Genomic DNA, 51,336 nt, shown 5'->3' with positions numbered 1-51,336 from the left:
CGCGCCGCGGATCAGGCACCGATCGCATGAGGCCCTGGGTGTAGGGATGCGCGGGACGCGCGAACAGATCTATCACGTTCGCTTGTTCTACGATCCGGCCAGCGTACATCACGATCACGCGTTGGCATGTCTCGGCGACAACCCCAAGGTCATGCGTGATGAACATGACGGCCGTTCCCGTGCGCTCTTTCAGATCGACGATTAGCCGCAGGATCTGCGCCTGGATAGTGACGTCGAGGGCGGTCGTCGGCTCATCGGCGATCAACAGGTCCGGTGAGCAGGCAAGAGCCATCGCGATCATGGCGCGCTGGCGCATGCCGCCCGACATTTCGTGGGGATAGTTACTGACGCGCCGTTCCGGATCCGCAATGCGGACGAGACGGAGCATCTCCTCGGCCTTCACCATGGCAACGGAGCGAGAGGCCTTCGTGTGGATCTGAACCGCCTCGGCGATTTGGTGGCCGACCGTATAGACGGGGTTCAAGCTCGTCATCGGCTCCTGGAAGATCATGGCGATCTGGTCACCGCGGATCTTGCGCATCTCGCGATCGGACAGCTCAAGCAGGTCGCGCCCGTGGAAGCGGACCTCGCCACCGACAGTCCTGGCGGAGAGCTTCGGCAGCAGGCGAAGGATCGAGAGAGCGGTGACGCTCTTCCCGCATCCGGACTCGCCGACTACGCCAAGCGTTTCGCCCTTCCTGACCTTGAAACTGATGCCGCCCAGGGCACGGGTGACGCTGTCTTCGCCGTAAAAGTGCGTCTCAAGGTCTCGAACGTCGAGAAGCACGTCATCCTCTGTAGATTCTCGCATCAACATGTCAGCGTCTCCGCTTCGCGCGGGGATCGAACATGTCGCGCAAACCGTCCCCTAGCAGGTTAACGGCAAGCACTGTGACGGCAAGGCAGATGCCGGGGGCGAAGATCGTCAACGGTGCGATGGCGAGATACAGACGCGAACTGGCAATCATGTTGCCCCAGCTCGGAATGTCGGGCGGCACGCCCACGCCGAGGAAACTCAGCCCCGCTTCTGTCATGATCGCGCTAGCGCAGACAGTAGCGCCCTGAACCATCAGCGCCGGGATGGTGCTCGGCAGGATATGTCGCCACAGCACCTTCGGCAGACGCGCACCGCCGCAGAGCGCGGCCTCCACATAGGGACGCTCGCGAACGCCCAGAACCACCGAACGGACCAGCCGCGCGACGCCTGGCGTCTCGGGGATCGCGATGGCGACGATTAGGATAGCGATGCCGGGGCCTGTCAGAGAAATGAGCGCAATCGCCAGCAGAATCGTCGGGATCGACATCAGGCCATCCATGACCCGCATGACGATATTGTCGAAGCTGCGGCTGTAACCTGCGATGACACCGATCAGGAGCCCGACCACGGCCGCGCTTGCAGCGGATAGCAGCCCTACCAGGAGGGAGATGCGGGCACCGAAGATCGTTCGCGCAAACACATTCCGGCCCAGATGGTCGCTCCCGAACCACATTTCGGCGGAAGGCGGCTGCAGGCGCTTAAATGGATCCATGTTCACCGGATCTCCGGCGTAAAGCGGGGCGGCAAGCGCCAGCATGATCAGGAGCGCCAACAGGCCGCCGCCGACCAGTACCAGCGGGTGTCGCCTTGCCAGACGAGGAAGATCGGATAGCTGCAGCCGACCCATCGACACGGCTTCAACTGGTGCGGAGGGGAGCGTCATTTCAGTACCGGATGCGGGGATCGATCAGCGTATAGGCTAGATCGACCGAGAGATTGATAAGGACGTACAGACCCGAAGTCAGGATGAGTACGCTCTGGATTATGGGATAGTCGCGGTTGTTGATCGCATCGACGACCAGACGACCGATGCCGGGGATGTTGAACACCGTTTCCGTGAGGACAACCCCGCCGATGAGCCAGGCAAAGCTGAGGCCGATGACGGTTAGGATCGGGACGCCGGCATTCTTCAAGGCATGGTGGAAAAGCATGGCATAGGACGAAGCGCCCTTGGCGGCGGCGGTTCGCATATAGTCTTCCGACAGGACCTCGAGCATGCTTGCACGCGTGATCCGAGCAATGAACGCAATGAAGCCGAGACCCAGAGCCACGGTGGGCAGGATCAGGTGGACAAACCAGGACTCGAGGCCCTGGTTAATCGGGACGTATCCCTGAACCGGCAACAAGCGCGCCCTAATGGCGAAGAAGTATATGAGGAAATAGCCAATGACGAAGACAGGGACTGAGTAACCAAATGCCGAAAAGGCGGCGAGGAGGCGGTCGACGACCCCCCCAGTTCGCCACGCGGCAAGAATGCCGAAGGAGACCCCGACCGACACCGAAAGGATCATCGTCAGGATCGACAGGGAAAGGGTCGGCTCAAGCCGCTGCGAGATGAGCTCGAGAACCGGTCGCCCGGAAAAGATCGAGATGCCGAAATCGCCGCCGAGCATGTCCCGCACCCAACGAATGAACTGAATTGGCATAGGATCGTTCAGGCCCAGCTGTTCGCGGATACCGGCAATCATCTCCGCGGTGGCCGACTTGCCGGCGATGATCGCCGCCGGGTCGCCCGGCGCCAGCCTGAGAAGCAGGAAGACGAACATCCCAACCATCGCCATGACGGCGATGGCCGACACCATCCGGCGTAGGATGTAGGTCGTCATTATGATGCCTTCTGCATGTTCCACATCGGCCGGATATTCGGAATCCCAATGAGACCCGAGAGCGCCTTCCGGTGCAAGATTGGCGAGGCCTGCTGACCCAGCCTCACGTCGCCGACAAAGTCCCACCATACCCGTTGCATCCTACGGGCCAGCGCCTTGCGCTCGTCGAGCGTTTCGACATCTGCCCATTTGGCTCGAAGGGTCTCAAATTCGTCGTTCTTCGGCCAGCCGAACCACCCCTTATCGCCATTTGCGAGGAGAAAGGATGTAGTGAGCGGATTACCGAGGGAATAATCCGCCTCGTCCGTGACGAAGATGCTCCAGCCTCCGTCTTCAATAGGCCCCTTGTTCGCGCGGCGAGCGACAATACCCCCCCAGTCACTCGGGGCAAGCTCGGCATTGACCCCAATCTTTCGCAATGTGTTTGCTAGGAGCTGAGAAATATTGTTGTATTCGGATATGTTCGTGGCTTGGAGAATGACAACCTTTTCGCCGGCGTATCCCGCTTCCTTCAGGAGTTCCTTGGCTTTTTCCGGGTCGCCACCCTTTTTGAACCACCCCGTATTTTCGTCATTTGACACCGGCGTCTCGTTGCCAAATATCGAGGTGACAGTGTGGCTGTATTTCGGGTCGGGGGTGACGACACGCAAAAACGCCTCTTGATCGATGAGGTGAAGCATCGCCTGGCGCGCCTTGACGTTGTTGAATGGCTTTTGTAGATGATTCATACGCAAGACGTAGTCACTGCCCGCCTTGTCTAGAATCGTGAGTTGTAGGTTCGGATCACTTTCAATTTCAGAAAGAAGATCCATCGGAGGCGATTGGAGGTAATCAATCTCACCCGCTTGCACGGCTGCAAACGCAGTCTGCTGATCGGCGATATTATTCCAAATGACACGGTCAACATTGACGATCTTCCCACCCGCCAGTCCGTTAGACGGTTCCTTGCGAGGTAGGTATTTTTCGTTGCGGTCGTAGGTGAAGCTCGCGCCCGGCTTGGCGAGAGCATGGTTAAACCTAAATGGCCCCGATCCGATATTCGCGGTTACCTGTTCAGTTGCAGGAAGGTTTGCGTCCTTTTCACGCATCATGAAGAGGCATGGCGTTGCAATGTCCGCGAGGATATTGATCAAAAGCCCTAACGGCTCCTTAAGCGAAATCGTGAACGTTTTGTCGTCCTTCTTCGAGATATCCGTGGTTCGCGCCATGATCAGCTGGCCGCCGGGAGTCACCTGGGCCCAGCGACGGATCGAGGCAACGCAGTCTGCCGCGGTAACCGGCGTGCCGTCGTGCCAGCCTAAGCCATCTCGCAGCTCGAAGGTATAGGTCTTCTTGTCGTCGGAAACGCCCCATTTGCCTATCATTTGCGGCTGCGGCATAAACTTGGAGTCGAGAGCGAAGAGCGTGTCGTAAACCGCCGCCCCATGGTCGGCAGTTATATTAGCCGTCGTAAGGGTTGGATCGAAGACGCTGAGATCACCGTTTTTCACCATCCGGACCGTCCGCGCATCGGTCGTCTGCGCCCGCAGGACCGATGGAATCGATAAAGCGGTTCCGGCGGCCACGCCGAACTTAATGAGGTCGCGTCGAGAGATTGTCATGTTCCAGTTCCCCTTTGATTGGCGGTAGCAAATCCGCGCTTATTGGCTATTGTCTCCACCACGGGCAAATGAAGAAATCGACCGGAAGGCGACAGTTTCGAACGGTAGCTCTTGAAGAAAGAAAATTTCGCTCAAAACGGTTCGACTTCTGAAATGCGAGCTGCAGAAGACAGCGTGGTTTGAAATGCATCGACCCGCCCATCGTTCGCTTCGACCACATCGATATCCAAAGGGCCTGGCTAATCGGCACCTGGCAGGCTGTTGAAAAAGCCGCTCGCCGCAGAGCATTGACCGTAATTCATTGGCTTCGAAGGGATTCGGACCGATGCATGCGGGGCGCCTTCGTTCTTCAGTTCAGCCTCTTCTGTTGTGGCATCAAGTGCTTCAGCTCCAGGAAAGATGAGACATAGCGGGAGAACGGACCGGCGCGCTGAGGACCAGGTGGTGGTTACTTGGCGTCGCAACATAAACTATAGTGGCCGCTCTGCGATTTCATTTGCGACTTTTTCATCTAAAGGAGTATCATAGGTCTTCAGAATGTAGCCCAATATCGAATAAAAGCCGACGGTCGCGATGAGGTCGAATACGGCTTGTCTTCCCATAGCAGCGGAAAGTTCGGCTTCGAGATCTGAGGGCAGATGTGCTCCATCGAAAAGTGCATCGACAGCTCTGGCGATGAGCCCATCCTCGCCATTGGCCGAGTCCTGCATAGCTCTAATTCGGACATCCGAAATGCCAAGGGCACGAGCGCGGCTTACGTGGTGGACCCATTCATAGGCCGAGCCTATTCGTTTCGCAGCCCGAAGGATAACAAGTTCGGACCGAACAGGGCCAAGCGCACTGTCTTTAACGACATGTTGGCGTAGCGGAGCCCATGCTTTCAGCAATGCCGGGTGATGAGCCATCGTGCGATAGACGTTCAGTCCACCGGCAAAGCCACCTTTCATATTCCCGATTTCTGCCGGCCAGTGTTCGTCGTCTAGGGGCGAACAAGGAGATGTCGTCATTGGAGGGTCTCTCATCAGATGGACCAGGTCCGTCCTAACTTCCTATGGCCGCACCTATGGCAGCTGCCAGCCGATCAACAATTAAATCAATTTGTTTGGGCTGAATTACGTAGGGAGGCGCAAGCAGCACATGATCGCCATATACCCCGTCGATGGTGCCGCCCATCGGATAGCACATCAGGCCCCGCTGCATCGCTTCCTTCTTAACCCTTGAATGAATTTTGCGCGCTGGATCGAAAGGCCGCCGGGTGTCCTTGTCCGCCACAATTTCCACGCCACGAAATAGACCGCGGCCGCGAATGTCGCCGACGTGGGGCGATTGACCCAGCGCCGCATTAAGTCCGGCCTGAAGGCGTTCGCCCATAGCAATAACGTTTACCATGATTTCCGGACGCTTCAAAATTTCAACCACCTTGCTTGCTGCCGCTGCAGCAATCGGATGACCAATATAGGTATGTCCATGTTGGAAAAGGCCAGAGCCCTCCGAAAACCCACGGTAGATTTTCTCAGACAGCATCACTGCGCCAATCGGCTGGAACCCCCCGCCCAAACCCTTCGCAATGGTAACTAGGTCGGGAACTACCTCTTCCTGTTCCAGAGCGAAAATCGTTCCGGTGCGACCCATTCCACACATTACTTCGTCGAGGATCAGCAAGATGCCGTACTTGTCGCAGACCTGCCGGATCCGCTTGAAATAGTCCGCCACAGGCCCCACGGCACCGAGCGTTGCACCTACCACCGGTTCGGCTACGAAAGCCATGACCTTGTCGATACCCAACTGGATAATTTTCGCCTCAAGCTCGGCGGCGAGTCGATCGGCGTAGGCTTCCGGTGTTTCGCCCGCCTGCATGTCTCGATATGCATAGCAGGGGGAGACATGATGAGTTTCCGGCAGAATCGGCTGAAACTGCGCGCGGCGCCAGGCATTCCCACCAGTCGCCAGTGCACCAATTGTATTTCCGTGATAGCTCTGTCGGCGTGCAATGATATGTCGTCGCTGGGGTTGGCCAATTTCGACGAAGTACTGACGCGCCATTTTGAGAGCGGCCTCGACAGCTTCGGAACCGCCTGAAACAAGATATACATAGTCCAGCCCCTTTGGCGCTAACTCAACCAATTGCTCAGCAAGCTGTTCAGCGACATCGGTTGTGAAGAACGACGTATGTGCATAGCTTATGCGACCCATCTGCACCTTCATCGCTTCAAGGACTTCTGGATGATTATGGCCAAGGCAACTTACCGCAGCGCCACCCGACCCATCTATGTAGCTTCGACCAGTATGATCCGTAATGTAGATTCCTTCTCCTGCCACCGCTCGTGGCAGATTTGCACCTATCGTTCGATGGAGGATTTTCGTCATTGAGATGTCTCAGGGTTTGGTACGTCACAAGGAGCCGCTGGTTTGGCTCGCTTAAGTCAGAGGGCGGGATTCCCACGACTTCCCGCCGATGTTGGCACGACGACGCATGTCCCATCCCACGCATTATCGGCAGCACCGTAAGCTAGACCGTCCGCATCATGCCCAACAGCTTGAACGACACCGAGGTGATCGCCTCCCACCGCGAGCACCCCCAAACCGGGCCAGCGCGTGCGAAGTGAGGCGATCACCGCGGCGCCCGCCTCGTCATGAGCGAATACACCGCTTTCTGACACATTCACCCTCGGCATGCGAAGCGCTTCGCCCAAGCTGACTCCACGGTCGACTACATTTACGACCGCCTGAACGATTGCGCCGGGGATAAGCTCACTGCCTGCAGCACCGACCGAGAGGATCACGCGGTCACCCCGCGTGACGATTACCGGTGACATCTCTGTTACGTCACGAGCGCCAGGTGACGGATCGCTGCTCATCCGATAGCTTTTTGCGGGAAGCAGGCCGAACGCCGCATCCGTCGCGCGTAGCCCGAAATGAGGGCCTATTGACATGGTCAGCGCCACCGTCGCGCCCTGCGCATCGAGCGTCGAAAGGTGTGTAGTATCTTTCCGCTCCGTCGCCCTGATAGTCGGGGCTACAGCCTGCGCAACGGTGCGCGAATTGTCGATCATGGATCCCGTAATCTCCGCAGCGCGGGCGGCAATGAAGTCGGGGGCAATCAGCGTCTCGAATGCGTGTCCAGCCAGCTTGGGTTCAAGCGAGCCGAGGCGTTGGGGCCGGTCTCGAAAGCAGGTTTCGATGACACCGACCAAACGGCAGGCTTCGGCGCCCGTCAGATTATCGCCAAAGGGAGGCAGGCGATCCAGGATGGACAGCATTTCAACAAGGGTGTGACCCCAGCCCTGACGGCCAATTGTGGTGACCTGACAGTCACGGAAGCTGGCGTGGAGGACCTCGCCGTCCAGAGCTGCGTTAGCCGCAAGATCGTCAGCGCGCCAATATCCGCCACGGGCACGAACTCCTTCCGCCAAATTTCGAGCGGTCTCTCCGCGGGTGATTGCTGCAGCACCGCGTTCACCGAAATCCCGCAGCAACGCTGCAAGACCGCCATGACGGAAACGGGCCGGTGGCCGCGCATCATCGAGATAAGGCCCGGCACCCCCGGTCGCCAGTGCGGCGGCATTCTGAGCCCAAGCAGCAGCAAGGTGACGTGGCGCGATAAAACCCTCTTCAGCCAGGCGCGCCGCCGGCGCGGCTACTACAGAAAGAGACAGCCGGCCATGCTCTGCGTGCAATTTTTCCAGCGCCTGTGGCAAGCAGGGGATCGCGGCGAAAGCTAATGGTCCAGCGCCTAGCGTTTCGGGCAGGCAAGAAGGAATCGCGCTCGCCCCATCGATGGCGGCAAAACGTCCTTCACGTGTCCGCAGTACAATATGGCACCTTCCTAATAAACTTGCATTCGCAGGGTCGGCAACACACATCGCCAATGCAGCCGCCACTGCCGCGTCCGCCGCTGTGCCACCTTGCCGCAGCATCTCGGCACCAGCTTCTGTCGCGGTGGGCGCGCCGGTCGCAACGACACCGCCCCGGGTAGATTGATGAATGCTCAACATATAACAAGTACCCCAACTTTTTCCTGAACTCCGCGGATCGAGGGCACCGTCCAAGCCGCCGGCCGCCGCAGAGTTGAATCTTAATACTCGGTTCCTAGACGGAATTTGGGTAGCATGACCTGTGGCGACGCAACGTTTGCGTCAAAGTGCGCGCAATGCTGAAATGCGTGCCACAAATGGCGGTATGGTTTGATGTTGTTAGCCTCTGTAACGCTCTTAAAGGCTGCGGTGGATAGGTGATAACCTCTGTTCCCGCTGCACATTGCAAAGTCACCGCAATGCCTCCCCGGGTTGGACTGACAATAGTCAAGGTCGCAGTCTGAGCCTAGCTCGGTGCCATTCGGATACTTTTATCTCGATAGGCCAAAAACAATTAATCAACATCGCCTTAGAAACGAATATTTGCTTCGGAAAAGTGTTGGCTGTTGCAATACGGAGCGCGGTCGGTTGTGTGCAATACGGAGCGCGCTCGCTTGTACAGGTTAAAATGAAATAACATAATAAAGCCGATAGAGATGGAACCCGTACTGGCAACAATGCAAAACACATAGAGTCCTTCAAGCAGGTTACTCAGCGTCCTCTGAATATACGACTGCCATGCCCTATGAAGGGTGCGAAGCCACCCTTATAGGCGAAGATCGTTGGCGCAAATACACCCAGGCCCGAGCATTTTCGTCAGCCCAACCCGGGCGATGAATGAAATGCAGGCGAGACTAAGAGCCACGGCGAGAAGGCTCACGTGCCCCCAAGGCCGAGGCCCCTCGTCATCGGTGCATCCTTGGGCCGGCAGCCAGCGGATGCCGGCGACCATCTCCGCCATGGCGGACTTGGCGGCAACGATCGCCGCAGGCTCGCCGGGCGCCAGCCTGAGAAGCAGGAAACCGAAAATCCCGACAATCGGCACTTACAACCACGATCGACACCAATCTGCGAAGGATGTAACCGCCATTTGGGTTCAGGCCTTCTGCATGTTCCACATCGGAATGATCGCCGGCATGCCGATGAGACCCGTCAGAGCCTTTCGTCGCGCGATTGGCGCGATGTATTTTCCCAGCCTCACATCGCCGACGAAGTCCCACCAAATCCTTTGCATGCTGCGGGCTAGCGCCTTGCGCTCCTCTCGTGTTGCGACGTCAGCCCATTTGGCCCTTAACATCTCATATTCGTCACTCTTCGGCCAGCCGTACCACGCCTCGTTGCCATTGGCGGCTAGGAGCGGGTCTGTTAGAGGATTGCCGAGGGAGTAATCCATTTCCGTGGTAATGAACATGTTCCAGCCGCCGTCCTCAACGGGGCCTTTGTTCGCCCGGCGGGTGCTGACGCCGCCCCAATCGCTCGGCGCAAGTTCGGCGTTGACTCCAATCTTCTGCAGCGCGGCCGCCAATAGCTGCGAGGCATTGTCGCCCTCATGCCAGTCCGTCGGGTCGAGAATGACGACCTTCTCGCCGGCGTATCCGGCCTCCTTGAAGAGTTGCTTGGCCTTTTCTGGATTGCCGCCCTTCCTATACCACCCCGTGTTTTCGTCGTTGGAAGCTGGGCTGGTGTTTCCAAAGATCGAGGTGAGGTTACTGGAATATTTCGGATCAGGGGCCATGACGCGCATGAACGCCTCCTGGTCAATCAGATGAAGCACAGCTTGACGCGCCTTGACATTGTCAAATGGCGGCTGGAGGAAATTCATGCGCACAAGCGCGTCCTGCCCCGCCTTGTCCAGAACCTGAAGTTCAAGGTTAGGATCGCTCTCGACCAATGAGTAAAGGTCTGCTGGGGGCAACTCAAAGTAATCGATCTCACCCGCTTGCAAGGCCGCCATCGCCGTCTGCTGGTCGGCGATAACATCCCAGATGACGCGATCGACTTTGACGATCTTGCCGCCGGCCAACCCGTCAGTCAACTCCTTGCGCGGTGCATATTTTTCATTGCGATCATAGGTGTAGCTTGCGCCTGGCTTAGCAAGAGCTTCGTTGAACTTAAACGGCCCCGAACCGATTGTCGTAGTCACCTGCTCGGTAGCAGGCCGGCTCGCGTCCTTCTCTCGCATCACGAATAGGCACGGCGGCGTAAGGTCCGCTAGGAGATCGATCAGAACTCCTAAGGGCTCCTTGAGCGCGATCGAGAAAGTCCTGTCGTCCTTCTTCGAGATGTCGCTGGCGCGCGCCATGATCAGCTGCCCGCCGGGAGCCACCTGACCCCAGCGACGTAGCGAGGCGATACAGTCCGCTGCGGTGACGGGAGTGCCGTCGTGCCAGCTTAACCCGTCTCGCAGCTCGAACGTGTAAGTTTTCTTGTCGTCTGAGACGCCCCACTTTCCGACCATTTGCGGCTGAGGATTGAACTTCGAGTCGAACGAGAAGAGCGTGTCATAAATCGCGGCGGCGTGGTCGGCGGTGATGTTGGTCGCTGTATAGATCGGATCGAAAATGCGCAGGTCCAGGCCCTTCACCATCCGAACCGTCCCTGCAGAGGCTGGCGCCGTTTGTGCCCGTAGGGCCGAAGGGATCGATAAAGCCGTTCCGGCAGCCAAACCCGCCTTGAGTATTTCGCGTCGAGAGATTGTCATTTTTTAGTTCCCCTTTTGGTTGGTGGCGCGATTAACCCGCGCTTGTTCGGTCATGTTGATACCCACGATCGAGGGATGCGCTTGTCGCCTGATGTGGCATCCTGGGAATAATATCTCCGAGGAGAGAGAACTTACGTCAAAATGCGGCGACTGTTGAAATGCGAGCCGCACACAGGCAAGCGATTTGGAATGCGTCGCCCGGGTCCGCCTCAGCGTAATCTCCCGCCGTCGCATGGAAGAATCTAAAGGAGGGACCGACATCGCATAGGTTCGATTTGACCATCATGCTAGAGTCCGACTGAATGTGCAGAGGGGCCGGCGGTCGCGTTGGACATTGCGCCCCTTGGTGGCCGGATGCGTCTGTGACCGCAGCCAATGCTCGGAATTGATGCAACAATGCCGGTTTCAGCGATCCTCGTTTGATGTACGAAGCCAGTTCGTCCCCGACCATGCCGGAAATCAGATGACTCCCAATTGCCTGCCCACCTCTGTGAAGGCTTCCACGGCACGGTCGATATCGGCACTCGAATGTGCGGCTGACATCTGCGTGCGGATGCGGGCCTGATCCTTTGGCACTACGGGGAAGGAGAAGCTGATCACATAGATGCCGCGCAGTAGCATCTTCTCGGCCATCTGCTGCGCGAGGCTCGCCTCGCCCAACATCACCGGGACAATTGGATGATCGGCTCCAGCTATCGTGAAGCCGGCCCTCGACATCCTCGAGCGGAAGCGGTTGGCATTGGCGTACAGCTTCTCGCGCAGCGCATCACCATCCTCGATCAGGTCGAAAACCTTTAGTGACGCTCCCGCAATGGCGGGCATCAGCGTGTTGGAGAAGAGATACGGCCGCGAGCGTTGGCGAAGCCAGTCGATGACCTCGCGCTTGCCTGACGTGTAGCCACCTGATGCGCCTCCAAGCGCCTTACCGAGCGTACCAGTGATGATGTCGATGCGACCCTCGACGCCGCAATGCTCGGCGGAACCGCGCCCGTGTCTGCCTACGAAGCCGACCGCATGGCTGTCGTCGACCATGACAATGGCGGCGTATTTCTCCGCTAGATCACAGACGCCGCCAAGATTGGCAATAGTGCCGTCCATCGAAAACACGCCATCGGTTGCGATCAGCTTAAAACGGCTGCCTTCGGCCTTCTTCAACTCTTCTTCCAGCGCCCCCATGTCATTGTTGGCGTAGCGGAAGCGTCTGGCCTTTGAGAGCCGTACCCCGTCAATAATGGAGGCGTGGTTCAGCGCGTCGGAAATGATTGCGTCTTCCTCGCCGAGCAGCGTCTCGAACAGCCCGGTATTGGCATCAAAACAGGACGAATAGAGGACAGTATCTTCCATCTTGAGGAACGAGGAGACGCGCGCCTCAAGTTGCTTGTGCTCTTCCTGAGTGCCGCAGATGAAGCGGACCGACGCCATGCCGTATCCATAGCGGTCTATCGCAGTCTTAGCCGCGGACCGCAGATCTTGATTGTCGGCGAGACCGAGATAGTTGTTGGCGCAGAAATTCAGGACCTTACTGCCACCCGTAACTTCGATTTCGGAAGACTGGGCTGATGTGATGACACGCTCGGATTTGTAGAGTCCCGCAGACTTCAACGCTGCCAGTTCCGCCGACAAATGCGCAGTGAAAGCGTTCTTCATCAGCAACTCGGCAGAAATGGCATGAAGCAAGTCCTACAAAGGTGCATGAAACTGGACGCTCATCATCTAGTGGCAACAGCTTGTTAAATGGCGAGCGCCCCGAAGCCATAAGGGGTGACTCAGCTGCGAGCCCGTCATACCCCAGAAACCTGTTGTGACAACCGTCGTAAGCCGGCACCACTTCGAAGAAAATAGACAAGGCGGTTACCTCGTCGAGGAAAGCGTTGTGGCGCGAACTCGGCGGCGCAGAAAGTCGCCGCATCCTCGTGGATCGCCCACCTCTTTCGACTGCAGGTCTCCCAGCAACTGGGAGACGTCAGTGTGCATTGGGCAATCCACCAAATTCAGGGCTATGTCCGCCGAAGCCCCGCTGTTCGGGTTGCGGGCGTTTGCGTAACGACAGCTCATCATCGCGGAGCCGCTCGCCCACTTGCCGTGCACTGCCCATTCCGCTTAGGGATAGATGACGGCAGTCGACCATGCCGGCTCATCGTGTTTATGCCAGTAGAGATCCATGAGCCGGCGGGTAACGGAACCGACGTGTCCATTGGCAATTGCGGTATCGTCAATCTGGCTCACGGGCATAATGCCGCCGGCGGTTGAGGTGATAAACACCTCGTCAGCCGCTTCGATCTCAGCACGACTGATATCAGCAGCCGTGGCGGACAGCCCAATCTCGGCGCAAAGATCGAACACTGTCCGGCGAGTGATGCCCGGCAATACGCCAAAAGCGGGCGTCCTCAAGGATCCGTCCTTGACAACGAACACATTAAAACCGGGCCCCTCCGCAATGTAGCCGTTCGTGTCAACGATCAGAGCAGTTTCCGCTCCTGCGTCATAGGCGTCGAATAGACCCTTCACTAGGTCGAGCCAATGATAGTTCTTGATTGCGGGATCGATTGATTTTGGCGGGATGCGGACGGTGTCGCTGATCGCGACGCGCAAGCCTCTCTCCAGCTGTTCCTTGTTGGCAACCGACCCAAAGGGGACGGCAAACGCTATGAAGCGGTTCTCCGCCTGGCGGGGGTCGCGGCTGAAGGTCGGCGATGAGCCGCGCGTGCAGATCATCTCCACGTAGGCCGATCTATGGCCTGACAAAGCGACACAATTGTTGAGGATGGATGTTATTTCCTCGCGATCATAGGGCAGCTTCATTCGCAGCCGTTCGATGCCCCCGAAGAAACGGTCAATATGCAGATCCAGCCGGAAGAACCTGCCATTCCAGACGTGCACAGTATCGTAGGTTGCGTCGGAGTGCAGGAAACCCCAGTCGAGCACTGAGATTTTGGCCTCGGACATCGGCAGATATTGTCCATCCATGAACGCAACCCCGTGCGGGTAGCGTCGTCGATCAACGTAATGCTCATCGATAGTTGGAAGGATAGGCAAGATCTGTGTCATCGAGGTCGCCATTCATTTGTCCTTAACCGAGACGGTTACTTTGCCTGCATCGAACGATCGGGCAACTCACACCGTCCTCAAGCAGGATCGACTGCGCCCTCTACATCGCACAGTTGATTCGGTGAAAAAGCTCAATCTCATGCCGGCCGCGAAATGGCGGTTTCAAAAAGCGGCGCGAGTGATCACTTCAGCGCAGCCCGCCCAGCTCTACACCGTTACCCGGGGCTCGAACTTGACGCGATCAAGCGAAATCATGCTCTTGAATTTTCGAACATTGGGGTTGGTATAGAGCTTTGTCTTGACGAAGACGTCAAAGGCCTCGACGTCCTCCACGGCCACGATCAGGACAAAGTCGGCGTCGCCCGTAACCATATAGCACTGGGTAATCTCTTTGGCCGCGCGCATCGCACGCTTGAAATCGTCGACGAGGTCAAGACGCTCCCGGTCCAACTCAACCGTGACAACAACGGTGAGCGATTTACCGACAGCTCTCGGATCCACCAGCGAGATGTCGGCAACGATTACGCCATCCGAACGCAGCTTGTTCACTCGACGCATGCATGATGCTGCGGAAGAACCAACTAATTCCGCCAATTCGGCAAAAGAGAGCCGGTTGTTCTTTTGTAGAGCCGCAAGGACCCTTCGATCTAGGTCATCCATGGAATAATGTCTGCTTTGATTGCAACTTCGATAATCGCCGGAGGCCGCGCTAAGATCATTGCAGTTTGTCCTGAAAATTGAAATAATCAAATCAATCTTGACCCACCAACCGGCAGAAGTCGCCGCGGCTCGCAGTTCAGGGCGCCCGTTTTCTGGCGCCGCAAAGCCCGGGCATTTCAAACCACGCCTCTGTGAGGTGGGTACTAATTGGGGTGGCGCCGCCGCGAGGCAAGTTTCGCTTTGGCCCGCAACGTCGCGTCCTCCACATTAGAGTCGCCGCCGATCTAGCACTGCGATTGCCCGACATGGGGCTTCCGTGCTTGGCCGAACAGGCCGACAGGAAGGGTGTCCGGCCGCTAGCTTCCTGGCTGCGATCACCGAACATGAACTGGCCGAGCGCGACCGGCGGCGTATCGAACGCGATCTCGCCGAGGCCCGCCTCCTGCCGGGCAAGACCTCGACAAATTCGAGTTCGAAGCCGTTCCGATGATCTCCAAGGCACAGGTGACAGCCATCACCGCCGGCGACAGTTGGCTAGAGAAGGAGGCGAACCAGCTCCTGTTCGGCCCGCCAGATGGCGGTATGAGCCATCTCGCCTCGGCCATGGGACTTGCCCTTATAGAGACTGGATGGCGGGTTATGTTCGCTCGAACCACTGATCTCGTTCAGAAGCTTCAGGTCGCGCGCCGCGAAGTCGGCTTCGAGGCCACCATCAACCGGCGCGATCGCCTCCACCTCCTTATCCTTGATCACTCCCTATGTCATCAAGGACCAGGCCGAACGAGCGTGCTGTTCGAACTCATCAGCGCCCGATACGAGCGGCTTTCCCTGCTGATTACGGCCAATCAGCCCTCGGCGGAAGGGGGGAGATATCCTGCCATGACGCTCGCCGCGGCGGATCGCCTCGTCCATCATGCCAGAATCTTTGAGCGGATTGTCGAGAGCTATCGGCGGCGCGAGGCAATCGAGCGAGAGCGGGGGCCAAGGCAGGCCGGCCTCATTTGCGACGCCCGCGAACGTCACTGCCGATTGTTGCGCCCTTCTCTCCCAGGTTGCCGCGCTATAGATGCCAGCCTGGTCTTGCCGAAACGGTGCCGACCATCGCCGAGGACATCAGAGCCGTGAAGCGGCATCTGTCACACCTTGGAAAGGCAGATGTGCTGGTCTACACGGTGCTTACATTTTAATGCAGGTACGGACAGCCGACATGGATGGTGGCGACCGACTGCGCGCACGATTTCGAGCACAAGAGCCGAGCGTTCAAGTCCAAAACGCTGTGCGCCGCGTTAGCACCGGAGAAAGTTACCGGTCGCCTTACGGGCGCGATACAAAGGGCACAGGCTGAACTTCGCTGCCGGGGGCAGGGCTAGTCGACCGCTGGATCGAAAGTGCGAGGCGAGGAGGAGAACCTGCGACCTGCAGAGTGGCGAGGCGCTCTCCTACCTCCCTGTCGGTCACCGTTAGCCGATGGTTTAGACGAAGATAGTCCGTCCATGTCGGCGTGCGGAATGTCTCGGTCCAAAGTGTCGGCTTCTGGAGGTCGCGCTGGAGGGTCCAGTCGCGGGCACCGGCACGGCTTTGAGCGCGTCGCCTTTCGCGCATGCAGCGCAGAAATTCCGCGATGTTCTCTTCGGGGATCAAGTACTCCACCTTGATCACGATTGGGCCACTCCTGGGCTTCGGATCAAGGGCCAGTTCTGGTGGTGTGAAGTCGAAGGGCCCTTGATCCGATTCTTCCCATAGCTGTATCGGCAATATTTTGCCCGCTGCTGCAACCAGCAACAGTGCCGCTGCAGCACCTTCCAAAGCCCATGTCAGGGAATAGTTCTGCGCAACGGTACCCCAGATCCAGCTGCCGGCTGCCATGCCGCCGTAGGTCAAAGCGTAATAGATCGATAGCGTGCGACCAACCACCCACCTTGGGCTTGCCAACTGCACACACACGTCGGTTCCGGTCCAGGTGACGACCCAGCCTGCGCCACCGATTGCAAGCGCGATGGCCGCCACAGCCACCGATGATGTGAGAGCCAGCAACAGGCAACACGTTGCGCAGGCAACGGATGCGAGCGTGATCAATCGATTTTGGGACGTGATGCGTCTCAGGTGGCTATTGCCAATGCCGGCGATGAAGGCGCCAGTTCCGAAGCCTGCCAACAGGACGCCGTAGACAATTGGCCCACCCGCCAGTTGGTCGCGAACCAGGAGGGGGAGCAGAGCAAGGATTGAGATGCTCGACAGCCCGAACAGGGTTGCACGCACAATCGCCACTCTGATCTCTGAAGAGATCGCCGTGAAGCGCATGCCATCATGAATGGCCGTCGTCATCCGCTCGCGCGGAAGAGGCGATGCGCGGACTTGCCATTTGGAGCGTAGGACAGCGCTTAGCGGGACCAGGTCACTCAGCGCCGCCAAGGCGAAAGCAGCCAGCGGTCCCATCAACGCCAAAATTACACCACCCAGCGCCGGTCCTATGCTTCGAACAACGTTGTACCCCACCGACATCAGCGTCACTGCGGCGGGTATCTCGCGCTTTTCCAGAATATCGCCGACGGACGCGTGCCAGGCTGGGTCGTTCAAGGCAAAGCCGCACCCGGCCAAGAAACTCAGTCCCAGGATCAGCCATGGACTGACAAAGCCCAGTCCAACAGAGAGAGCCAGAACCGTGGATGCCAATGCGATCAGGCAATGTCCGGCAAGCATCACCCCGCGGCGGCTGAAGCTGTCTGCAATCGCTCCAGCAAGGATCGACAAGAAGAAGGCTGGCAGTGTCGATGCAGCCTGCACAAGCGCAACCATAAGATCGGAAGCCGAAATCGTGGCCATCAGCCAGCTTATGGCAACGCTCTGCACGAGCCAGCCAAGGCTGGATATCTGCGTGGCTGTCCAAATCGAACGAAAGACAGGGTTCTGAAGCGGCATCAGCGTGCTTGCCGCAAAGGGCGGGGAATCTTGACGCCGCATGACTTCTCACCTTCACCACGAGTTCTTTCGCTCACCTGCTGACAGCGGTGCGCTTGACGCACAACCTGGGCCACAACCACGTCCCGATATCGCGCTTGCAGTTGATGTCGCATCCACGGTGCTGATGCGCGATAAGAGTGCCTGTTGGGCGTCAGCTGGTCTGGGTCGCGCAGCCCGAGGGGTGCGGTCTGGCCTGCGACTCTTGGCCTTGGACGGTGCTACCGCGCCGATGGACGGGTTGTCAAACTGCTACGATGCTCGTCATCAGCCATGCAGCAGCCCCACTTCAACCAGGCTGCCGAGGTTCGAACAAGTGCAGCCGACCCCAAAGAACGGAACCTCTAATTTGAAACGGTGCGAGCGGAGATGTTCTCTTCGACATTGTGGGAGCTCTCGATAGACTGCGGGTTGGATTCACAAGTCGCCCAAACATGCCCTCCCCATTCAAGCCAAGCTGCACCACTTGCGCATTACCTAAGCCAGAAACCGGCTCCATCATGGCTAGCTGGATGGCTGTCTCGCGCGAATGTTTGAACGCGGATATCGAGCGCGCGAGGGTCTTCTTCGCGTACATATTTCAGACCAAGGCTGCTTCTGCGGTCCGCGTTTCAGCAGACGACGCATTTTGGCACAAATCATCCTCCGTTATTCATCTATACATGCAGGTGCACAAGGATCGCACCATTGATTCACCTCGCGGATGTATTCCACCAAGAGAAAGATTCCGGCGACCGAGGCTGACATTGGCAGGAAGCTAAGGGCGTTATCTTATCGAACTCAGTCATTTGAAGTGCCAAACCGCGACATCTTCGGCGCAAGACAAGGTTATTTTTCGGAACGTCTACCGAAGCTTCCGAAGAATTTGTGGGGCCGAGAACGCCATCGAGTACTGGTGCCCGAGTAATTGACTTATTGCCTCCTCCCAAGGCAGTACCGGCCCGGCAGCGAGCGCAGTCTCCTGCCGGGCTTCCAGTTCGCTGAGCGCCCCACCTTCGCCACAGCCACCACCGAACGTGCCTCCCCGGTTCAAACCCACCCGCCACTCGTGCGCGCGGCCTGACCCACAGAGATTGCCGGGCTCGATCGACGCCGATTGCTGGCCGTGCCGAGAACCTCGAGGATCCTGATAACCTCATCTGGCCACCCGGCAGGTGCGCGGAAGGTATTGAGCCCCAACAGTCGACGCTCCATTCATACGCGGTGTCCGCTGGAGTACCTGTAGTAGTCTGTTGACTGGCGGCGAGCAGGCGTGCTTCGACTTCGTTCAGCCGACGAGAGGGGCCCCAGCGCTGCCGCACTGACATAACGGTCTCGGTGGTTCGGGCGCCTCAAAATGTGCTCCATGACGTTTTCGAATGTCCACTGGTGGCCGAAGAAACGGGCATCCTTGGTTTACGTGTTTCAGCTTGTCGGCGAAAATGATGGGTCTGCATCAATTTTGAGGCGCAATCAATGCTGTAACCATCGTTGCACAGAACTATAAACCGATCCTTCAACAGGGCAGCATGGGAGGGATCGGCACGTGGTCGACACCGACGGAGCAACCCCCTCAAGGCAGCTATGAGGGCCCTAAGCAATTGTCCTGCCTGGAGAGCGAAAATGCCCAAAATTGTTGTGATTGGTGCCGGCATTACTGGCGTGTCGACGGCCTATGCCCTTTTGGAACACGGCTATGACGTCACCGTGCTGGAGCGCCAGCGCTATGCGGCAATGGAGACCTCATTTGCAAATGGCGGCCAGCTCTCGGCGAGCAATGCGGAAGTCTGGAACCACTGGTCGACGATCTTAAAGGGCATCAAGTGGATGGTCAGACGCGACGCGCCACTCCTCATGAACCCGGCGCCGACCTGGCACAAGTACAGCTGGCTTGCGGAATTCGTCTCCCATATCGGAAAGTACCGCGAGAATACTGTTGCAACCACCCGGCTGGCGATTGCTGCGCGCAGGCACATGTTCGACATCGCTGAGCGGGAGGGCATCGATTTCGACCACGTTCGCCGCGGAATCCTGCATGTCTATTGGGACAAGCCTGGTTTCGACCACGCTACGAAAGTCACTCAACTACTCGTCGAAGGAGGACTTGACAGGCGGCCGGTCACGGCGGGCGAGATCGCTTCCATTGAGCCGGCCTTGCGGGGCGCTTTTTATGGTGGGTTCTACACACCTTCGGACTCAACCGGTGACATCCACAAGTATACCACCGGATTAGCACGTACATGCCAAGGACGCGGTGGGCTTTTTCTCTATGACGCGTCGGTGACGAAGATTGAGCGACGCGGCCGATTCAGGCTAACGTACTCTACCCATGCTTCTCAGGCGCAGGTTATCGAGGCCGACGCAATTGTCGTATGCGCTGGCTCGAACAGCCGTGACTTCGCGGCGATGTTGGGCGATCGCCTCAACATCTATCCTGTCAAGGGATACTCGATCACGGTCCACCTGGAGGACAATGCGGCAGAGGAAGCCGCTCCATGGGTGAGTATCCTGGACGACCGGGCTAAAATCGTGACCAGCCGGCTTGGCGCAGAGCGCTTCCGAGTGGCTGGGACGGCCGAATTCAACGGCCAAAACCGTGACATAAGGGATGGCAGAGTGAGACCTTTGGTAGACTGGACGCGGCAACTCTTCCCGGGCGTCAATACGAACCGCGTTGTGCCTTGGGCTGGCCTCCGTCCTATGATGCCTGACATGATGCCCCGTGTCGGCAAAGGGAAGGCGCTAGGCGTCTACTATAACACTGGCCACGGGCACCTTGGCTGGACACTGTCTGCCGCGACATCAGCCATGTTGGCTGAGGCCGTCGCAAAGGATCTTCCTGTTCACAATCGTCTGGTAGCATAGGCAGGATAAGGTGGATAGGCGGCACTAAACGCCAGTATCGAGATTGCCGGACTGAAGATCGCTCGGGAGTTGCACGACTCATGCGTGATGAGGCGCTATCGGGGAACAGGCATCGGCAATTCGGGCTTTGGGGCTCTTCCTCGCCGGTCGTGCATGATCTCAGCCCTCCAATCACGGTCTGCGTTCGCGACGAGGTCTAGGAGCAGATCCCGCCGCCGGATACTAGCCCTGCGAAGGGATCACAATCTTTTAACAGAAGACTAATTGTCTACGAATACTGCCCAACAACTTCGAATCAGACGGTCTCTAGTCTAACGATCAACAGAAATGATTCCCGTCCAGAAGACCAATGTTCCGCTGCGCATCCTCATTTTGGGCGGTACCGGCTTTATCGGAGCCCACGAGGTGCGCTGTGCCGTCCAGCGAGGACATACCGTGACCGTCTTCAACCGCGGGCTCGCGCAGGCAGATCTCCCTCAAGGCGTCCAGTACCTGCGCGGCGACAGGAGCACCAACCTTGACTCGCTGAAAACTGCGTCATGGGACGCCATCATTGACAACTCCGCCACCGACCCGGCTTGGGTCCGCATGTCTGCAGAGTTGCTGCGGGACCGAGCAAAGCTTTACATGTATGTGTCCTCCACCGGCGTATATTTCCCATACCTCACGACAAGCATTAGCGAGGCTGTGAAGCCGGTTTTGAAAGAGAGCCCGTCCAACGGGAGTAGCTTCGGGGTAAGAAAGGCGCTCTCGGAGATCGAGGCCGAGAAGGCGTTCCTCGGGAGAACCATCATTGTGCGGCCTCACTACATCGTCGGCCCGGGGGACACAACATACCGCTTCCCCTATTGGCCGCAGCGCGTCGAGCGCGGCGGCGAAATACTCGCGCCCGGTCGTCAGACGGACGCCGTACAATTTGTGGACGTGCGCGACCTGACCGAGTGGATGATCCGGATGCTGGAACTGGAGGCGACCGGCACTTACAACGTGGCGGGTCCGCGAACTCCGCTCTCGATGACCGATTTCCTCACCGGGGTGCGCGCATCCCTCGGTGTCTCTGAGAACGACGTGCGCTTTACCTGGATCGATGACTATGACTTCCTAGAGGAAAATGGTGTAGACGAGGTTGTGCCCTGGGTACCGCTGTGCGGCGACGCTCTTGGCTCCGCGAGCATCAACTTCGACAAGGCCCTAAGGTCTGGACTCACCCATCGCCCCGTTGCCGAGACGGTGCGTGATACACTCGCCTGGTGGCATTCCAGCGCGGTGCCTCCAGAGCGCAGGGCCAAGCCCGATTTCGCGCTTACGCCGGAAAAGGAGAAGTTAATGCTTGCAGCGTGGAAGGCCCGAAAGGTCGCTGACACGGAAAGATAAAAGGGATGTGCGCAGACGACCGCTGTTCCGAAGCCGGTGCCCATCTGCATCGAACAGAAGTGTTCGCCACATACGCGGGTTTTATCATCAAGAGAGCAGCGGTTATTGAAGTTTATGACATCAGGAGCAATTCTTCGATCCCAATTCAAACGAGGTGAGCATTTCTGAAAGCGCCAGGTCGCATTTCCAGTGATCTTGTCGATGAGTTCAAGCGCGCGATGCGCGGCCGAAGAGGTGACCCAATGTTACATGGTTACGGGCGCCGCCGATTTCGTGTTGCTCGTCTTAGTCGAGGAGGTTGAGGCCTTTGACGTCTTCGTGAAGCGTGATTTTACTCGATCGTGTCAAGTTCACCTGCTTAGCGTATAGGGTTGGCCGGGTGCGCTGGACCCATCAATCCGGGCTAGTTTTTGATATCGCCATTCGAATTCCGCATCAGATTGATCTTTTTCGCCTAACCAACTGTGCGATCTAAGAACCCAGTTGACCGCCTCACCCGTGAATTCACGCCCAGTGTCGCGCCTGCGCAGCGCCATGACAACCTGCCGCAGATTAAAGAAAGATCCGTCCAATGAAAGACATCCGTGTGGTCACCGATTTCCCGCGCAAGGTCCGCGAGATTGAGAACCTGTGGATCCCGATGCCAGACGGCGTGAAACTGGCTGCCCGCATCTGGGTCCCGGAAGACGCCGAGGCCGATCCGGTCCCGGCCATCCTCGAGTACCTGCCTTACCGCAAACGAGACGAGACGGCGGAACGGGATGCTCTTACGCATCCCTATTTCGCCGGTCATGGCTACGCTGGCGTACGTGTCGATATGCGTGGCACCGGCGACAGCGAAGGCGTTTGCAAGGGCGAGTATCTGAAGCAGGAGCAGGATGACTGTTTGGCCGTCATCGAATGGTTGGCCAAACAGCCGTGGTGCTCGGGCCCAGTCGGCATGATCGGCATTAGCTGGGGCGGCTTCAACGGGCTCCAGGTTGCCGCCCGCCGCCCGCCGGCGCTTAAAACCGTGATCTCACTGTGCTCAACCGACGACCGCTATAGTGACGACATCCATTATCTCGGCGGTGCGCAGATGTGCGACAATCTGGACTGGGGCACTACCGCGTGGGCGATCGCCATGACGCCGCCCGATCCACTGATCGTCGGCGACCGCTGGCGCGAGCTTTGGGAAGGCCGCCTTAACGGCAACGGCATCTGGATGCAGGAATGGTTTGAGCATCAGCGCCGCGACGAGTTCTACAAGCACGGCTCGATCTGCGAGGGTTACTCCGATGTCGAGATTCCCGTTTACCTCGTCGGTGGCTGGGCCGACAGCTATACGAACCCGATCTTTCGCATGCTCGAAAAATTGCCTGGAATCCGGAAGGGCCTGATCGGTCCGTGGGGACATAAATATCCGCATTTCGCTATGCCCGGACCGCGCATTGGTTTTCTCAAGGAATGCCTGCGCTGGTGGGATCAGTATCTTAAGGGGATCGAAACTGGCATTGCCCATGAACCGATGTTACGGGCTTGGATGCAAGACCCCTGTCCTCCGGCTGCCATTTATGATGAGCGGCCCGGTCGTTGGGTCGCGGAGCCCTCCTGGCCGGGACGAGGCGTCGGTGAACGATCGCTGGCCCTTTCGCCGGGACGCCTTGCAGAGGGCGCCAGCAGCGATGACGTGCTGACAATTTGCTCGCCGTTGACGGCGGGTCTCTCCTCGGGCGCGTGGTGCGCTTTTGGGTTTGTTCCGACCTTGCCGGTAGACCAGCGCATGGAAGCCGGCAATGCGCTTGTCTTCGAAACGACCCGTTTGGAAGAAACCGTGGAAATTCTCGGCTTTCCGGAATTCGAGGTAAAGCTCGCCTCGGACAAGCCAGTTGCGCTGATCTCAGCGACGCTATCGCTGGTGTTCGAAGACGGCGCAGCATCGCGCGTTAGCTATGGCATCCTTAATCTCACGCATAGGCATGACGATCTCGAGCTCCAGCCAATGCAGCCAGGCAATCCCGAAACGGTGCGTTTCAAATTGCGCTGCTGTGGCCAGCGCTTCGAAAAGGGTCAGCGCATCCGGCTTGCCATCGCCACCGGACATTGGCCGATCGTTTTTCCAGGGCCGGAGAGGGCGACGCTGTCGATTCATTGCGCTGGCAGCAGGCTGATCCTGCCGGTGCGCAAGCCGCAGCCAATGGATGCAACGCTTGCGGCGTTTGAAGGGCCGGAGAGCGCAACGCCTATGTCGCAGGAAGTGATTAGGTCCGGTGAGCCCTTCCGGCGCGAGGTGACGACCAACCAGATCACCGACGAAACCACCTACACTGTCGTGAGCGACGCCGGGACAGTGTGCCACCCACATACCGGCATCACTCTATCGGATAGGCAGACAAATGTCTTCGTCGTGCGTCGGGACGAACCGAATACGGCACGCGGAACCGTGACCTGGGAGAAATCCTACGCGCGAGGCGACTGGAACGCCAGCGTTAGGGTTTCGGCGACGGTGCGAGCGCTACGAGATGTCTGGCGCATGGAGACCCACCTTATTGCGCGTGCCGGCGACGAGGTTGTCGTTGATCGCGAAGACGTCACGGAGTTTCCACGCGATCTGAACTGAGGAGATTAGTGCCGGCAGCGGTCGTGACAGATCGAATTCTGCGGCAGGTAACGTCGCGTGGCGCGACCCTTGCGCCGAACAATTCTGTGATCGCCAAACGCCATGGTCAAGAAGCAACTGATGCGATGGTCTCTACGCGGTGCTCACATGCTGATGCAGGTTCGGACAGCCGAGATGAATAGTGTGCTTCACGACCGACTGCGGGCACGATTTTCAATCACCAGAGCCGAGCGTCCCCTCAGTATTCAATCCCGAACCGCCCTACTGCGCGCCGCGTAACACCACCTGGCAGCGCTGCCACTTCATCAGAAACGTGCCGGCGCACGTCGGCAAGAACGGCCACCGCGTCGTCTCGACCTTCATCGCCACCGGCTTCGCGCAGGAGACGGCCGAGCGCCAGGTGACCAATTGGGGCGGGGAAAGTCCATACCGGCGTGCCACAGCACAAACCGTCTCGCCCGCCTGGCAGCTCTCCGCCACTATCCGGGCCTTCTCCCCCGGACTTACGCCGACAGCTCACGGACGGCTCTCCGCCCTGGACTTAAGCGTAAACTCTGAAACCGTCATATGTCGAAGCCCTCAGAGGCGTCGAACATCGACCACGCGCGAAAGGTGCCGTCGGAACAGCACCCATGTGCTTCAGGTTCTAAGGCGCTCCTGACCGAGCGGGACGATCAGAGGCGCCCAAATTCGCCCCCCCCCCCCGGCTATTGCGTCAAGCGGGTCCAAACTGTTTAGCGGCAGTGCTCGATGCTGACGAAGACCGGCCACAAGGTTAAGGCAAGCGAGCGCCTGCTACTCGGCGGACGCACTTTGGCATTAGTGACGGCCCGACACGGCACGGGTGACGATCCCTCTGAACAGTCGCCCATGGCCGTGGGCCTTGTGGCATCCAGGCGCCGTCGGCGGAATTGTTCCCTGGAGGAGACCAACAATCCGTCCCCATCCGACTTGTCATCGCAACTACACACCGCAACAAACATCCTCAGCGCCTCTGAGCAATGCCGAAGCTCGGAATTCTTAAGCGCGGTCGGTATCTTGTGAAGCTGTTTGTCCCCTGGGTGATTTGGCCCGTAAGGACGCGGTAGCTCATGAACGCTTCTTCTACCTACTCGCCAGCGGTTAAAAGTCCAGGTCGTTATTCAGGGATGGACAACTATCCATTGATAGCGCCATGGAGTGGCCGGTTCGAAACAATCTCCACTGCTGATGCAATGCTGGCATCGAGGGACAGCGGCTTTTGTAATAGAGCGCTAATGCTGCACCTGCGGTGCGAGGCGATCCTAGTGTCTCGCACAACTTGCCCTCGCCCGACTGGCCGCTTGCGGCGCAAATCTTTGGCAAATTCGGCTAAGACCGATGAGCGGGGCGAACTGCACATCCATGAAGTCTCGGCTGGAAGACGGCGTTCACAACAAGGCGCGCCGGGGCGAGCTCGAAATACCGCTGACGCCCGGGTTCGCGCTCGTCCCGACTGACAGATCCAGCACGTGAGCCACCTTGCAAAGCTGTAGTCAGGCGCTCCTCACGACTTCCGCATATTCCACATTGGGATCCACACCGGCATGCTGATGAGGCCGGTGAGCGCTTTGCGGCGCGCTATGGGCGAGACGACTTGGCCCATATGGACGAAGCCAACGTAATCCCACCAAACCTTTTGCATCTCCCGGGCCAAGGCCTTGCGCTGATCGAGGCTCTCGACAGCGACCCACCTGGCCCGAAGCGCCTCGTAATGATCCTCTTTGGGCCAACCGTACCATCCCTTTTCGCCATTTGCGCTTAGGTAAGGTGCGGTGGCCGGATCGCCGAAGGCAACATCGGAATCACTGGTGAGGTGGATGCTCCAGCCGCCGTCTTCGACGGGCCCCTTGTTGGACCGGCGCGCTACAACTCCCCCCCAGTCGCTGGGCGCAAGCTCGGCATTGACCCCGATCTTCTGTAGCATGGCTGCCAAAAGCTGCGCCGCGTCATTGCCTTGCGCCCAGTCTGTGGATTGCAGAACGACAACCCTCTCGCCCGCGTACCCAGCCTCCTTGAAGAGTCTTCTGGCCTCTTCTGGGTTCCCGCCCTTCTTATGCCACGCAGTATTTTCATCATTCGAATAGATGGTATGTCCAAACAGCGACGTAACGGTTTGGCCGTATTTTGGATTAGGGGCCAAAAGAGCCAAGAATGCTTCCTGATCGACTAAGTGAAGCATCGCTTGGCGTGCTTTTACATTATCGAATGGTTTCTGCAGGCAGTTCATGCGCAGAAAAAAGTCATCACCGGACTTGTTTAGGACCTGGAGTTCAAGGTTGGCATCGCTCTCTATCAGAGTGTACAGATCGGCAGGCGGAATAGCGACAAAATCAACCTCCCCTGCCTGCAACGCAGCCACGGAGGTCTGCTGGTCGGCGATATTTTCCCAGATGACGCGGTCTACATTGACGACCTTCCCTCCGGCGAATCCGTCCGGCAGCTCCTTACGAGGCACATAGTTCTCATTCCGGTCGTAAGCGACGGTAACACCAGGTTTTGCAAGTGAGTGATTAAACATAAAAGGTCCAGATCCGATGTTTGCGGTCACCGGCTCGGTTGCGGGGAGATCAGCGTCCTTCTCGCGCATAATAAATAACGGTTGCGCAGAAATCGAACCCCCCATTAAATCGATAAGAACTCCAAGGGGTTCCTTGAGTACGATTGTGAAGCTCTTGTCATCTTTTTTTGAAATATCGCTGGCCCGCTCCATAAGCAAATGTCCAAAAGCTTGGCCCCAGCGACGGATCGATGCAACACAATCCGCAGCTCTCACAGGGGTGCCATCATGCCAAGCCAAGCCGTCCCGCAGTTCGAATGTATATGTCTTCTTATTGTCGGAGATACTCCATTTCCCGACCATCTGTGGCTGCGCCATAAACCTGGAGTCCGGTGAAAACAGCGTGTCGTAAATGGCGAACGCGTGATCACCCGTTACGCTATCGGTAGTCACAACGGGGTCGAACACCGTGAGGGGAGTCTTTACCATCCGCACCGTTCTCGCGGGGGCTGCTGTCTGCGCCCGCAGAGCTGAGGGGATTGTAAAAGCCGCTCCAGCGGCAATGCCCATTTTAACGAGGTCGCGTCGAGAGATTGTCATGTTTAGTCCTCCCTTTTTGCGCTAGTGGCGCTGCTAATCACTACCGAACCGCGAACTCGGAAAATTCGCTTGCGCAGACCTCTCATTCTTCTACGAGCGCCTATAGATCTCCTACGAGCGGCCTATCGAAAGCGATGTTTTGGGATGTTATGACCCTATGGATGACAGTTCGCGTCAAAATGCGCCGGTCATTGAAATGCCGATTGCAGGGAACCGGCTCGATTGGAACGTCTGACCTCCCCGCAGTCTGCAGCACATATTCGCGGTCGCCACGGCGGAGGGGCGCAGCCAACGGCGCTCGTAAATACATAATTTATACATGCACATGCTGGCCGGCGTGCTCGTGCAGACGGCGCCTCTTGACTTGTATGAGCGACCGGCGATCGGATCATCCCGTGGTAGCTGGGCTGGTCGTCGAGCAGCTCAGCCATTTGGCTTTTTTCCTCACAGATCCGGGCGGGCGGATTCCGCATGCCGCGAAGACGCAGGAGAGTCGACGCCGGTCTACGCCAAGCCGGGCCAAGCCCGCGTCTATCATGTCGGCCGATCCTTTGCAGGTGGCACGACACGAAAGGGTCGAGAACACGAGCCGCGTCTCCAAATTATAACCGAGAGCCCAATACGGTCCCTCGGCTTCTTGGTGTCACCATGGATAATCAAGTCACTGGCGAGAAAGTGGTGTCGAGATCAAGGGGATATATCGGTCTACGAACTCTTTGAAAATTGTAGAAGCCGATATTGCTAGTTGCCAGGCCTGGAGGATCAGTGGTCACGATTGCTTTTGCCCTAGATTCAAAAAAGGCCCGAAAATGAGCAGACGACTTGATACAAATTATCTCATATTGAGTAATGTCCGCTCCGGTAATCAGAAACGGGCGATCGTCGTAAGCTTGGTCGAATAAAATCTCCGTAACAATAATTTCTACATTACCGACGCGTAAACGAGCGGTTTTTCCGTAACAAACAGGCACTCCTTCGTACATAGGAGTCACAAAGGTGGCATTTCCGTCTGACAGTGCGCATACTTTGGCGTTGTGCAAATCAATTGGGGCACCGTGAAGTTTGTCGGTTTTGCCGCCTAGCAGACCGGAAACGTCTTCCCCGACACCCACTTCGTGGGCAAGAAGGGCAATTTCAGGATCATAAATGTATCCGAAGATCGCCTTGGGAAGATTCCGGCTCAAAATTTCGCGCAGAAGATGGGTTCCATCACCAGGCGCCCCACCGCCTGGATTATCAGAGGTTTCATTGATGACCACATACCCTTTTCCCGGTTTGCTCAATTCTGCTAAAGCACAATCGATCGCCGCGTCCGGCATCGGCAACTCATTCCCTTTCATTTCTTCCCGCTTTTCCCAGATGTACTTGGCGATGTCGGCGGCGGCCTCCTTTGCCCCTTTTTCAGAAACGACGACCACAGATGCGCCAGTGCAAGGAAGATCAGCAGTAAAAAAGCCTTGGAAAAAGGTTGCATCTATCAGTTCATGTTTGACAACGTAGTCAGCTATATAGGCTGTCAAGGACCTCATGGGTTCGACAAAAGTGTCACCCATGATGGTGAGTAGCAAGGGAATTTGAACAAGGGCTGTGTTGATTGATACTTCGCCGCGTAACATGCGGATGAGGGTTTTCATAGCCAGATAGCCAGCATCCGCCATATCGATATGAGGGTATTGTTTACAGCCGAAAAGGCCATTCGACAATTCAACCATCTCCGGCGTTATATTCCCATGAAGATCAAGCGCAACGGTGATGGGCATGTCCGGACCGACTACCTCCCGCAGCTGTTCTAAGGTATACGCCTCTAGATCATCAGTATTCTCAGCACATCCGGCGCCGTGCAACATCATGCATATTCCAGTATATTCACTTCTTCTGTCCTTAGCAATTTTGATAAGTTCCCCAACTACAAATTCAGCGGCCTCTTTAGCAAGTCTCGGGCCAGCGATATCATGCACTGCGACAGCAGGTATCAGTTCGACGCCATTGTCTTCCGCCGCTTTGATCATTCCGCCCAGATAGTCGGGTGTATTACGGAATTTGGCAAGAATCTCTTCACCCACTGACAAGCCGTCGGGAGCCCAACGTTTAAAATCTGCAGTACCAGAGGCAAAGGTATTAGTTTCATAACCGATCCTACCGAATAGAATTTTCATACTGACCTCGTGATGAGTGGGTGCTCTGTGGCGTTCCATACCGTCCAGATGATCCCGGCTCATAGGGATTATATCGTTAAGAAGAGTGAACTTTCGTCAAAATGCGAAGGCGTTTTGAAATGCGAGTCGGGAAAATTCGAATGGTTTGAAATGAACCGCGGCGCTGTCCGCTGCTGTGCTGTTGCTTTTGCTTCCGGCATATTCTATCAGGTACCTTGTCGTGCCCTCGTCACACACGACATTCTTTGCAGAACGGCCTCTCGGTTTAGCCCGATTTATGTATGACAGTTTGTGAGAGGCTTGCGGATGTGACTTAAGCGGTTGCTTTGACGTAAGAGTCGGTCGCTTGGACAGAACCTTTGACCAGATATCGCGAGCCACACCGCGATGACCGACGATGGTTGCCGCGGTTGTGTTTGCAAGTCGTCGAACGCAAGAAGATCACAGCTGCGTTGAGCTCGCCCACGATCCAACGCCTTCCATTCCCAAGCGGTTCTGTATCCTCGCCGCGTGCGCTCAACTTGCCTTGCGACCGACCTCAGTGGGAAGCGACCGAACCAACTAAGATCGCATCAAATCACCGTTGGTATCGTAGAGTGGTTGAACCATCACCATCGCTGGAAAAAGTTGCCCGTCGATTTCGACATCCAGCACGAGTCCATCGCTAGCCAAGTCGACCGGAACGTAGCCCAACGCCAGAGACTTCTTCACGCGATGCCCATGGCCTCCAGAGGAGATGTAGCCAACGGCCGCCCCATCCTTGAGCAGGGCTTCGTCTCCGACGACGTCACGGTCCTCGACATCGATCATCAACCCGACCAGCTTCCGGGCGGGCCCTGCTTCGCGCGCTTTGGCGGCGGCTGCCTTCCCAACGAAGTCCTTGTTCCAGTCGATGAAAGCGGCCAGCCCGCTCTCAGCTGCATCGAAATCGGGGCGGAAGTCCATCGTCCAGACGCCCCAATTCTTCTCAAGTCGCATCGACATGAGCGCACGGCTTCCGTAGAAACGCAGCCCAAGGTCGCCACCTGCCTGTTCGACCGCCTCAAACAAGCGAATGAGGAACTGGGGACGGCAATAGATTTCATAGCCCAGCTCGCCTGAGAAGGAGAGGCGCGAGAGGATCACCGGCACGTCACCCACGACGCATTCCCGGATATCGCGGAATTTGAACGCGTTGGGAGACAGGTCCTCACGCGTAATCCGCGAGATCAGTTCTCTTGATTTCGGGCCCGAGATCGCGAGCCCGTGGAGCTCGTCGGAACGGTTGATATAGGTTACTCCCTCGGTCGGCAGATGCCGCTCGAACCATCTCCGGTGCATTTCCTGTGCCGCCCCTGATCCGAACAGCATGAAACGGTCTTCCGCGAGGCACGCGACGGTCAAATCTCCATAGAGTTTGCCTTTGGGGGTCAACATGGGGGTCAACGCGATCCGGCCGGGTTTGGGCAGTTTTCCGGCCAGGACGTGGTCGAGAAACGCTCTCGACCCGGGTCCGGCAAATTCGTGCTTGGAGTAGTTCGCAATCTCGATTGCGCCCACGCCCGTCCGAACGCTTTCGATTTCGCGTGCGACGTAGTCATGGCTGCGGTTACGCTCGAAAGTCGGCTCTTCATGCGCGTCATCTGGCCCGTCTGCGAACCACAGCGCGTGTTCCAGGCCAAAACTCACCCCCATAACCGCGCCTTTTGCGACAAGGCGATCGTAAAGGGCGGTCGTTTTTTGCCTTCGCCCCTTGGGTAGGGTTTCATTGGGAAACGTCATGACGAAACGGCGTTCGTAGTTTTCCGAAGACTTCACGGTGCCCCAGTCCACGGTCGCGAAGTTGCCAAACCGCGCGATGTCCATCGCCCAGACATCAATCGACGGTTCGCCCTCGATCATCCATTCCGCAATCGACCGGCCAACACCACCGCCCTGGCAGAAGCCGGCCATAACGCCGACCGCGGCCCAGTAGTTCTGCAGACCGGGGACCGGGCCGATCATCGGGTTTCCGTCAGGGCCGAACGTGAAGGGCCCGTTCACAACGGTTTTGATACCCACTTGTCCAAGAGCTGGAATGCGTTCAAACGCAAGTTCAAGGCGGTCTGCGATCCGCTCGAGATCGGATGGCAGCAGTTCGTGGCCAAAGTCCATTGGGGTGCCTGAAACCTTCCAAGGCGTCGACTTGGGCTCATACGTGCCCAGCAGCATCCCGTTTCGCTCCTGCCGGAAGTAGATGTTGGCTTCGTAGTCGATGCCTGCCGGGAGGCGCTTGCCGGAAGCCATACGTTCCACGATTTGAGGGATATCCTCCGTAATCAGGTAATGGTGCTCCATCGGCTGCACCGGCATGGTTACGCCAGCCATCTTCCCAGCCTCTCGCGCCCAGAGCCCGGCAGCGTTGACCACGTGCTCTGCGTTGATGGTCCCCTTGGGAGTGACCACGTCCCAGGTGCCGTCTTTCCTTTGGCGAGTCTCAATAACAGGGGCGTGGGTGTAATACTGCGCGCCGTGCACGCGGGCCGATTTTGCATAAGCGTAGCAGACACCGGACGGGTCGACATCACCATCAAGCGGGTCCCACAGCGCGGCAAGGTAGTGGCTCGGATCGATGAGAGAATGCCGCTCAGCCGCCTCTTTGACGCTGATGAATTCCTGATCAAGCCCCATGTAGCGGGCTTTCGACCGCTCCCGCTTCAGGTATTCGTACCAGGTCTTGTTCGACGCCAGGTAGAAGCCCCCCGTGTTATGAAGCCCGACCGAGTGGCCGGACGTCTCCTCGATCTCTTTGTAAAGATGGATTGTGTAACCCTGGAGGCGGCTGATGTTCGGATCTGAGCTGATGGTGTGGATCTGACCCGCTGCATGCCAGCTTGACCCGCTTGTCAGTTCGTCTCGCTCAAGGAGCACACTGTCTTTCCAACCGAATTTTGCAAGGTGGAAAAGGATCGAACATCCGACGACCCCGCCGCCGATGACGACCGCGCGGGCGTGCGATGGAAAGGGTTTTTCAGCTGTCATGGGTGTCCGTTTCTGGCTTGAGGAGGCGATCGCATAAGGCCGGCCGGATGGGCGATCGCTAAGCAAGGGGAAGACGTCTGAACCGACCGGCGCGGGCTGGGTCAAAGAAGTGGTCGAGAGGTCCGTTGTCGACAAAATGGGCGTGCCAAGTCGCTAGCGCTCCACGGTCGAGTTCCACACCCAGGCCAGGCCCTTCGGGCACGGTGACGACATTGTTGGTCTGACGGAACGGTCCGCCTTGGATGATGTCACCGATCTGCCACCGAAACAGGGATTGGGACGGCTCCGTAATCCACGGCATTGCCGCTGACATGTGCAGATAGGCTGCAGTCGCGACCCCGGCATCGCCTGAGTAGCACCAGAACCCGACCCCCATGGTCTCGCAGGCGCCGATAAAGCGCACGGCGCGGGAGATGCCGCCCAAGACCGCAAAATTGGTAACGATAAAATCTGGCACGCCGAGACGAACAGTCCGGCGGAGGTCCGGCACGTGGGTGGAGAACGGTATGGCCGAATGTCGGCGCAATACCTCCATCTCTTCGAAGGTGGCGACGGGATCCTCATAGTTCCTGATATCGAATGGCTCAATCTCGCGAAGGATCCGAATCGCGGTCGGCAAGGACCACTGCATATTGCTATCGAGTCGGATCATATCGCGAGGCCCCAAAGCGGAGCGCAGCGCCTTCACGGTCTCGATTTCAAGGACCGGGTCACCCAGGATGAGCTTACCCTCGAACATCGTCGAGCCGTGAAGCTCCCCCATTTGTACACAATAGTCAGCGACCGCCTCGGGAGACATTTCACCTCCCTCGCGGAATCCGAAGTATTCCGTAAAGGGAATATCCTTCCTGACCGCACCCCCTAGCAGCTTGTAAAGCGGCTCCTGCGCCACTTTACCTCTGATATCCCAGAGAGCGATTTCGATCGCACCGAAAGCTTTGACCACGGAACTATCGTCCGTGTTTTGGACGATTTGCCATGGTGGGACAGTCACGGACTCACAAAATGCAATGTCGAGCGGATCCTGACCGACCAACCTTTCGCCCATCGCCTGAATGGTTGCCAAGACATCGACAGACGGCGCTTCGCCAAGGCCGACAAGCCCTTGGTCGGTTTCAACTTCGACGATCGCCTTGGAGGTGCCGGGATAATGTCCGCCCGTCCACCAGAGGGGTTTCTCCAGCGGGATGTTGACCGGAGTCGCTTTTACAGAAGTGATCTTCATTGCACTGCCCGAAATTGAGAAACACTGGCGTTGACGACTCAGTACCATTGGTCCGATTGCGCAGATTTTTTCCGTGCGCAGAATGCGGCCAGCTCGTCGTCAATGGCTACGTCGAGAGGAGGAGCCTGGTACTCCGCGAGCAGCTTCTTCCAGCGCGCGTTGGCGCGTACCAGGGCATCCTTTTCCCCTGCGTCCCGCCACTGTTCGAAGCTGTTGTTGTCAGCGACTTCCGACTCCCAGAAAGCCGTTCGATAGTTCGCAATGGTGTGTTCGCAGCCGAAGAAATGCTTCCCCGGTCCGACTTCGCGGAACGCTTCGAGCGCCAGCTGATTTGGATTGACGGAGAGACCCGCCATGTAGACATGCAGGGCGCTGCAGAAGTCAGCATCCAGGATTAACTTCTCATAGCCCATGCTCAGCCCGCCTTCGAGCCAACCCGCCGAATGCAGGATGAAATTGGCGCCGCACTGGACGGCGGCCTGCATGGCGACCGCGCTTTCCATCATCGCCTGACCGTCAGCCACCTTTGATGACGTAAAGGCGCCCGAGCAACGCAGCGGCAGGCCCAGACGGCGTGCTAGCTGGCCCACGACCAGCGATCCCAGTGCCGGTTCTGGGGTACCGAAGGTCGGTGACCCGGTGCGAAGGTCGGTCGAAGACAGAAAGTTGCCGAAGATGGTTGGAGCGCCGGGGCGCACCAGCTGGGTCAGGGCGCACCCTACCATGGTCTCCGCAAACGACTGTGCGATGGCGCCCGGTGTCGTCACCGGCCCCATCGCCCCGCCGAGGATGAACGGCACAATCACCGCACCCTGGTTGGCGCGCGCATAGACCTTGAGCGCACCTGTCATGGTGGCATCGAAAACAAGCGGAGAGTTGGCATTGATATTCGCAAGGATGACGCAGTTCTGGTCGACGACCTCTCGGCCGAAGACGATACGGGCCATCTCGATCGAATCTTCGGCCCTTTCGACTGAGGTCACCGAGCCCATGAAAGGCTTGTCGGAGTAGCGCAGATGGGCCGAGACCATGTCGAGATGGCGCTTATTCACCGGAATGTCGAGTGGCTCGCACACCGTGCCGCCGGAATGATGAAGCCACGGGATGGAGTAGGCAAGTTTGACGAAGTTTTCGAAATCGCCGAGCGTCCCGTAGCGTCGACCGCCTTCCAGATCGCGTACAAAAGGCGGGCCGTAGGCCGGCGCAAACACAACATTTGGGCCGCCAATTTTTAGGGAACGCGCCGGGTTCCTGGCATGTTGCGTAAAGGTCGAAGGCGCGGTTTTCAGAATCGGACCGAGCATGCCCCTTGGAAAGCGGACCAGTTCGCCCTGCACCACGGCGCCCGCAGACCGCCACAGATCCAGAGATTCCGGATCTTCTCGGAACTCGATACCGATTTCCTCCAGGATTAACGCGGCGGCGTCCTCGATCGCCACCAGGCCTTCCTCGGAAAGCAGTTCGTAAGGTCGGATTCGGAGCTCTACGCCAGCGAGAACTGCCGCTGCCTCGTGACCACTGGCTGGAGCACGTCGGTTCGAGCGGCCCCGCGCTCGAGGTGTCGGCCCCTCTGGATCGACCATGTTTTTTCGTCTTCCCTTTTTCTTTTGCTTCTATAAGTTTGAGTGGCGAAACCGCGCAGGTAAACCTCAATAATTCTGATGTCTGCATAAGGACAAATTATGCAATGCCCCGTTTACGCATTCCAAGCCCCGCAGGCCTCATGACCTTCGAGGCTGCGGGGCGTCATCTGAGTTTCACCAACGCGGCCGAAGAGCTTCGCGTCAGTCAGGCCGCTGTGAGTTCGGCCATCAAGAGCCTGGAGGGTGACCTTGGCGTTGAGCTGTTTGTGCGCCAGCATAAGCGCATCGTCTTGACTGAAGCCGGCCAGCGTTTCTACACCGATGTGGCAATGGGTCTCGGCCATATTGCTCGGTCTGCAGAGGCCGTTCGTCGCACCACGGAGGACAAGCACGTCATCCTTTCGTCGTCGACGGCGTTCGCCAGCCACTGGCTGATTCCAAGGCTGCCTAGCTTTCGGGCGCAGCATCCTGAAATTGAAATCCGCATCCAGACGGCGGATCGTGACACGGATCTGGGTCCCGACCCCCATCTGATCGGCGTCCGCCGGGGGTTGGGTGATTGGCCCAACTACCGCGCCTTCCGGTTCGGCAGCGAGAACCTTATCCCGGTCTGCAGCCCCAGCTATCTCACGCAGTCGGGCGCGCCGCGGGATTTGGCGGATCTTGCCGGACGGACTCTCATTCACCTTGACGAGCCCCACCGGCCACGCCCGGCCTGGAAAGACTGGTTCTTACATTTCGGAGTGGACTACACCGACGTCGGTGAAGGCCTGCGGCTCAATGATTACAGCTTGGTGGTGCAGGCGGCGATCGGCGGACAAGGCATCGCGCTGGGTTGGACGCACCTTGTCAACCATCCGCTGAGCGAGGGATTGCTCGTTCAAGCCCTCGCCGCCAACTGGGCGACAGGGTATGCATTCTACATTGTCAGCAATCGTTCGATAGATCTCGCTCCAGAAGCAAAACTGGTGAAAGACTGGATTATCGAAGGCGCCCCGAATGACCAGCCGTGACAACAGCGCAACCTCGCTATGTGCTTGCGGTGAAGATCGGAGACTAGGAACTTTTTGTCGTCACGTCACCACCGGGCTCAAGAAACGTTGACAGTTGTCGTTCAATCCTTCCGCGCACCTTGCCGGGGCCACGCCCTTCAGGATCCCCCAGGTTCTCTGCCGGCGAGCGTGCCGTACTACCCAGGTCGAGGCCGTAATTTTCTTCGTCAGTCGGCGCGCAGGAGAAGCGGTTTGGTTGAACGTGGGAGTCACGTTCGTTGTGACTATGCAACGATGGCTGCTGGATGGCTGATGATGAGCATTGGCAGTTGCCCTGGCAAGGTTGGCACTCGTCCAGTGATCAACCACGATGATATGATATTGCGGGAGTGATCGGCCACACTTGCGCCTCCGGCCACCTTGAATCCCCCAACAACTACTGTCCGTACAAGACGAGCGCCACGAGGCTACTCTGCGCGCATATTTCAAACCAAGCCGCATTGTGCGGTCCACGTTTCAGTAGTCGACGATTTTGGCGCCACCCCCTCTCCAATGCATCTATATTTGCAGGTGCACGCAACCACACAATTAAGTTCCAGGGAGCGCGAATGTATCCCGCCAGGAGACAGGTACCGACGCCCGGGGCAGGGAGCTATGGGCCTCAGCGATCGTGCCCACTGGCGTGGTGTAGCTGACGGCATTGGTCGCCGTGCTCTCCGGCATGGGCCGGACTGATCAGCGCGCCACTGCCGGCAGGCTGATGAGCGGATCATCGCTCATCTGGCTGATGGTCTCAAGCGTCATGTAGCGGGCCCGCTGCACGGCCCATTCATCGTTCTGTTCGAGCAGGAGCGCGCCGACGAGGCGGACGATGGCTGTCAATGGGCGCCGAAGTTTCCGCGAATGTGGGCATCCAATTTTCCCTAGCTGACAGGCGAATGGGCCCGGTGATCAGCCGGCATCTTGATCGTCGGATCTCGCTCCTGGCGGCCGGCCGCGTTTTTTCGGCGGCGGAGGCGGGTTGATGTGTGCTTTTGATCGAACGTGCTCGGGGACGAGATCGGCGTGCTGTCGAAGGCGGTAGCTTGATCCCTCGATCTGGATAACGACGGCGTGGTGAAGCAGGCGATCAAGAAGTGCGGTTGCGACGACAGGGTCCCCGAAGACCTCGCCCCATTCTGCAAATCCGCGATTGGAGGTGAGGATCATGGCGCCCTTCTCGTAGCGGGCATTGACGAGCTGGAAGAAGAGGTTGCCGCCGCCAGCCACGACGGGAAGATAGCCGATCTCGTCGACGACGAGCAGCGAGGCGCGGCATAGATAGCGGATACGCTCGCGCAGCTGCCCCTCGCGCTCGGCCTTGGCGAGCGAGGCGATGATGTCGGCGAGCGTGGAGAAGTAGACGCTCTTTGCGGCCTTCACGGCCTCGACGGCGAGCGCGGTCGCCAAATGGCTTTTGCCGGTGCCGGGCGGGCCGAGAAGATGGACTACCTCCGCGCGCTCGATGAATTTCAGTTCGGCCAGCGCCATGATGCGGTTTTTGTCGAGCGATGGCTGGAAAGCGAAGTCGAAGCCGGCGAGTGTCTTGACGGTGGTCAGGCGCGCCATCATCAGAGCAGCCTTGATGCGCCGACTTTCGCGTAGAGTTAGTTCTTCGACCAGAAGTTCGTCGAAGGCCTGGATGCCGTCGATCTCGCCCTGCTCAATGCGCCGCAGGGTCGCGTCAAGTGCTTCGAGCGCCCGTGGCATGCGCAGCCCGACCAGGCTCTTCCTGATGCTGTCGATCGTGGATGCGTGCATGGTCATGGCCGGCTCCCTTCGATCGCCAGCCGTTCGGCGACGGCCTGATAGAAGTCGAGCGAGCGCCGGGCGACATGGTCGCCGAGACGGCCGACGATGATATCGGGGGCGCTCTTCCTCGCCGCATGGCGAGCTGCCCCCTGACGATGAGCTGGATCGATCCGATATTGGCGGCGCCCCTCGAGCACAGGATGGCTGGCAACCAGCCTGCCTTCGTCCAGGATGCGGATGCAGTCGGCAAGCTGGTGAACCTCGACAAGGCGCCGGGTGCGATCGGGAACGCTATAGTAGTTGCCGCCGATCGAGACGAGACCATCATGGCTGACGCGACGCTCCAGCTTGAGAAGCGCGTCGAAGGGAACGGCCGGAGAGATTGAAGTTCCGGCTGCTCCGCCGCGAAGGCTTCACTGACGATGCGTTGCGTGGTGCCATGCAGGCGAGCATTGGCGACGGTGTCGAGCCAATCTTGCAATTGCTCGTTCAGGTCGTCGAGATTGCGGAAGCTGCGGGCCAGGAAGAAGTCCTCGCGGATATAGCGGAATGGTCGCTCGACTTTGCCCTTGGTTTTGGCGCGATACGGCCGGCAGGCTCTGGGCTGGAAGCCGAAGTGCTTGGCCAGCGCCAGCAGCGAACGATTGTAGATGATGTGGCCTTCGTTATCTTCGCCGGTAACCGCCGTCTTCATCCTGTCGTAGAGGATCTCGATCGGCACTCCTCCAATGGCGTCGAAAGCTTGGCAATGACAGCGCAGCAGCGTCTGCAGGTCCTGGTGCATGACGTAGCGGGCGAAGATGTAACGCGAGTGGCCAAGCACAAGCGAGAACAGCCAGACGATGCGCATCACGCCCGGCGTGTCGGTGAACTCGGTGACGAAGCGCGCGAAGTCGACCTGTGCTTGATATCCGGCCGGAGTCTCGAAGCGCACCTCGAAGGGACGCACCTGCTCCTGTGGCCGGACCGCGGCCACGAAGCGCTTCACGGCGGTGTAGGCGCCGTCATAGCCGCGCTCACGAATCTCGCGCGTCAGGCGCACGGCGCTCAGATCGGGAAAGGTCGAGACCCGTTCGCGCAGATAGTCGACAAACGGCGCGATCTTGTTTGGCCGCCCCGCCTGCCGCGGGCCATAGACGGGGAGTTCGAGCCCGCGCTCGATGTATTTGCGGACTGTCTTGGGATCGCGCCCCGTTCGCCGGGCGATCGCAGTCACGGACAGGCCCTGACGGTGTAGATCCAATATCATCAGAAGTTCTCCAAGTTGGACCACCAGCGCCGCTCCCGTCCCGCAAAGGTCGGGACGGACTATCGACACCGGGGCGAAAGCCGCCAATTCCGGGACGCGTCCCGGAACTGGCGGCAGCAGCGCCAACTAGGGAATTTTCGATGCCCACAATTAGGGAATATTCATCGCCCGATGACAGATGGCATCGTCATTGGGGAAGATGCCGACGACCTCGGTCCTGCGCTTGATCTCGCCGTTGAGGCGCTCGATCGGGTTGGTGCTATGCAGCTTGGCGCGGTGCTCCCTGGGGAAAGTCATGTAGGCGAGCACGTCGGGCTCGGCGTCGTCCATGATGGCGGCGAGCTTGGGCACCTTCGGCCGGATCTGGTCGGCAACGGCGCGCCATTGGGTGCTGGCGGCTTCCGGCGTCTCCTGGGCGAAGGCTGTGGCGATGAAGGCCGAGACGACGCGGCGACCGCTCTTGCCGGCATGGGCCAGCACGTTCCTCATGAAGTGGACGCGGCACCTCTGCCATGTCGCGCACAGCACCTTGGTGACCGCCGCCTTGATGCCTTCATGGGCACATCGGAGACGACGAGCTTGACGCCCCTGAGGCCGCGGCGGGTCAGCTTGCGCAAAAACTCCGTCCAGATCGGCTCGGCCGTCAGCGCCTTCTCGGCCATGCGCCTGGGCTCCAGGAAGCTCGGGAAGTAGGAGCCCTTCCGCAGCTTTGGGATGCGCAGCTCGACGGTGCCGGCCCGCGTCTCCCAGTCTCTGTCGCGGTAGCCGTTGCGCTGAGCCATGCGCAGCGAGTTCTTCTCGCCATAGCCGGCGCCGGTGGCGGCGCCCACCTCCAACTCCATCAGCCGCTCGGCGGCAAAGCCGATCATGTCGCGCAAGATATCGGCGTCGGGGGTCTTCTCTACGAGCGTGCGCAGGTTCATCATGTCGTTGGTCATCGGTGGTTCCTTCGAATCAGGTTGTGTCAGCAACCCAACCCTACCGAAGAACATCGATGACCGCCGCTACGCCGCTCGCTCGCTACGGCGCTGTTGAGGGCGCGCGCGAGCGGCTTCGCTACCGCCGAGCTACACCACGTCTGGGGACGCGACCGCCTCAGCCGAGAGCCCTGTCACTTCAAGCGGTGTCCAGCCGGAGCATCCTGAGGATCTCCCCTGAACCTGAGCCCATCTCAGAAGCATGGCTCCAATGCTGCGTCGTAGTCCAATGGCTGATCGATGTTTCACGACACGCCGTGGATTAGGCGAGGAGACTGGGAATTCATCCGCGAGTAACTGACTACTGCCTCCTCCCAAGGCGGTACCGGCCCGGCAGCGAGCGCAGTCTCCTGTTGGGCCTTCAAAGCGGTGAGCACATCGGTCGTATCTGGTGTGGATGCGTCGCCAGTCTTTGAGGGGTGCGAACATGTTCTCAATCCTGTGGCGTTGTCGGTAAGGACAGGATCGTAGCTGTGCAGAACACGATGCTTGGCAGCCGCGCGCGGCAGGGGCGCAGATCGTCATGCTCTAAAGAAGACGTCGCTTTCTAGAGGGATTCTTCATCAGGGTCCAACCCAATCCTTGCCGAGTGCCGCACGCACCAGGCTCAGATGGCCCTCATGCAATGAGCTCATTGTCTGCACGACAGCAACCTTCACGCCATTCTGACGCCATGCCGAGATAGTCATGCGCAATTCGGCGACAGTTCGTGCGATCGCGATGCTCGTGCTGCTTCTCCACCATTGACCGTCCTTTGCGCATCGCCGAAGACATGCTTGGCCGCTGGAAAGCTGCGGTCGCGCACGGCCTGCGCGTAGGCAGCGATCGCCGCCTCGGCGGTCTCCCCGACCTCGGCATAGCGCTTGAGCGAATTTGGGCCGGAAATCGCCGAAGATGCCCAACATGTCGTCGACGATAAGAATCTGCCGTCACAGGCCGCCGAGGCGCCAATACCGACGGTTGGGATCGCTACCTCCGCGGAGATCCGACGGGCTAGGCCGTTTCATGTCTTGAGAGAATCGTAGGATTCCAACGACGCTTGTTTGTGATTCAAGATGCTGGCTGGACGAGGCCAGCGTCTGATGACACGAGCCCTTTCGAACGATCTTCGTGAGCGTGTTGTTGAAGCCGTCGGCACCGGCGAGAGCTGCCGTGCGGTGGCGTCGCGTTTTGGCGTCGCAGTGTCCTCGGTGGTGAAGTGGTCGCAACCAGACCTCAGATCTGACGCTGCATCGGCTGAAGGACGAGTTGGCCGCACGCGGGGTGATGGTCTCGCACAACGCGGTCTGGGTGCTCTCGAGGCGCGAGGGCCTGGGCTTCAAAAAAACGCTGTTCGCTCTTGAGCAGGCCCGGGCCGACATCGCTCGTCGCCGCCAGCGCTGGAGGTCCTGGCAGGGTCGCCTCGATCCGGCGCGTCTGGTCTTCATCGACGAGACGTGGATCAAGACCAACATGGCCCCGCTTCGCGGCTGGGGACCAAGGGGACAGCGCCTGCGCGGCTTCGCACCGCACGGCCATTGGCGAACCCTGACCTTCTTTGGCGCGTTGCGCTGTGACCAACTCACCGCGCCATGCGTCTTCAACGGCCCCATCAACGGGGAATGCTTCCGCACCTATGTCCGCCAGTAGCTGCTCCCTACCCTGCGGCCCGGTGACATCGTGATCATGGACAACCTGGGCAGCCATAAATCCGCAGCCATCCGTCATGCCATCAGGGCCGCCGGCGCAAGGCTCTGGTTCCTGCCGCCCTACTCGCCCGATCTCAACCCGATCGAGCAGACCTTCGCCAAAATCAAGCATTGGATGCGCCACGCCCAGAAGCGAACTATCGAAGACACCTGGCGCCATCTCGGCACCCTCGTCGGAACCATCAAGCCAGACGAATGCGCAATCTACTTCATCAACGCAGGATACGCTTCCGTCAAAACATGAACGAGTCTAGCGCCTCGGGGACCTTCTCCAGCGCCACAGCGAATGCTCCGGCCTTGGCCACTGCGGAGGGCATCGCTCACGATGCGCTCGCCGTCCTCGCCCCTGCCCTGCACGCGATAGCCGCCAAAGGCGTTGACCTCCTGCGGCGTCAAGCCGGACATGGCCCATCACCGGCACGCCGCGTGAGGTCAGGAAGCGGATCGTCGCCGCCATTTGCTCGCCGTCTTCGAGCTTGACCGCCGCGCAGCCGACTCGCGACATGACAGGGTGTAGCATTGCGAAAGGCTGCTCGGGGCTTTCCTCGTAGGAGCCGAACGGCATGTCGACGATCATCAGAGCCTGCTCCAGGCCACAGCGGACGGCCTGAGCGTGCACGATCATCATCTCAAGCTTCACGCCCAGCGTCGACGACAGGCCATGGAGCACCATGCCGACGACAATGAGCGAGAGCTAACTCTCGCGTGCTTGCGGTCGATGACCCGTCTGTCCGAAAAGCGACAATATCAGCTCCGAGGCAGGAGTGTGTCGCAAGCAATCGTGCCATTTCCCAATGTTCTCCTCATTGGCACGACAAATGCAATGCTCTTCGCAGAGCGTCTGCAGCAGCGAGTGATGAGAATCATGCCCCTTGGCGCAAACGACGAGTCTATGGCTGCCGGATAATAGGAGAGAACATCATGGCAGAATCAAGAATACAGATGGTTGCGGACATTTTGCCCGACAGAGCCAAATGTTCATTGCAAATTGATCACCACGACAGTGCCAGTAGAACCTGATCTGATGGCTCTTGAGGTCGTCGAAGTCCAAGCGCTTGATGCAAGCCGCCGCAGTGGTAACTCAGTGCTACCAGACCACGGGCACTGCCGGTTTCATATTAATCCGGAAGGTGGATGAAGCCGACTCTTTCAAGGCGTTTATTAAGACGAAGCTGTATACCGACCCAATGTACGGAAATTTAAGACCATGATTGCGCTTGAACGTGTCAGATTTGGCCACGGACCCTAATATAGCTTTCGCCTGCCCGCGCTGACCTATTCGCTCGTGCAGGGGGCGTTCATACCAGCAGTCAGGGAGATGGGAAATGGGTCTGCAAGTTTCGTTCATATTTGGCGGCATCTCGACCGAGTACGAATCTTCGATCTCATCATTTAGCAATATCATTTCATTGTATTTAGAGCTCCCAGTTGACAAAAGACCTTTTCAAATAAAAAATCTTTATCACATTAATATAGAAGATGGCCTCGTCAGGACAATACCGTTAACAGATGTTTCTAAATCTCTAAATATAAGAGCATATATAGAAATTGCCGTTACCACCGCCGGCGATACAATCCTAAGAACTCTTGATTCGATTGATCCACGCAAGGAGCATCTGGTAAATTTGCTGCATGGCCAGTTCGGCGAAGACGGAGGGATTCAGTGGATTGCGGCGCTTCTAGGATTAAAAGGTACCTTCGGCGACCCGCACGTTGCATCGCTGACGATGAACAAGTATGCAATGTCGCAATTCGTCTCCTCACAACTTCCCGCTGATATCGTAAGAATTCCAGAAACCAGGTTAATAAAGTCCGGAACCGTGGAACACGATATTCAGATTGCGAACTCAATTCAAGGTCCTATCGTGGTGAAGCCGAATTCACTAGGATCATCAATACTTACTGAGGTTTTTGACGATCCGGTTGCGCTTCAGAACGATATTTCTAAGGTCGTTGGCGAAATACTTATGTACGATAGTGCTGCTTTGCTGCAGGAGTATATTCCTGGCTCCGATTATTCTTGTGGGTGTATAGTTGGTTCATCCGGAATAAGTCTGCTTCCAATTGTCGAAGTTATAACACAGGGACGCCTCTTCGGCAGCAATGAGAAAAATCGCCTCGACCTTTATAGGCTGAGAATTGTAGACGGCAATGACAAAATATCAGTTGCTATCCAATATATTGTTAATCGCATTGTTAATTCTTTAGATTTTTACAATATAGTGCGATTTGACTTTAGAGTTAACGAAAGATCTGAGATATATTTTTTAGAGTGCAATTATCTACCTGGTTTGGGAGTGGGGGGCATCTTCCCAACTATGCTACAAAGTCATGGGATGACGGTGATTGATATGATTGCTTTTATATTGGATAGATCAAAGTTATTTTTGCCGAAAGATTATATAAGCGTCCAAGACCCTGCGTGTGGCGCTGGCAGGAGCGCTTCGCCGCGGAAGGCTTTGAAAGACTGTTGCGCGACAAGACGCGGCCTTCGCGCATTACGCCTCTCGGCTCTGAAGTCGCCGAGCGGGTGGTGGCGCTGACATTGCGGGACTCGCCGGGCGAAGACGACTCACTGGACGGCGGACATGATGGCGCAAGCGGCTGGCATCAGCGCAAGCGCTGTGCGTCGCATCTGGAAGGCACACGGGCGGCAGCCCAACCACTGGCGCCAGTTCAAGCTCTCTAAAGATCCGCAGTTCGTTGACAAACTGCGCGACGTCGTCGGCCTTTATGTCGATCCACCGATCCACGCCATCGTGCTGTCGGTCGACGAGGAGATCCCATGGGGAGTGGATAGCGACCGACGCTCTGGCAGAGTGAGGTCGCTGACACACCACTCTGGAGGCCGAGCATGCAAATTCTCACTGACCGAGCCCAAGCGCCGACCGCTATCCGCACCGATCTTGGCGCGATTTTCGTGTCGTTGGAACTTAGTCGATCGACCTGGCTAATTACATCGCTGGTCGCCGGGCGGCGGAGAAAAGATGTCGAAGCATACGGCTCGCAGCGGCGATGTCGCAGGACTGTGCGCGGTTCTCTCAGCTCAAGCACGAGGTGCAGGTCCGCACGGGGCGGGTAGTTACCGTCATCGTGATACAGGAGGCGGGTCTCGACGGCTTTCGGATACATCGCTTGCTTCAGCACGAAGAGGTCGAAAGCCATGTCGTTGATCCCGCTCCAATAGCTACGTCGCGCCGGCGTCCACAGGTGAAGACAGACAAGATCGCCGGGGAAACCCTTGGGCGCGCGCTGCTGGCTTATAAGCGAGGCGAGCCGCGGGTATGCGCAATGGTTCGAGTACCAACCCCACAAGAAGAGGATCGCCGTCGGATCTGCCGCGAGCGAAAAACGTTGACAGCAGAACGGGTCGAGCGCCTTGCGCCGCTGGGTCATGGAGCGCACATTCGCATGGCCGGCGCCATGCCCTTGCCTGGCTAGAAATCCCGTCGCTTCCGCAGAGGCCTGGATATACGTTGCCCACATTCGCCTGCTCACACGCAGGCTCGCAATAGCCTTATACCAAAACGCTCCTTTTGATTCGCGTAATAGGTTCCATCGCGTCCATAGCACAAAGTTCACACAGTATTTCAATCTTTTCACAGTATCTTAATAAATTCAGCTGCAGAGGCGAAGAACTATTACTTGAAATTGATATTTGTTGATGTATGCTAGATTCGTAAAGTAGGAGCCATTTCTAGTCTCCACGCAAGCAAGGATTTGGAACTGAGGACGACGGCACATCAGGATTCTCAGAGTGGCCGCTTTGACAAACAAAATAAGTCGCAATAACATTACGGAGATGCGTTTGTGCGCGATACACGGCGAGAAGGCGATAATGTGTACATCGTGTGTACAAGTGCCTAGCACCGGAAACCCTTAGCGCAACGCGAAGGTGGATGCCATCAGCGGCGGTCTGCGATGCAGTCTGCGGGTCCCCTAGGCCGTTGCGCTGAAACGCTGCGATGAACTATCAGAGAAACCGACGTTGGTATTGCGGGATGCCGGCAGGCTCGCTGCACAGTCGGAGATTGAGGGTCGTGAACGGGAGCACATCCGATTCAAGCACATCCGATTCAAACGGCAGCAAGCACATATCAAAGCGCCTAAAGAAGCCGACCGTAGCGTTCCAGACCGATGGCGCAGCAATGGTGGAAGTCATTCCGTCTAACAACTGTTGGTCGTTAAAATAGGAGAGTACAGTTGTGATCGAGAACTGCAGCGGTATTGACATTTTGAAGTATGCCAAAGCATATGACATTCGCTCTGTGTCCTCGCCGGAGGGAGCGAGACAATGCGACGAGGCGTTTAGTGCAATTGTGGATGGAAAGACCCTCCTTTTTTCCATGCACAACTATGCAGAAATGTACAAGCTCCCGAACCTCTACGATGCGATGATCTATGGGCTCTTGAAATGCGAGACGCCATTTGCGCTCGCTAGAGAGTTCGGACGAATTCTGTTCGAGTACAGGGTTGATCCGTCGGCCTTGAGGATGCTGGAGGTTGGGGCCGGTTCTGGCGCTTTCGCGGAAGCTGTCCGTTTGGCGATGCCTATAGGGCGCATCGTCGGCCTCGACATCATTGAAGAGGCTCGTGTCGCTGCCGAGCGAGACCGGCCGGGTATTTATGATGGTTATATCGTAGCCGACCTTTGCGCTCTCAGTTGGGAAGCGGAGGCGGCGATCGCGAGGCTATCACCAAACTGTGTCGGTGTCGCTTCTGCGACGGGATGGAACAATCATATTCCGGTGGCTGGCTTCGAACGAGCCTTCAAGGTACTTGAGCCGGGCGGCTGGTTCATTTTTCATGTTAAGCCAAACGATCCGGATCCCGAATGCGTAGCTCTCTCGCAGTGGATAGAAGCCAAGGTGAAGACAAGCGACATGGTCGATTCAAAAAGAGGAAAGGTATTCCACCGTATGAGCGTCAACGGAGAGCGAATTTACTATGATTACGTGATTGGGCGGAAGCAAAGGGCTAGCTAGGGTCAGGATCTGTAATTTGCAGAGCTTGGCGGTGTATCCCTTGAGGGTTTCAAGGATCTGTCCGCACTGGCCGAGCCGGAGCTGGTCGTGCTGTATCGAGTCTCATAAGGCCGGACGTTGCATTGACTCGAAGCGGGCTGTCAGGCCCTTCTGACTACCTTCGCATATCGTCCATTCCTGCGTTCCCTCGCGGGACACCGCCCTCGGATCAGCGCTGGCGCTTCACCGCTGGCAAACTGTTTCTACCTCGTCTCAAGCCAACAAAGTGCCGTCGCGTAGCATGGCATGCCGCGCGAGTGCCACTCGGGCTTTCTTCAGACCGCGGCGCTTCGAGATTTTCAGCGCCCAAGTCTTGAGCGCGAAGCTCCCACTGCTCCCTGTCAGGATTGAGTTGGCTGCTTCGTAGAGAAGCTTGCGGACCATGCTGTCACCTTGGTTGGTGATCCGGCCGGTCCAGTCGAGTTCGCCGGATTGATGACGCCTGGGCACCAGCCCAAAGTAGGCACCCGCGTTTCGCGATTGTCGGAACCGGCCGGCCTCGTCGATGGGGGCGGAGAAGGCGGCTGAAGTCTGGATGCCAACACCAGGTATACTCATGAGGATCTGGCAGGCCTGCGACGGAAGCGATCGAGATTTTCCGACGAACAGATCATCGGCATTTTGAAGGAGCACCAGGCGGGCCTCTCGGCGACGGACCTGTGCCGCAATACGGTGTGAGCGATGCGACCTTCTACAAGTGGCGCTCGAAGTATGGCGGCATGGATGTGTCGGAGGCGAAGCGGCTGAAGGCTCTTGAGGAGGAGAACGGCAAGCTGAAGCGTCTGCTGGCCGATGCGATGCTCGACGTCTCGACCTTGCGCCAGATGCTCGGAAAAAACTTCTAACGCCCGGGTCGAGGAGGACTGCCGTGATCTGGGCGATCGAGAACAAGGGCTATTCGCAGCGTCGGGCTTGCGGGCTCGTCGGCATGGAGCCGCGGGGTCTACCGCTACGGTCTGTCGGGACCAGACGATGCCGGTTTGCGAAAGCCGCTGCGGGAACTGGCCGCCGAACGCCGGCGCTTTGGCTACCCTCGGCTGCACCTGCTCCTGAAGCGCGGAGGCGTGGCGGTGAACTGGAAGAAACCCTATCGCCTCTATCGCGAGGAGCGCCTGACGGTGCGCAAGCGCGGTGGCCGCAAGCGGGCATTGGGCACCAAGGCGCCGATGGCAATCCCGCAGGGCGCCAACCAGCGCTGGAGCCTCGACTTCGTCACCGACACGCTGACCGATGGCCGCCGCTTCCGGATCCTGTGCGTCATCGACGACTTCAGCCGGGAATGTCTGGCCACGGTCGTCGACAACTCGATCTCGGGTGAGCGTGTCGCCCGGGAACTCGACATCATCGCTGAGCTTCGCGGCTACCCCTGCATGATCGTGTCGGACAATGGCACCGAGCTGACCTCGAATGCCATCCTGGCGTGGCCTGAGGGATCGGCAGGTCGAGCTGGGCAAGCCGATGCAGAATGGCTTCGGGGAAAGCTTGGGCTACGCGATGAGTGCCTCAACGAACGCCTCTTCATCAGCTACCGGCATGCCCGTAACAGCATTGAAGAATGGAGGATCGACTACAATGTGAATCGCCCGCACACGAGCCTCGATGGGCTCACCTGCTTGAATACGCAACCCGATCCGTCAAGGGTCACAACGTGAACAGGGCTAACTTATAGACGCAGACAAAACGGGGGAGCAGGTCAGGTTGATTATGTGCAAGTCCGGCGGCTTCAGACGATCACCGCGGTCAATACCATCGTCGCGAGTGGTATCATCGCCGCCGTCGGCGACATCCGGTCGGTTCCGCCAGCCGCAGAGGCTCGTGAGTTACTTCGGCCTCAATCCGCGTGTGCGCCAATCCGATCTCGGATTGGCGCAACATGGCCGGATCAGCAAACATGGGCGCTCCCATGCCCGCGGGCCATTTGGCCGACGCCTGGGTGCGGCGAAGGCCCCCGGACTGCTCAGGGTTTCTTCCTGCGCATCCGCAACAAGCTGGCCCTCACCCCAAGCTGGGGTGTCGATCTGGCATCTGTTGACAAAGGAGCAGGACTACCTCTGGCTCGCCGGCGCTGGTAGTGGCAAAGTAGAGGCAGCTCGCTCAGAAGGCCGGCGCGCCGGGCGAGCGCGGAGTCGGTCGCCGCGGTTCGGCTACAACGTGAAGGAGTTGCGAAACAGCGAGAAAGCCGCGGCCTGGAATGCCAAGCGACAAAGGCTTGTCGATGTCATCCGTCGTGTAGATGATGCGACGCACGCTCTCGGATAGGCGAAGAAGGGCACGACCTGTTGCCAGTTGCGCCGCCAGCTCTGGGTGATCGCGGGTTATCGCTGGCCCAGGCGCCGGCCCCGAAGTGCCGCCGCGAGCAGAGGTCGCAACAGACTCTTCGCAAAACTTTGACGGTCCCAAATCGATCAGAATGGTAAGTTCGCAGCCAAGCTCTTGGGCAGGGCTATGGAGTGTCGACGCCGATCTATGCTCGGACGGCAGACGACGCAATGTTGGAGTCAAGCCAATGGCACGAGAAGCCCTCATCCTGGTTGAAGGTCATAACGGTATCGGTCAGCTGTATTTGGCAGCCGCCCAGCGTCTTGGTCTGCATCCAATTACCCTGTCGGCTGATCCAGCTTGCTACGGCTATCTGCAGGCGGAAACGACTGAGGTAATCCGTGTAGATACAAGCGATCTCGATTCGCTGATCCGTGAATGTTCCCGGTTGCGTGGGATCTATCACATTGCAGGCATGACCGGCTTTTCGGGCGATGATGATTCGGTCTTTGCGACAGTTGCCAAGCTCTGCCGACATTTCGATTTGCCGGGACAGCGTCCCGAATCTATTGAACGATGCTGCGACAAAGTCACCCAGCGCAAACTGCTGGCCGCAGCCGGCGTTCCGGTCCCGGCTTATCGCGTCGCTGCTAATCCGGCGGAGATAAAAAGCGCTGCCATCCAAATAGGCCTGCCCGTGGTTGTTAAGCCGGCAGAAGGCAGCGGCAGCGTGGGTGTCAGATTATGCCGAACCTTCGACGAATTGGCCCAACATACAGCTTATCTCCTCGGCGGGAAGCATCCATGGCGGGTCTCGCCCACTATACTCGTTGAGGAATTCGCACAGGGTCGCTACAATTGCGTCGACCTAATGGGAAGTGAGGTCATAGCGATTTCCGCAGCTGAGTTTGGGCGGCCGCCCAATTTCGTCTTTCGTGAATTTGCCTATCCTGCTGTTCTGTCGGAAAGCGATCATGAGAGTCTCGTCCAGATTTCGTTAAGCAGCTTGCGAGCTCTTGGCCTTTGCTGGGGGCCGACGTGCATTGAATTTCGATGGACGAAACGTGGCCCGGTCGTCATTGAAGTCAATCCGCGCATTGGCGGGGCACCTGGTCCTCAACTCATTCAGCTTGCGTACGATGTTGATGTGATCACCGAGCACATCAAGCTTCTCACCGGGAACGAATCGAATTTCCACCGAAAGCAATCGCACGCTGCGGCCGCGCGTTTCCTTATTCCTGAACGCGACGGCATTGTGGATTGGAAAGACAACGACAGGCTGGCGGTTGGGGTGCCGGGAGTCACCGAGGTAAAATGGTATGTTAAACGCAAGACGCCTATCGTCAGGAAAGGCGACTACCGAGATTCGATCGGCTATGTCATCGCCGCTTCGCCCAGCTTTGCTGAGACTGAGGCAATACTCCAACGTGCCATAGACCTAATCGACTGCTCGATAACGCCATTTCCGACAGTGCGCGAATAGAAAAGTCTGCGGCTTGGTATTTCTCCACCGGGACCTGCGATTTGAAGGGCTCATTGCACAGAGAGGCAGATTGACTGATTTCGTCCAAAAAAGGTCTGCGATCTAATTACGGCACAAGACGTAGACTGATCGGCGGCCGGCACCTCTGGGGGAAAGGCTGCTCGCCGGAATCGTACAACTGCTAAGGGGACGTCTGGAAGAAAAGCTCGCTGACCATCCATGTTTCTGCCGAGCTTGCCCGCTTGAGATCGGGCGCGCTCTACAGATCCGAACTGGCCATTACCTCAATGCAGTCGGCCGAGATCGTGGTCGGCGGCGAGAGGGTGCTGAATTTCTGCGTCAACAACTATCTCGGCCTCCCCTTGGGGTTGTCGCCGAGACATGCCAACGCGTGATCGTGATGTACGCTGGCCGGATCGTAGAACAAGCGAACGTGATAGATCTGTTCGCGCGTCCCGCGCATCCCTACACCCAGGGCCTCATGCGATCGGTGCCTGATCCGCGGCGCG

28 protein-coding genes and 19 pseudogenes are annotated in these 51,336 nt (G+C 58.0%); 19 read left to right on the top strand and 28 right to left on the bottom strand.

Annotated elements, in window-relative coordinates; translation table 11 throughout:
* The 11 genes from AC04SG_RS29410 to AC04SG_RS29360 all read right to left on the bottom strand — a co-directional run.
* The coding region (locus tag AC04SG_RS29410) for an ABC transporter ATP-binding protein (protein WP_488553899.1) at positions 1-811 on the bottom strand (811 nt) is incomplete at its 3' end.
* 7 nt (positions 812-818) lie between these two features.
* The gene (locus tag AC04SG_RS29405) at positions 819-1,700 is read right to left on the bottom strand and encodes an ABC transporter permease (protein ID WP_488553896.1); all 882 of its coding nucleotides are present in this window, start codon (positions 1,698-1,700) and stop codon (positions 819-821) included.
* Between the two features lies 1 nt (position 1,701).
* Complete coding sequence (locus tag AC04SG_RS29400; RefSeq protein ID WP_488553895.1) at positions 1,702-2,643, bottom strand: ABC transporter permease; 942 nt, start codon at positions 2,641-2,643, stop codon at positions 1,702-1,704.
* Positions 2,643-4,244 carry an ABC transporter substrate-binding protein gene (locus AC04SG_RS29395; RefSeq protein WP_488553894.1) on the bottom strand — a complete coding sequence of 534 codons (1,602 nt, stop codon included), beginning with the start codon at positions 4,242-4,244 and terminating at the stop codon, positions 2,643-2,645. Before AC04SG_RS29395 ends, AC04SG_RS29400 begins: the two co-directional genes overlap by 1 nt.
* A gap of 470 nt (positions 4,245-4,714) precedes the next feature.
* Positions 4,715-5,251, bottom strand: coding sequence for a carboxymuconolactone decarboxylase family protein (locus tag AC04SG_RS29390; protein ID WP_488553893.1), 537 nt, complete (start codon positions 5,249-5,251; stop codon positions 4,715-4,717).
* Positions 5,252-5,285: 34 nt separating this feature from the next.
* On the bottom strand, positions 5,286-6,611 hold the full coding sequence (locus AC04SG_RS29385) for an aspartate aminotransferase family protein (protein WP_488553892.1): 1,326 nt from the start codon (positions 6,609-6,611) through the stop codon (positions 5,286-5,288).
* Positions 6,612-6,667: 56 nt separating this feature from the next.
* The gene (locus AC04SG_RS29380) at positions 6,668-8,239 is read right to left on the bottom strand and encodes a gamma-glutamyltransferase (RefSeq protein ID WP_488553891.1); all 1,572 of its coding nucleotides are present in this window, start codon (positions 8,237-8,239) and stop codon (positions 6,668-6,670) included.
* A 955-nt stretch (positions 8,240-9,194) separates the two neighbouring features.
* Positions 9,195-10,799 carry an ABC transporter substrate-binding protein gene (locus AC04SG_RS29375; protein ID WP_488553890.1) on the bottom strand — a complete coding sequence of 535 codons (1,605 nt, stop codon included), beginning with the start codon at positions 10,797-10,799 and terminating at the stop codon, positions 9,195-9,197.
* 459 nt (positions 10,800-11,258) lie between these two features.
* The gene (locus tag AC04SG_RS29370) at positions 11,259-12,446 is read right to left on the bottom strand and encodes a glycine C-acetyltransferase (protein WP_488553889.1); all 1,188 of its coding nucleotides are present in this window, start codon (positions 12,444-12,446) and stop codon (positions 11,259-11,261) included.
* Positions 12,447-12,899: 453 nt separating this feature from the next.
* On the bottom strand, positions 12,900-13,859 hold the full coding sequence (locus AC04SG_RS29365; RefSeq protein ID WP_488553888.1) for an aminotransferase class IV: 960 nt from the start codon (positions 13,857-13,859) through the stop codon (positions 12,900-12,902).
* 195 nt (positions 13,860-14,054) lie between these two features.
* Positions 14,055-14,507, bottom strand: a complete 453-nt coding sequence (locus tag AC04SG_RS29360) for an Lrp/AsnC family transcriptional regulator (RefSeq protein ID WP_488553887.1) — start codon at positions 14,505-14,507, stop codon at positions 14,055-14,057.
* 305 nt (positions 14,508-14,812) lie between these two features.
* Between AC04SG_RS29360 and AC04SG_RS29355 the strand changes: the two are divergent.
* Positions 14,813-15,573, top strand: a pseudogene (locus tag AC04SG_RS29355) (ATP-binding protein).
* A gap of 248 nt (positions 15,574-15,821) precedes the next feature.
* Here the strand turns inward: AC04SG_RS29355 and AC04SG_RS29350 are convergent.
* Positions 15,822-17,468: an MFS transporter gene (locus AC04SG_RS29350; RefSeq protein ID WP_488553886.1), complete on the bottom strand. Its 1,647-nt coding sequence runs from the start codon at positions 17,466-17,468 to the stop codon at positions 15,822-15,824.
* Between the two features lie 1,599 nt (positions 17,469-19,067).
* On the opposite strand from AC04SG_RS29350, the gene AC04SG_RS29345 reads away from it, so the two are divergent.
* The 5 genes and pseudogenes from AC04SG_RS29345 to AC04SG_RS29325 form a co-directional block, all read left to right on the top strand.
* A complete protein-coding gene (locus tag AC04SG_RS29345) occupies positions 19,068-20,309 on the top strand; it encodes a D-amino acid dehydrogenase (protein ID WP_488553885.1) in 1,242 nt (413 codons plus the stop codon).
* Between the two features lie 327 nt (positions 20,310-20,636).
* Positions 20,637-21,683, top strand: a complete 1,047-nt coding sequence (locus AC04SG_RS29340; protein WP_488553884.1) for an NAD-dependent epimerase/dehydratase family protein — start codon at positions 20,637-20,639, stop codon at positions 21,681-21,683.
* Positions 21,684-21,884: 201 nt separating this feature from the next.
* Positions 21,885-22,052, top strand: a complete 168-nt coding sequence (locus tag AC04SG_RS29335) for an Lrp/AsnC ligand binding domain-containing protein (protein WP_488553883.1) — start codon at positions 21,885-21,887, stop codon at positions 22,050-22,052.
* Between the two features lie 202 nt (positions 22,053-22,254).
* The gene (locus AC04SG_RS29330; RefSeq protein WP_488553882.1) at positions 22,255-24,282 is read left to right on the top strand and encodes a CocE/NonD family hydrolase; all 2,028 of its coding nucleotides are present in this window, start codon (positions 22,255-22,257) and stop codon (positions 24,280-24,282) included.
* Positions 24,283-24,362: 80 nt separating this feature from the next.
* Positions 24,363-24,561, top strand: a pseudogene (locus AC04SG_RS29325) (ISKra4 family transposase); the annotation flags it as partial.
* Here the strand turns inward: AC04SG_RS29325 and AC04SG_RS29320 are convergent.
* The 6 genes and pseudogenes from AC04SG_RS29320 to AC04SG_RS29295 all read right to left on the bottom strand — a co-directional run.
* Positions 24,544-24,774, bottom strand: a pseudogene (locus tag AC04SG_RS29320) (transposase); the annotation flags it as partial. The pseudogenes AC04SG_RS29325 and AC04SG_RS29320 sit on opposite strands and share 18 nt — an antisense overlap.
* A 1,033-nt stretch (positions 24,775-25,807) precedes the next feature.
* Positions 25,808-27,400 (bottom strand): ABC transporter substrate-binding protein, encoded by a 1,593-nt coding sequence (locus AC04SG_RS29315; RefSeq protein WP_488553881.1) that lies wholly within the window; start codon positions 27,398-27,400, stop codon positions 25,808-25,810.
* A 656-nt stretch (positions 27,401-28,056) separates the two neighbouring features.
* Positions 28,057-29,556, bottom strand: a complete 1,500-nt coding sequence (locus AC04SG_RS29310; RefSeq protein WP_488553880.1) for a M81 family metallopeptidase — start codon at positions 29,554-29,556, stop codon at positions 28,057-28,059.
* A gap of 561 nt (positions 29,557-30,117) precedes the next feature.
* A complete protein-coding gene (locus AC04SG_RS29305; RefSeq protein ID WP_488553879.1) occupies positions 30,118-32,556 on the bottom strand; it encodes a GcvT family protein in 2,439 nt (812 codons plus the stop codon).
* 58 nt (positions 32,557-32,614) lie between these two features.
* On the bottom strand, positions 32,615-33,781 hold the full coding sequence (locus tag AC04SG_RS29300; RefSeq protein WP_488553878.1) for a mandelate racemase/muconate lactonizing enzyme family protein: 1,167 nt from the start codon (positions 33,779-33,781) through the stop codon (positions 32,615-32,617).
* 38 nt (positions 33,782-33,819) lie between these two features.
* Positions 33,820-35,364, bottom strand: coding sequence for a trimethylamine methyltransferase family protein (locus AC04SG_RS29295; protein ID WP_488553877.1), 1,545 nt, complete (start codon positions 35,362-35,364; stop codon positions 33,820-33,822).
* A 140-nt stretch (positions 35,365-35,504) separates the two neighbouring features.
* On the opposite strand from AC04SG_RS29295, the gene AC04SG_RS29290 reads away from it, so the two are divergent.
* Positions 35,505-36,377, top strand: a complete 873-nt coding sequence (locus AC04SG_RS29290; protein ID WP_488553876.1) for a LysR substrate-binding domain-containing protein — start codon at positions 35,505-35,507, stop codon at positions 36,375-36,377.
* Between the two features lie 714 nt (positions 36,378-37,091).
* Here AC04SG_RS29290 and AC04SG_RS29285 read toward each other — a convergent pair.
* The 7 genes and pseudogenes from AC04SG_RS29285 to AC04SG_RS29255 all read right to left on the bottom strand — a co-directional run.
* Positions 37,092-37,232 (bottom strand): annotated as a pseudogene (locus tag AC04SG_RS29285) (IS256 family transposase); the annotation flags it as partial.
* Positions 37,233-37,307: 75 nt separating this feature from the next.
* On the bottom strand, positions 37,308-38,162 hold the full coding sequence (gene istB, locus AC04SG_RS29280) for an IS21-like element helper ATPase IstB (RefSeq protein ID WP_488553875.1): 855 nt from the start codon (positions 38,160-38,162) through the stop codon (positions 37,308-37,310).
* A pseudogene (gene istA / locus AC04SG_RS29275) lies at positions 38,159-39,420 on the bottom strand (IS21 family transposase). The gene istB and the pseudogene istA overlap by 4 nt, the downstream one beginning before the upstream one ends.
* Positions 39,421-39,573: 153 nt before the next feature.
* A pseudogene (locus tag AC04SG_RS29270) lies at positions 39,574-40,334 on the bottom strand (IS256 family transposase); the annotation flags it as partial.
* 402 nt (positions 40,335-40,736) lie between these two features.
* Positions 40,737-40,829 (bottom strand): annotated as a pseudogene (locus AC04SG_RS29265) (IS5/IS1182 family transposase); the annotation flags it as partial.
* A 107-nt stretch (positions 40,830-40,936) separates the two neighbouring features.
* Complete coding sequence (locus AC04SG_RS29260; protein ID WP_488553898.1) at positions 40,937-41,089, bottom strand: pantoate--beta-alanine ligase; 153 nt, start codon at positions 41,087-41,089, stop codon at positions 40,937-40,939.
* Positions 41,059-41,358: a 3-methyl-2-oxobutanoate hydroxymethyltransferase gene (locus AC04SG_RS29255; protein WP_488553897.1), complete on the bottom strand. Its 300-nt coding sequence runs from the start codon at positions 41,356-41,358 to the stop codon at positions 41,059-41,061. Before AC04SG_RS29255 ends, AC04SG_RS29260 begins: the two co-directional genes overlap by 31 nt.
* Positions 41,359-41,455: 97 nt before the next feature.
* Here AC04SG_RS29255 and AC04SG_RS29250 point away from each other — a divergent pair.
* Positions 41,456-42,305, top strand: a pseudogene (locus AC04SG_RS29250) (IS630 family transposase).
* 7 nt (positions 42,306-42,312) lie between these two features.
* Here AC04SG_RS29250 and AC04SG_RS29245 read toward each other — a convergent pair.
* A pseudogene (locus AC04SG_RS29245) lies at positions 42,313-42,740 on the bottom strand (3-methyl-2-oxobutanoate hydroxymethyltransferase); the annotation flags it as partial.
* A 379-nt stretch (positions 42,741-43,119) separates the two neighbouring features.
* On the opposite strand from AC04SG_RS29245, the gene AC04SG_RS29240 reads away from it, so the two are divergent.
* The 6 genes and pseudogenes from AC04SG_RS29240 to AC04SG_RS29215 all read left to right on the top strand — a co-directional run bounded on the left by AC04SG_RS29240 (position 43,120) and on the right by AC04SG_RS29215 (position 47,046).
* Entirely contained in the window at positions 43,120-43,272 is a 153-nt protein-coding gene (locus AC04SG_RS29240; RefSeq protein ID WP_488553874.1) for an Lrp/AsnC ligand binding domain-containing protein, read from the top strand.
* Between the two features lie 114 nt (positions 43,273-43,386).
* Positions 43,387-44,418, top strand: a pseudogene (locus AC04SG_RS29235) (D-alanine--D-alanine ligase family protein); the annotation flags it as partial.
* 50 nt (positions 44,419-44,468) lie between these two features.
* A pseudogene (locus AC04SG_RS29230) lies at positions 44,469-44,898 on the top strand (helix-turn-helix domain-containing protein); the annotation flags it as partial.
* Positions 44,899-44,915: 17 nt separating this feature from the next.
* Positions 44,916-45,442, top strand: a pseudogene (locus AC04SG_RS29225) (transposase); the annotation flags it as partial.
* 1 nt (position 45,443) lies between these two features.
* Positions 45,444-45,572: pseudogene (locus tag AC04SG_RS29220) on the top strand (IS5/IS1182 family transposase); the annotation flags it as partial.
* Between the two features lie 694 nt (positions 45,573-46,266).
* Positions 46,267-47,046: a methyltransferase domain-containing protein gene (locus tag AC04SG_RS29215; RefSeq protein WP_488553873.1), complete on the top strand. Its 780-nt coding sequence runs from the start codon at positions 46,267-46,269 to the stop codon at positions 47,044-47,046.
* A gap of 252 nt (positions 47,047-47,298) precedes the next feature.
* Here the strand turns inward: AC04SG_RS29215 and AC04SG_RS29210 are convergent.
* Positions 47,299-47,664 (bottom strand): annotated as a pseudogene (locus tag AC04SG_RS29210) (transposase); the annotation flags it as partial.
* Here AC04SG_RS29210 and AC04SG_RS29205 point away from each other — a divergent pair.
* Both AC04SG_RS29205 and AC04SG_RS29200 read left to right on the top strand, forming a co-directional pair.
* Positions 47,659-48,754: pseudogene (locus AC04SG_RS29205) on the top strand (IS3 family transposase). The pseudogenes AC04SG_RS29210 and AC04SG_RS29205 sit on opposite strands and share 6 nt — an antisense overlap.
* A gap of 35 nt (positions 48,755-48,789) precedes the next feature.
* Positions 48,790-48,939 (top strand): annotated as a pseudogene (locus tag AC04SG_RS29200) (hypothetical protein); the annotation flags it as partial.
* A 357-nt stretch (positions 48,940-49,296) separates the two neighbouring features.
* On the opposite strand, the pseudogene AC04SG_RS29195 reads toward AC04SG_RS29200, so the two are convergent.
* A pseudogene (locus AC04SG_RS29195) lies at positions 49,297-49,397 on the bottom strand (transposase); the annotation flags it as partial.
* A gap of 194 nt (positions 49,398-49,591) precedes the next feature.
* On the opposite strand from AC04SG_RS29195, the gene AC04SG_RS29190 reads away from it, so the two are divergent.
* The 3 genes and pseudogenes from AC04SG_RS29190 to AC04SG_RS29180 form a co-directional block, all read left to right on the top strand.
* A complete protein-coding gene (locus tag AC04SG_RS29190; RefSeq protein WP_488553872.1) occupies positions 49,592-50,827 on the top strand; it encodes an ATP-grasp domain-containing protein in 1,236 nt (411 codons plus the stop codon).
* 209 nt (positions 50,828-51,036) lie between these two features.
* Positions 51,037-51,186 (top strand): annotated as a pseudogene (locus tag AC04SG_RS29185) (glycine C-acetyltransferase); the annotation flags it as partial.
* A gap of 2 nt (positions 51,187-51,188) precedes the next feature.
* Positions 51,189-51,336 (top strand): annotated as a pseudogene (locus AC04SG_RS29180) (ABC transporter ATP-binding protein); the annotation flags it as partial.

The sequence above is a fragment of the Mesorhizobium sp. CNPSo 4684 genome (assembly GCF_057784315.1).
This window is presented reverse-complemented; position numbering and strand designations above follow the sequence as displayed.

What these genes read in the sequence shown, in the direction of transcription:
- AC04SG_RS29405 (WP_488553896.1), bottom strand. Translation starts at nt 1,700, where the DNA reads ATGACGCTCCCCTCCGCACCAGTTGAAGCCGTGTCGATGGGTCGGCTG.
- AC04SG_RS29400 (WP_488553895.1), bottom strand. Translation starts at nt 2,643, where the DNA reads ATGACGACCTACATCCTACGCCGGATGGTGTCGGCCATCGCCGTCATG.
- AC04SG_RS29395 (WP_488553894.1), bottom strand. Translation starts at nt 4,244, where the DNA reads ATGACAATCTCTCGACGCGACCTCATTAAGTTCGGCGTGGCCGCCGGA.
- AC04SG_RS29390 (WP_488553893.1), bottom strand. Translation starts at nt 5,251, where the DNA reads ATGACGACATCTCCTTGTTCGCCCCTAGACGACGAACACTGGCCGGCA.
- AC04SG_RS29385 (WP_488553892.1), bottom strand. Translation starts at nt 6,611, where the DNA reads ATGACGAAAATCCTCCATCGAACGATAGGTGCAAATCTGCCACGAGCG.
- AC04SG_RS29380 (WP_488553891.1), bottom strand. Translation starts at nt 8,239, where the DNA reads ATGTTGAGCATTCATCAATCTACCCGGGGCGGTGTCGTTGCGACCGGC.
- AC04SG_RS29375 (WP_488553890.1), bottom strand. Translation starts at nt 10,799, where the DNA reads ATGACAATCTCTCGACGCGAAATACTCAAGGCGGGTTTGGCTGCCGGA.
- AC04SG_RS29370 (WP_488553889.1), bottom strand. Translation starts at nt 12,446, where the DNA reads ATGAAGAACGCTTTCACTGCGCATTTGTCGGCGGAACTGGCAGCGTTG.
- AC04SG_RS29365 (WP_488553888.1), bottom strand. Translation starts at nt 13,859, where the DNA reads ATGGCGACCTCGATGACACAGATCTTGCCTATCCTTCCAACTATCGAT.
- AC04SG_RS29360 (WP_488553887.1), bottom strand. Translation starts at nt 14,507, where the DNA reads ATGGATGACCTAGATCGAAGGGTCCTTGCGGCTCTACAAAAGAACAAC.
- AC04SG_RS29350 (WP_488553886.1), bottom strand. Translation starts at nt 17,468, where the DNA reads ATGCGGCGTCAAGATTCCCCGCCCTTTGCGGCAAGCACGCTGATGCCG.
- AC04SG_RS29345 (WP_488553885.1), top strand. Translation starts at nt 19,068, where the DNA reads ATGCCCAAAATTGTTGTGATTGGTGCCGGCATTACTGGCGTGTCGACG.
- AC04SG_RS29340 (WP_488553884.1), top strand. Translation starts at nt 20,637, where the DNA reads ATGATTCCCGTCCAGAAGACCAATGTTCCGCTGCGCATCCTCATTTTG.
- AC04SG_RS29335 (WP_488553883.1), top strand. Translation starts at nt 21,885, where the DNA reads ATGAGTTCAAGCGCGCGATGCGCGGCCGAAGAGGTGACCCAATGTTAC.
- AC04SG_RS29330 (WP_488553882.1), top strand. Translation starts at nt 22,255, where the DNA reads ATGAAAGACATCCGTGTGGTCACCGATTTCCCGCGCAAGGTCCGCGAG.
- AC04SG_RS29315 (WP_488553881.1), bottom strand. Translation starts at nt 27,400, where the DNA reads ATGACAATCTCTCGACGCGACCTCGTTAAAATGGGCATTGCCGCTGGA.
- AC04SG_RS29310 (WP_488553880.1), bottom strand. Translation starts at nt 29,556, where the DNA reads ATGAAAATTCTATTCGGTAGGATCGGTTATGAAACTAATACCTTTGCC.
- AC04SG_RS29305 (WP_488553879.1), bottom strand. Translation starts at nt 32,556, where the DNA reads ATGACAGCTGAAAAACCCTTTCCATCGCACGCCCGCGCGGTCGTCATC.
- AC04SG_RS29300 (WP_488553878.1), bottom strand. Translation starts at nt 33,781, where the DNA reads ATGAAGATCACTTCTGTAAAAGCGACTCCGGTCAACATCCCGCTGGAG.
- AC04SG_RS29295 (WP_488553877.1), bottom strand. Translation starts at nt 35,364, where the DNA reads ATGGTCGATCCAGAGGGGCCGACACCTCGAGCGCGGGGCCGCTCGAAC.
- AC04SG_RS29290 (WP_488553876.1), top strand. Translation starts at nt 35,505, where the DNA reads ATGACCTTCGAGGCTGCGGGGCGTCATCTGAGTTTCACCAACGCGGCC.
- istB (WP_488553875.1), bottom strand. Translation starts at nt 38,162, where the DNA reads ATGACCATGCACGCATCCACGATCGACAGCATCAGGAAGAGCCTGGTC.
- AC04SG_RS29240 (WP_488553874.1), top strand. Translation starts at nt 43,120, where the DNA reads ATGCAAGCCGCCGCAGTGGTAACTCAGTGCTACCAGACCACGGGCACT.
- AC04SG_RS29190 (WP_488553872.1), top strand. Translation starts at nt 49,592, where the DNA reads ATGGCACGAGAAGCCCTCATCCTGGTTGAAGGTCATAACGGTATCGGT.